Source organism: Lysinibacillus sp. FSL K6-0102, assembly GCF_038003545.1.
GTDB lineage: Bacteria > Bacillota > Bacilli > Bacillales_A > Planococcaceae > Lysinibacillus > Lysinibacillus capsici.
Genome location: NZ_JBBOPH010000001.1, coordinates 1,613,959 through 1,671,629 on the forward strand (window position 1 = coordinate 1,613,959; position 57,671 = coordinate 1,671,629).

The following is a 57,671-nucleotide window of genomic DNA, read 5'->3' on the forward strand; positions in this document are numbered from 1 at the left end:
GCAGGGATGGATGCTAGTTGGTTCACATTTTGCCATGGCTGTACAAGCTGTACTATATATGAAGAAATATGTCTTCACTTATTGGCATGTTGTGATAGCAGCTGTTTGGACACTGCATAATGATGTCATTGACTATGTATTTGGGCAAATGCCGATGTATCGGGATTTAGCCAATTACACAAGCTATATAGGTTACTTTACATTCTGGTTATCAATTGCATGTATTTTACTTGCCATTTTCTCAATTAGGTGGCGCAAATATTTGCCGAATTAGGGTATAAATTATAGAATTATAGTATCGAGGTAGAAAGGGGTTAGAAAATTGTCAACGAGCATGTATATTGTTTATTTTGTGATTATTATGCTGCTTCCACTTTATGCTCAAATGAAGGTAAAGGGTACGTATAATAAATTTGCAAAGCAACGTACAATGAAGGGGCAAACTGGTGCAGAGGTAGCGCGTGCGATTTTAGATGCAAACGGCTTATATGATGTACGAGTTGTGCCAACACAAGGTGTGTTGTCTGATCATTATAATCCAGCAACCAAAACAGTGGCTTTATCAGAAAGTAACTTTTATGAAGCAAGTGTTGCAGGTGCTGCGGTTGCTGCCCATGAGGTAGGTCATGCCATCCAACATAAAGAAGCTTATTCCATGCTTACATTACGTAGTAAGCTAGTCCCAGTAGCAAATATTTCTTCTAATGCGTCTTGGATTTTCGTAATGATTGGTATTTTTGCAAGTAGTACGAATTTCTTGCTATTAGGTATCATATTATTAGCAGCAGGTGTTGTTTTCCAATTAGTGACACTTCCTGTGGAGTTTGATGCCTCGAAGCGAGCATTAGTTCAAATGAATTCACTTGGCATTATTACAAATGAAGAAGAACGACCAGCACGAAAAGTATTAAGTGCTGCAGCATTAACATATGTAGCAGCGGCAGCGGTAGCTGTACTAGAGTTATTACGTTTAATTTTAATTTTTACCAATATGCGTAGCGACGACTAAGAAAAAACTTGTTATAGTGGTACACCACTATAACAAGTTTTTTATCTTCGTATGCTTAATGAAGGGGCTGCTTTTGATCGTCTAGTGTGAAGCCTTCTCCTGCAACATCTCGTACTTCAATGATGGAAACAAATGCGTGCGGATCAACTTCATGCACAATAGATTTTAACCGTACAACTTCATTGCGGCCAATTACACAATATATAACCTCTTTAGGTTGTTTCGTAAAATGACCATGTCCTTCTAAAATGGTGATACCACGCTCCATTCGAAGAGCGATTGTTTCAGCAATGGCTCCAGACTTTTCTGATATGATAAGCGCACCACGAGCCGCATAAGCACCTTCTTGTACAAAGTCAATGACACGGGCTCCAACAAATACGGCTACTAATGTATACATCATTGAACGAGCATCCAAGAACGTCAGCCAAGAAAGAATGATGACGATGGCATCGAAGACAAACATGGTTTTCCCCATACTCCAGCCAAAATATTTATGCCCTAGTCGTGCCAATATATCGACACCACCTGTAGTGCCACCGAAACGAAAGACAATCCCAAGTCCCAATCCAACAAAGACACCAGCAAAAAGTGCTACAAGCAACATGTCATCCTCTAAATGGATGGTAAATTGATATTTTTGGAAAATTTTTAGAAAAAGAGATACGGATATAGTGCCGACAAGCGTATAGACAAATGATTTTTTTCCAAGTAATCGATAACCTATGATAAACATGGGAATATTTAATAACAGGTTCATTAAGGCGGGGTCCCATCCTAATGTAAAATATAGTATGAGTGTAATCCCACTTAGTCCACCTTCACCCAGTTGATTTTGGATGTTGAAGTGAACAAAGCCGAAGCTGAAAACTGCTGCTCCGAGCATAATCGCGATAATATTACGTATTTTAATCTGTTTTAGCATTTGACCTCCTGTAGTTCCAAACAAATGAAGTAGTGTTATCTATTATCTGACATTTTATTGGTTTTGACAACAATGGTGTAAATTTTATACGATGGTAAATAGGAGTGTGATTTTTATGGCAAATCAACTAACAATGCAAGCTTTACAACAGCGTGTCGATGACTATATAGGACAATTTAAAGAAGGCTATTTTCCACCATTTGAATTACTTGCACGTCTAACAGAAGAATTAGGTGAACTTTCACGCGAAGTTCAGGATGTCTATGGACAGAAAAAGAAAAAGAGTACAGAGGATACAAACAGTATTGAAGAGGAACTAGGAGACTTTTTCTTTGTACTAGTCTGTTTTGCAAATGCCCAAGGTATTAAACTAGATGAAGCACTTTTACGCGTCATACATAAATTTGAAACTAGAGATAAGGATCGTTGGACTAGAAAGGATGAAGAATGATGTCGATTCGTGTAGCTATTGCGGGAGCAAGAGGAAAAATGGGAGCTGAGGCTGTACATACGGTCATGAAACATGACAAAATGGAATTAGTAGCTGTACTAGATTATAAGGAAGTAGGAAAAACTTTAGCTGATTTAGATATGTTTCCAGCAAGCTATACAGTGCCTATATTTACAGAAATGCATGATCTTGTAGAAGCAACTGCACCAGATGTACTAGTGGATTTAACTAATCCACATGCAGTCTACAAACATACAAAGGAAGCACTGAATTTAAATGTACGACCAGTAATTGGTACAACAGGATTTACAGATGCACAACTAGAGGAATTATCAGCCATGGCCAAAGAAAAAGAGTTAGGTTGCATTATTGCACCAAACTTTGCGATTGGTGCTATCCTAATGATGAAGTTTGCAAAAGAAGCAGCCAAATACTTACCAGATGTAGAGATTATAGAAATGCACCATGATCAGAAGCTTGATGCACCATCTGGGACAGCGGTGAAAACGGCACAGTTAATACAAGAGGTCCGTACGCCAAAGGCACAAGGACATCTAGAAGAGAAAGAAACCATTAAAGGTGCAAGAGGTGGAGATTTTGACGGTATGCGCATTCACTCCGTACGTTTACCTGGTTTAGTGGCACACCAGCAAGTATTATTTGGAGGGGATGGGCAGCTACTAACGATTCGCCATGATTCATTAAACCGTAATTCTTTTATGTCGGGTGTTGCATTTTGCATAGAAGAGGTTATGAAAATGGATCAGCTTGTTTATGGTTTAGAAAACATCATCTAAAGATTGGGATGGAAGCTATATGAAAATCGCATTGATTGCACATGATCGTAAAAAAGATAATTTAGTACAGTTTGCTATTGCTTACCAAAATATTTTACAAGAACACACACTATATGCTACCGGCACAACAGGACAACGTGTCATCGAAGCTACTGGTTTGGAAGTTACACGTTTTCGTTCAGGGCCACTTGGTGGCGACCAACAAATTGGCGCAATGATTGCCAATAATGATATGGACATGGTGATATTTTTCCGTGATCCTTTAACAGCACAACCACATGAGCCAGATGTTTCTGCACTAATCCGTCTTTGTGATGTTTACCAAGTGCCACTGGCAACAAATATGGGAACAGCAGAAATATTACTAAAAGGCCTACAGGAAGGCTTTGTGGATTGGAGACTGATACAAGAAAGACGCAATTAACAAAAGACGTGATTCAGAAAGGATGATCATCGAATGAAAAAGCTAAAAATAGGCATTACCTGTTATCCTACAGTTGGTGGCTCTGGTGTCATTGCAACAGAATTAGGCAAAATGCTTGCAGAAAGAGGACATGAAATTCATTTCATCACCTCAAGCGTACCATTTCGATTGAATAAAATTTATCCAACCGTCTTTTTCCATGAAGTCGAAGTTAATAATTATTCAGTATTTCAATATTCTCCATACGATATTGCATTAGCGAGTAAAATGGCAGACGTCATCAAGGATGAAGAGTTGGATGTGCTACATGTGCATTATGCCATCCCACATGCAGTATGTGCGGTGCTAGCACGTGAAATGAGCGGCCGAGACATTGGCATAGTTACAACCCTTCATGGCACAGATATATCGGTGCTTGGGCAAGATTCTACGCTCTCACAGGCCATTAAGTATGGGATTGATAAATCTGATATTGTGACAACCGTGTCACAGGCATTAAAAGAACAAACCTATGAACTGATTGATACAGTAAAACCAATTGAAACGATTTATAACTTTGTGGACGAACGGGAATACTTCCCACGAAATTCAGGAAACTTAAAAGAGCAATTTGGTATACAAGAAGATGAAAAAGTCCTCATTCATGTATCAAACTTCCGTAAAATAAAGAACCTTCCACACATTGTAGACGCCTTTATGAAAATCCGTGCCAACATGAAAGCAAAGCTCTTATTAGTAGGTGATGGCCCAGAAAAGCATCGTGTCATGGACCAAGTAAAAGGAAGTCCGTATATGAAGGATGTTTTATTTTTAGGGAAACAAGAAAACTTAGCTGAACTGTATGCGATTAGTGATCTAAAGCTATTATTATCACAGCAAGAATCGTTTGGACTGGTGTTATTAGAGGCAATGGCTTGTGGTGTACCTTGTATTGGAACAAATGTAGGTGGTATTCCAGAAGTCATTGAGCATGGTGTTGACGGCTATATCGTGGAATTAGGGGATACAGAGGCAGTTGCGGCGTATGCAACCCATTTATTGCAAGATGAGGAACAATTACTGCGCTTCCGAGAAGCGGCCATCCGTGCAGTAAGTGAAAAATTCCACTCATCCAAAATTGTGGAACAATATGAAAATCTGTACGAGAAGGTTGCGGAAAGAAATCATGCAAAACAATAAAGAATGGCAAGCAGCCTATTCAGTCATTGAACAATTAGAACAGGCGGGATTTGAAGCAGTTATTGTTGGTGGAGCTGTAAGAGATGCTTTACTCGATCGTCCTGCCCATGATGTAGATGTGGCTACTAATGCCTTGCCTGAAGAAGTAAAAACTGTGTTTCAAAAGACTGTAGATATTGGGATTCAGCATGGGACGGTACTTGTTATCGTACCCGCTGGACCTGTGGAAGTGACTACCTATCGGACAGATGGGGAATATACAGATCATCGAAGACCACAGAATGTCCATTTCGTTCGATCTCTAAAAGAGGATTTACAACGCCGAGATTTTACAATGAACGCCATTGCCATGCGGCGTGATGGCTCTTTTGTAGATTATTATGGCGGACAACAAGATATTGAAAAGCGCGTTATACGAGCGGTAGGAGAGGCAGAAAAACGGTTTGCAGAAGATGCTTTAAGGATGCTGCGAGCGATTCGCTTCTCTGCACAGCTTGATTTTACGATCGAGGCGAATACATTCGCAGCCATCCAGCAAAGGGCTGCTGATTTGGGCTTTATTGCAAAAGAACGCATTAAAGCAGAGCTTGATAAGCTTTGGGTAGGACAAACAGTTTTTGGGGGTATACAAAAACTAGAGGACAGTGGATTAACGGCCTATTTAACAGGTGATTTTCAAACTGCTCAATGGCATAATTTCCATACAAAAGATGCCCTTCTTGGCTGGGCATACTTTGCCTTACTACAAGGAACAGCATGGCGTGAGGTAGTGCGCGATTATCGATTATCGAATAAGGAAATGGCGTTTATTAATTCCGTTTTAACCGCTTATGACGCTTTAAAAGATGGTTGGACAAATCGCCATTATTTTTACTACACAGAGCAAGAACTAGAGGCTGCACAATATTTTGCCCAACTTCGCCAATTAGACGCTTCGATACCTCAACAATCTATCCGAGAATTACAGGCAAAGCTACCGATTCAACATAAGCAAGAATTAGCGGTGAATGGGGCTGATTTACTGAAATGGTCTGGCAAAAAGGGTGGGCCGTGGGTAAAAGCCGCATTGGAGGATCTGCTGACAGCCATTCTTCATCATGAACTTCAAAATGATCGACAACAGATTAAAAGCTGGCTGGAGCAACAGGATCTTACTTAAAGCCGAATACATGATAGGTGAAAGCCGTCTCCCGAAAAGGGAGACGGCTTCATTAAATTCCTATCGTTGGTGGTCATTTACGTTAATTTACAGTATGATTAAGACAAAATAAATTACATAACAAGAGTACAGTTAACTAAAGGATTGATGTGAAGATGACAATTTCCATGAAGGACGAAATTTTAAAAAGAATATTGGCTGCTGATGGAGAAGCGGTTTCAGGTCAGGAATTAGCAGATTCTCTTGGTGTCTCAAGAACCGCTGTTTGGAAGCATATGCAAACATTACAAGAAGAAGGGTATACATTTGATACAATTAAGAAAAAGGGGTATGTATTGACAGGTGTACCAAATAGCTTGAGCCCCACACAGATTAAGCTTTTTTTAAAGACAGAGCATTTTGGACGTGAGATCCATTATTACGATGTAGTTGATTCAACACAAACAATTGCGCATAAGCTTGCACAGGAAGGAGCTCCACACGGTACAATTATTATTGGTGAGGAGCAAACAGCGGGGCGTGGTCGTATGGCTCGTCCTTGGGAGTCTGCACATGGGACAGGTATTTGGATGACCGTTATCGTTCGGCCAGATGTTACGCCCCAACAGGCCTCATCCTATACACTTGTGGTGGCAGTAGCTGTCACAATGGTCATTAAAACCTTATATAAACATGTAGAGCCAGCGATTAAATGGCCCAATGATTTATTGATTAATGGCAAAAAATGTACGGGGATTTTAACGGAAATGCAAGCAGAGGCGGATCTTGTGCAAGCTTTACTTGTTGGAATTGGCATAAATGCGAACCAAGCAGCAGCTGACTTTTCACCTGATATTGCGGATATTGCCACTTCATTACGATTAGAAGCTGGAGAAGAAATCAATCGTGCAGCACTTGTGGCCTCTATCTTACACTATTTAGAACAATTTACAGAACTATACGTTAAAGAAGGTTTTGCGAGTCTAAAGACACTATGGCAGCAAATGTCTTGTACAATTGGTCAACGTATAGAGGTAACGACGATACGCGAACGTTTTGAAGGGGTTGCCAGTGGCATTACAGACGATGGTGTTCTGCAATTGACACAGGACGATGGAACGGTTCGAACGATCTATGCAGGAGACATCAAAATATTATAAAAAAGAAGCTGCAAGTAACGTCCTGTACTTGCGGCTTCTCATGTTGTTGCAAAAAGATGATGTCAACGGCAGAAAAAGTAACTTTGCAAGGTGAGGGGTTGATTTCCGCTCCGCCAGCGTCCTTTCCAGGGGGCGTCCGATGAGCCGCTTCACTCACTTACGTTCGCTCCAGGGTCTTATCTGTGACGCTAAATCCCCTAGGAGTGACGCTGGCTCCACTCCAATCAACCATTCTGCAAAAGTGTCTTTGCTTTATCTTTCTTACTGTCAGTAGCGAACAAAATAATCCATTATTTGTATTATTAGAGAATCGATAAACTCTTATTTTCAATGTGGGGAAGTCATGCGTAACAGCACCTCTTCATAAAGAGTCGTGAACACCTTCACTTTATTTGAAAACCTTTGCTAAAAGGTAACACTTTTGTAGGTTGAAATGGAAGGTTACTTGACTCCCGTGGGATCGGCGCTCGCCCACAGGAAAGAAAGTAGCCTGCAACGGAAACCGTTTTCACCTTTCACAAAAATTCTATTAATGGTTTTGTTTTTAAACAATATGAGAAGCTGCAAGTAACGTCCTGTACTTGCAGCTTCTTTTATTGACTATTCTTTATTTTAGTGACACATCTATATCACCATGTGATAAGGAAACATTCAGTTGGTGCTCACCCTTCGTTACCTGAGTCACGGTGCCATTTTGTTCTTCATCATTAATGGTCACATCACCGAAGTCTGTTTTGAGAGCATAGCCTACATCACTTTGTTTGTTTTGTAAGTGAATCGTTGTATCGCCAAAACTAGAGGTAATGGTTGTTTGCCCATTTAATGTGCCATCTATATCGATATCTCCATGCTCGCTCTCAATAGTGAAGCCGTTACTAGTAAGTTGCTGAAGCGTCAAATCACCAAAGGACTGCCTAATCTCTGTTTTGTCACCCGTCGTGCTATTGAAAGTAATATCTCCATAATCCTGGATGAGATTAAGCTGCTGATACTGGAGCCCATGAATGGCTGTATCGCCAAAATTACTGTCTATTACAATCGCCTCTATTTTTGTATCTTTTGGGACATAGAGTTTGATTGAAGGGGAAGAGAGGTTACCGAAGCCAAATTGAAAACCATCCTTTTTCTTTGCCATTGTTTCGATGGTTAAAGTTCCGTTATCAATATGATATGTTACATCTTCTTGCTCATGGACCTTTGTGTCTAATTTATAGTCACTATCACTTGCAACAATCTCCACATCTCCATAATCATTTACGATATTAATGCTTGTGAATGCATCTAAAGCATGAGACTGACTTATTAATTTAGTATTACTTGGGACATAAAGACCCTCTGAATCTTTAAGAATCAGCCAGCGACCCCCTGAAAAATAGCCAATCAATGCGAGTAGAATGCCTAATGCAATCATTGTCATGGCAATAAGGGTATTTTTTGACGTCATTTAGAAGTCCCCCTTTTTTTGCTTCTTTGTCATTTTATGGAATAGTCTACCTAATGTTTCAACAGAGACAACAACGGTTTTCTTGATAACACGAGCAACAACTGGGAACAGTAGGACACCTAAGCCCGTTACGATTAACCCGACACCCATAAAGAGCAGTGCGGTCGGCCAATGCTCTGTTAAAATTAAGAAACCTGAAATGATCGCCACAACGCCACCAGCAAAAATACTAATAGCAGTTGCGACAATAGCAAAGATTAAGCTGATAATGACTGCGCCAAATGAAAAAATGAGTGCAATGGCTGTTGCAAGTAATGGCAATGAAAGGGGCGCAGACAGTATAGCTAGAATAATGAGCCAAATGGCAGACATATTCTTTTTTGTTGATTTTGCCGAGGAGGTTTCTAAATCCTTTAATGCGAAATCAGCTAATATTTGTGAGGCGACGTGTGAAGGAGAGCCAAGTTGTGAAATGACCTGATGCTCATTTTCCTCTCCAGCTTCCTCAAAGTATTCTTCATAATAGGCAAGCGCAGCGTCTAACTCATGCGCAGGAAGCCGACGTAATTTTCCTCGTAGCTGTTTCAAATAGCTTGCTCTATCCATCTAAATTCCCTCCTAAAAGTACACAATCAACCTTTTCCTTATACATTTGCCATTCTTTTAATAGCTCTAATAATCGTATACGTCCTTGCTCCGTAATTTGATAATAGCGTCTATTTCTACCTTGATAAGGTTGATCGTACGTTGTTAAGTAATGCGCTTTTTGTAAGCGGCGTAATACAGGATACAGTGTAGACTCTGAAATCTCCATGACTGATTGTACCTGCTGTGTTAAAGAATAACCGTAGGCGTCCTCTTTCTCGACAATAGCCAGTACACAAGCATCAAGTAAAGCTGAACCAAGCTGAAATGTCATCTTTTCACCTCACATGTAATACCTATACTTCATTTTATATTATATGACATATAGTATGTGGATAGTATATGACGTATAACATTGATTGTCAATTCTAAAAGAAAATTTTTTCCAATGTTGTTAGACGAAGATATTGTAAGAAAATAATATTTGAAGATTAATAGGAAAATCTGTTATAGTATGTGCGAAGGGCAGTATCCATTGTGAACGGCACCTTCAAAAACGCAATAGACTATACTATCAAATATCTGCCTTGATCTTTTAGACAGGGACGGAAGAAAACGATACGTTCAAATATAGCTTTCATTTTGTAAGCTATTGCCTCTTTCAGGGGTCTTTTTATCATTGAACGACACACTACCCTTCTGTCTGTTTTCGGCCAGAAGGGTTTTTCTGTTTTCTTCCTTTAAAAAAGGAGGACTACAAAATGAAAACGACAACAGATTTTTTAAAGATGAAAGCGGCAGGCGAGAAAATCGTGATGGTGACGGCCTATGATTATCCAGCTGCTAAATTCGCGGAAGAAGCTGGCGTTGAGATGATACTAGTCGGGGATTCACTTGGAATGGTCGTGCTTGGCTATGATTCTACAATGCCTGTAACTGTAGCGGATATGGTTCATCATGCAAAAGCAGTAAGACGAGGGGCAAAGGATACGTTTATAGTCATTGATATGCCCTTTGGTTCTTATCATGGCGATGTCAATGAGACACTCAAAACAGCCATTGCGATGATGCAACAAACAGGAGCAGATGCTTTAAAGGTTGAGGGGGCAGGTGAAGTTATACCTGTCATTCGTAAATTAACGTCAGCTGGTATTCCAGTAGTAGCTCACTTAGGCTTGTTGCCTCAATCAGCGGGAGTGCTTGGTGGTTATAAGGTACAAGGAAAAACAGCTGAACAGGCTGCTACGCTGCTTGAAGAAGCAAAACAATGCGAAGCGGCTGGAGCATGTGCAGTCGTGTTGGAATGTATCCCTCATCAGCTGACAGAAATTGTTTCAGCTAGTCTTGTTATTCCAACCATTGGCATAGGCGCTGGTATTGAGGCTGATGGACAAGTGCTGGTGTATCATGACATGCTAAGCTACGGTTCGCACCATGTACCGAAATTTGTTCAACAATTTGCTGATATGGGCAAAGAAGCAAGCGCGGGGATGATGGGTTACGTAGAAGCAGTGAAAGCGGGTACTTTCCCAGCTCCAAAGCATTTCTTCACAATGAAAGAGGAAGCATTAGATCAGCTATATGGAGGCGTTAAATGATGAAAGTCATCACGACCATACAGGCATTAGCCACAGAAATTCAAGCAGCTAAGCATGCTCAAAAAACGATTGGACTTGTTCCGACAATGGGCTATTTACATGAAGGTCATTTAACATTAGCACAAACAGCTCGTGTAGAAAATGATGTCGTTGTGATGAGTATATTTGTCAACCCAACACAATTTGGGCCAAATGAGGATTTTGAAAGTTATCCTCGTGATTTGCCTAGAGATACTGCATTAGCTGAATCTGTGGGCGTTGATATTGTGTTCGCACCAAGTGTGGAAGAAATGTATCCTCAAGATGGAGGGATTCGTCTACATGCAGGTGAGCAGGCTACCATTCTTTGTGGTGCAAGTCGTCCTGGTCATTTTGATGGTGTTTTACAGGTTGTCTCTAAATTATTTCATTTAACACTGCCAACAAGAGCTTATTTCGGTCAAAAAGATGCACAGCAGGTTGCGATTATTGCGACAATGGTACGTGATTTTAATTTCCCTTTAGAAATGCGTGTTGTCCCAATTGTACGCGAGGAGGACGGATTAGCGAAATCTTCCCGTAATGTCTATTTAAGTGAGTCAGAGCGACAAGAGGCTCCAGCGATCAATGAGGCATTACAGTTGGCTCGCGATAACTTTTTAGCGAATGGTGATGCTGATAAAGCACTTGCAAAAGCAAAAGCTCATATTCATGCAAGAACACATGGCCGCATTGATTATATTGAATTATTAACATATCCAGATTTAACACCAGTGACAACTGCAACTCAGCAAGTTCTGTTGGCAGCAGCTGTTTATATAGGTAAAACACGTTTAATCGATAATTGTATTTTTACTGTGAAAGAGGGACTATAGTATGTTACGTATGATGATGAATAGTAAAATCCACCGTGCAACAGTGACACAGGCAGATTTAAACTATGTAGGCTCCATAACAATAGATGAAGATATTTTAGATGCAGTAGGTATGCTGGCAAACGAAAAAGTACATGTTGTTAATAACAATAATGGCGCTCGTTTTGAAACATATATTATAGCTGGTGAACGAGGATCAGGTGTCATTTGTGTTAATGGCGCAGCAGCAAGACTTGTGCAGCGTGGTGATATTGTCATTATTATTTCCTATGTGTATGTGGATAATCATGAGGCAAAAGACCATCAACCAACTGTAGCCATCATGGGAGAGGGCAATACAATTAAGGAAATGATCGCACACGAGCCAGAAGCAACTGTGATGTGAATTCAGCCATAGAATAAATTAATACTAGAGAGGAGGATGGCAGAGCATAGCCAATCCTCCTTTTTTGCGATTACGTTTATATCAAAAGTTACTGGCAAAAATTTGCTTTTATTACTATTAAACTAGTTAACAAAATTATAATTTTACAAATGTTCTAGTATTTTGCGTCATATTTATGTAGAATTTAGTTGTTAGTACATCATTTTACTAGTGGAGGTATCATTTGTCATGGAAAATAAACGTAACAAATTTTTAACAGTAACTGCAGCAGCATTGGCTGTAACAGCGGTAGCGGTAGTACCAGCATCAGCAGCAAGTCCTTTTTCGGATGTAAAGGAAAGTCATGCAGATTTTGAAGGCATTTCTACACTTTATGCAGCAGGGATTATTAGTGGTTACCCAGATGGTACATTCAAACCAGATACAAATGTCACACGTGGACAAGCGGCAAAAATGATTGCAGGCGCATTAAAATTGGACACAAAAGAAGTAGAGGATCCAAAATTTACGGATATTAGTGCATCAAATCCTTATTATGGCTCGATTGCAGCCCTTGTAGGATTAAATGTCATTACAGGCTATGGAGATAATACTTTCCGTCCAAACCAGACAATTACACATGGTGATTTAGCAAAAATTTTAGCATCTATCCCAACATTACCAGAGCTAGAAAGTGCAAAAAATCATGAGGCTAGTGAAAAAGTTACACGTGGACAACTGGCAACATTCATTGCTGAGGCTCTAACAAAATCAAACCCAGAAACACCAGAGACTCCAGAGACTCCTGAAACACCAGAAGATGCATTCTCATTATCGATTTTACATGTGAATGATACACATGCTCGTGCAAATGAATTACCTAAATTGGCTACAGCTGTAAAAGAACAAAGGGAAGCAAAGAAAAATGTTCTAACATTACATGCTGGCGATGCATTCAATGGTACATTATATTTCAATGAATTCCATGGACAAGCAGATCTAGCGCTATTAAATGAAATTGGCTTTGATGCAATGGTATTTGGTAACCATGAATTTGATTTAGGTGCCTCTCCTGAAGGTCATCAAGCATTAGCGGATTTTGTTAAAGGGGCTAAATTCCCATTTGTAGATGCTAATACTGATTTCTCAGCAGATGCTAAATTCACAGGCTTATTTACTGATTTAATTTCAAGTGAACCTGAGAATGGTAAAATTTATTCTGGTATTGTAAAAGAAATTGATGGAGAAAAAGTTGGTATTTTTGGTTTAACAACAGAAGAAACAAAAGCGGTTGCATCTCCAGATAAAGTAACATTCTCAAATTACATTGAAGAGGCCAAAAAAGCAGTAGCGGCCTTTGAAGGTATGGGTGTTAACAAAATTATCGCCTTAACACATATTGGATTTGAAGATAATGCGAATATAGACAATGACCAACTATTGGCAAAAAATGTAGATGGTATTGACATTATTGTAGGTGCACATGATCATACAAAATTAGACAAACCATTTATCGTAGATACAAATACAGCTGGAGAAGCAAAAGAGGCTACATTAATTGTACAAGCTAATGAGTATGTAAAGTATTTAGGTACACTAGATGTAACATTTGATGGAAATGGTGTTGTGACTGAATATGATGGTGAATTAATCGACCTTGGTAAAGTAGCAGAGGACAAAGCGGCATTAGAAAAACTTGCACCGTTTAAAGAAAAAGTAGATGCAATCATGAAACAAGAGATTGGTGTAAAACTTAATGAAGCATTAGATGGATCACGTGAATTAGTACGTACACAAGAAGCGGCATTAGGTAATCTCATTACAGATGGCATGTTAGCAAAATCACAACAATATTCAGATAAAAAAGTTGTGATGGCATTTACAAATGGTGGTGGTATTCGCGAGACGATTCCAGCAGGTGAAATTACTGTAGGTCATGTTATGACAGTACTACCTTTTGGTAACACATTAGCACTTATGGATATAACAGGTGCTCAATTAAAAGAAGCATTTGAACTATCTGTAGGACAAGCACCAAATCAATTTGGAGGCTTCTTACAAATTGCAGGTGCAAAATTACAATATGATTCTTCAAAAGAAGCAGGCTCTCGCATTGTATCGTTTGAATACTTAGATCAAGCAACAGGTAAGTATGTAGCATTTGAAGATGATAAAACATATACAGTAGCAACAAACGCCTTTACTGCTAAGCAAGGTGGGGATGGCTATGAAGTATTTAGAAAAATTTACGAAGAAGGTCACGTAACAGATTTAGGTTTATCTGACTGGGAAAATTTCCAAGAACACTTATTATCATTAAAAGAAGTGAAGACAACATCAGAGGGTCGTATTGTTGATGTAGCAAAAAAACAATAAGCTTAACGTTGTTTGAGTAAGCGCTCAATAACGATGCCACAACGCAACCTTAGGGGCTTTCTCCAAGGTTGCGTTTTTTGTATGGATGCGGTGATTCAACAAAGAGGAGAAAGGATGCCGCAAAGCCAATAATATGATAAAATTCAACTTATCTAATGTGAACTGTGAGTTGAGATGTATGATGGAAAGTCAAAAATATGCAATTGTAGATTTGGAGACAACTGGTCATTCACCAGCCAATGGGGACCGGATGATTCAAATTGCCATTGTTATTATGAAGGATTGGGAAATTGAGCGTACCTATACGAAGTTCATAAATCCAGGGAAAGCTATTCCCACTTTCATTCAAGATTTAACGCATATAACGAATGAGGATGTAAAGGATGCCTTCCCATTTGAAGCGCATGCGGATTACATATATGAGCTACTTGCTGACTGTGTATTTGTTGCACATAATGCAGATTTTGACTTATCCTTTTTACAAGCAGAGTTTAAACGTGCTGGACTACCGAAATGGCAAGGTAAAAAAATGGATACGGTGGAGCTAGCTAAAATTTTGTTCCCTATGTCCCTTGGTTTTAAGCTAGGGGATTTAGCGGCCGATTTAAATATTGAGTTAGCAAATGCTCATCGAGCGGATGACGATGCTCGCGCGACAGCGGAGCTATTCAAGCATTGCTGGAAGGAGCTACTAAGTTTACCACAGCTTACACTTGAACAGATGCATAAGCGTTCCTTTCGCTTAAAATCAAATATTTCTCAGCTTTTTTTTGAGGCGTTGCAAATTAAGCGCCAGCATACGACGGGCCGCGAAAATGTACACTATTACCGTAATTTTGCGATTGGCAATGGTCGAAATAAGCATGAGCATGTGACAGAAACGATTGCCTACCCTCAATCAGTAGATGAGAAAATAACTTTAATGTCAAAGGCACTGCCAAATTTTGAGGAACGTCCTGCACAATTTGACATGATGGACACGATTTGGCGGGCATTACATGAACAACAGGAGTGCGTGATTGAAGCTTCTACAGGTATTGGTAAAACTGCTGGCTATTTACTTCCAGCCATCTTATTTGCCCGTGCTGTTAATAAAAAGATTGCCATCAGTACGTATACTTCCTATTTACAAGAACAGCTTGTAGAAGAAGAGCTACCAAAGATCGAAAAAATCCTTGGGACAAAGGTGAATTTGTGTGTGCTGAAGGGAATGCAGCATTATATTGATCTCGATCGCTTTGAGCAATGTATGGCATATGCTGATGAATCCTATGATGATACATTTACTATTTTACAAATACTTGTGTGGTTGACCAAAACAGAAACTGGTGTGTTGAGCGAGCTCAATGTTTCTGGTGGCGGACAACTGTTTTTAGAGAAAATCCGAAAAATACCGAATGACAAGCCTTCAAAGGGCTTTGATTTCTATGAGCAAGCTTTAAAGAACAGTGCAGTTGCTGACTGTATTGTAACAAATCACGCCATGGTTTTAAGTGATTTAGTGCGTCAAACACCACTTTTTACAGAAATAGATGGCTGGATTATTGACGAGGCGCATCAATTTATTCAGGCTGCTATGCAGCAGGATGAAGTAGTCTTCTCCTATACACAATGGAAGTATATTTTTGGACAAATTGGTACGATGGAGGACACGGCTCTATTTCAACAGTTTTGCCAGGCAGCGAAGAAAAAACAACGAGTAGCCATGCAAAATTTACAGCATCTTGATGCACAATTTATACGTTTGCAGCGGACATTTGATGAAACAATCCAGAGAACTATTCAAAAATTGCAACAGCAAATGAAAGGGAAACAAGCAGGTAGTAAATGCACCTTGTTTTTAGAGGATGTTTCATTTGCGAAAGAAACGTTTGCACAAGTAAGCAAACTAACCCAGCAATGGCTGGATCTCGCTACTAGCATTACACAGTCGTTCGAAAATGCGATTGAGCAGCTAGATAAAAACGATCAATATGTATTATCTGAATGGCAATATTGGATTCGAGAAGTGAAGATAAAAATTGCTGAATGGGACGATATTTTTCTGTCACCACAGGAAGGCAATTCTGTTTGGTTAGAATTTGATGTACGGAGTGTCCCTGGCAGTCTCCATGTTTTTAAGAAGCCTGTCAATGTGACGCCGATAATTGAACAAGTATTAGCACCATTACGTCAGCAAGCAAGTATTGTTTGGACATCAGGTACATTAACGGTACCAGGCAATGAGCGCTTTGTTACACGCCAGTTAGGCATTTCTGATAATGTTGAAGTCTTGAAACTACAAGCTCCACCAGCCTACTATGCTGGGGCTAAGGCATTTATCGTCACCGATATGCCAGATATTCAGCATGTCAGCCAAGAAGAATACATTGAGGCTGTTGCCCATGCAATTACGCGGACTGTTCGAATGACAGAAGGGCGTTGCTTTGTACTCTTTACAGCACAGGATATGCTACGAAAAACAGTTGAGCTTATCCAAGATAGTGAACTATTAGATGATTACATGCTATTTGCACAAGGTGTTACAGGCGGTAGCCGTATGCGCATTCTAAAATCCTTCCAAAAATTTAGTCATGCCGTTCTATTTGGCACAAACAGTTTTTGGGAGGGGGTAGATGTTCCAGGAGATGCACTTGCCTCTGTTATTGTCGTACGATTACCATTTTCTTCACCAGAAGAGCCTGTTTTTAAGGCGAGGGCAAAGCATCTAACTACTCTAGGCCGCAATTCCTTTACGGAGCTTTCCTTACCAGAAGCGATCATGAGGTTTAAGCAAGGCTTTGGTCGATTAATACGTTCTTCGCAGGATAAAGGAGCTTTTATTGTCCTAGACCGACGAATTACTAGTAAGTCATATGGGAAAGAGTTTATTAAGGCATTACCACCTATCGATGTAAAGAAATTGCAGCTACCCGAATTGTTAAAGGAACTAAATCATTGGCAAAAATAGCAGAAACCCCTTTTAGCATTGCTAGAAGGGGTTTTTCCGTATTGTAGAAGCGTTTAAAGAAAGGCAATTGCTAGTATGATTCTCATTGCTTGTTTTTAGTTTGCTCATCAAAAAGGTTAGCATTACGAACGATTTCTGTAATATATTTCATAGTGATTGCCGTTGCTTGGTTGACATCATAACTTTTGCGATTATTCAATAGGTTTGTAAACATACCTTGCCAAATTAATAGTGTAATTTCATTGATGGCATCAACATTGCCTTCAGTTAAGTAGCCTTCTTTTAAAGCGATCTCTAACATAGAACGCCCTCGTTTCGTTAGGCTGTGTTGAAATAAAATGGTCTTTAAATCATCAGGGATATTGATTAAATCATTGGGGTAAAAATTATAATAATTTTCCAATAGTGCTTCTGGTGTTTCCCCTAAATCCATGATAAAGACTGCGTGAAAAATCTGAGGTTGTTTGAAGGAATATTGACAAAAGCACTCCCAAGCCAATAAGTATTTTTCAATAGGATCTTTGCCTCTTTCTATGTAGCGAGCAACTTCGTTGGTATAGTCTTGCATGCATCTCATCGATGCAAAAAATAGAAGATGCGAGACTTCTGAAAAATAATTGTAGATAGTAGCACTGTTGTAACCTGCTTTATCAGCAACCTTTCGGATTGTGACATTTTCCAGCCCTTCTTCTTCGATGATTTCCGCAGTGGCATCTACAAAGTATTTCCACATACGACTCCTTTGTATTTCCTTTTTCTTCAAAGTAATATCCCCCTAACAAACAATTAATTACTGTAAAATCATTAATTAAATGTATATATTTACCTTTTTGTAGCTAATTTAAACTTATTATAGCATAGCAATTTTAATTATCTTCTTTCATTATAGCATTAGCTTTTGTCATTTTCAGAGTTGTGCATTAGAATTTCAGGTGATATACTAATCACAATTATTTTATAATCATGATTACTAAATAATCAAGATTCGGAATAATTAGACGAAGAGGATGTTATAACTAGGAGTCTTGCACTTAGACACAAGGGGAGGATTATACAATGAGTAAAAAAATTGTGACACAATTTGAGTGTACATATGAAACGATTGAAAACACATGGATCGAGTTAGCAGACGGCACAAGGCTTTCAAGTCGTATTTGGCTACCAAATGTAAAATTGGGAGAGAAAGTACCAGCCATTTTAGAGTATATTCCTTATCGTAAAACAGATGGGACAAGAGCAAGAGATGAGCCTATGCACGGTTATTTTGCAGGACATGGTTATGCTGTTGTGCGAGTGGATATGCGAGGTTCAGGTGAGTCAGATGGTTTATTAAAGGACGAATATCTAAAGCAAGAGCAGGATGATGCCCTTGAAGTCATTGAATGGATTGCTAACCAAAGCTGGTGTAATGGCAATATTGGGATGATGGGGAAATCGTGGGGCGGATTTAATTCTCTACAAGTAGCAGCTCGTCGACCAAAGGCGTTAAAGGCGATTATTACCGTAGGCTTTACAGATGATCGTTATAACAATGATATTCACTATAAGGGCGGTTGCTTGTTAAACGATAACTTCTGGTGGGGTGCTATTATGTTAGCCTACCAGTTACGTCCAATTGATCCACATATTGTTGGCGATAGCTGGCGTGATAAATGGATGGAACGATTAGAAAATATGCCTTTGTGGATGGCACAATGGATGGAGCATCAAACAAGAGACGATTATTGGAAACATGGTTCAGTTTGTGAAAATTATCAAGACATAGAAATCCCAGTTTTTGCGCTAGATGGCTGGGAAGATTCCTATACAAACACAGTCTTAAGTTTAATGGAAGGGCTTTCTGTTCCGAGAAAAGGCATCATTGGCCCATGGGCACATGTTTATCCCCACGATGGAGTACCGGGTCCAGCAATGGGCTTTCTACAAGAAGCTGTGAAATGGTGGGATCATTGGTTAAAAGGAATAGACAACGATGTAATGGATGGACCAATGGTGAATGTCTGGGTAGAAGAGAGCATGGAGCCATCCGTTAAGAAACCAATCAGCAAAGGCTATTGGGTTGGTTTAGAATCGTGGCCAGCAGCGGAATCGATACAAACTAAGGTGTATCAACTGACACATGGAAAACTAGTAGAAAACCGCAGTGAGCAACAAGAGCAAGTCCTACTAAAAACTCCTCAAAATCATGGTCTTTTATCTGGTGAATGGATGGGCGCTGGCGTACTAGGTGAAAGTCCAGCAGACCAACGATTAGATGATGGAATGGCCATGGTTTTTGAAACGGATAGGCTAGAGAAAGCCTTAGAGATTGTGGGCTATCCAAAATTTGAAGTGGAATTAATGAGTGACAAACCACATGCAATGCTATTTGCACAGCTATCAGACGTAGCACCTGATGGAGCTGTCACTCGTGTATCCTATGGCGTGATGAACCTGACACACTTAAATGGGCATGATCATGTTGACCTGTTAACACCTGGTGAAAAAGTGAAGGCCTTTGTTCAGTTAGATTGCTGTGGCCATCAATTTAAAGCGGGGCATCGTTTACGCCTATCCTTAGCTACAACGTTTTGGCCGATGTTTTGGCCAATGCCAGAAGACGCTACATTGACATTAAATCTAGAAACGGCTACCTTATCATTGCCAACCTTCCATGGTCAGCAGGTAGTAGGACCTAATATGAATGCTGAAAGTGCACCATTAACGCCAATCACAACGCTGCAAGAAGGAAGAGTTGATCGTTCTATATCCTATGATATTTTAACAGATACATGGACATGCATTACAGATGGGGTTGGAGGCGTATTTGGTGAAGGTATTTATCGCTTTGATGATATTGATGTCACTGTAGAACATAATTTGAAACGAGAATTAACCTTAACGAATGCTGATCCACTGTCAGCTCAGTATACAATCTATCAAAAGATGAAAATTGGTCGTGAAGGCTGGTGGATTGACGCGGATATTACGGTTACCAAAACATCCGATCAGGAAAACTTCCAAATTGTTGGGGAAATGGTCATCAAAGAAAATGACAAACAAGTCTTCCATAAGGAATGGAATCAAAAAATTAAACGTCATGGCTTGTAAATAACATATAAGGGGTAAACATATGGAAGCTAAGTTAAAAAAGAATACAGCTACTTTAGTTATTTTAGCTGTTTCAGGTGCCTTAATTTACGCATTGCCTTATTTTAGAAACTACTATTATGATGTCTTTCTGGATGCATTTCATTTAACCAATACACAAATGGGGACACTTGGTAGTGCGTATGGTGTTTGTTGTTTAATTTCCTATATTTTTGGAGGATTTTGTGCAGATCGTTGGAAAACGAAATATTTATTAACCATTTCTTTAGTAGCCACAGGATTATTAGGGTTTACATTATTATTGTATCCACCCTATCCAGTACTTCTACTGATTCATGCTGCTTGGGGAATCACGTCCATTATGACGTTCTGGGGAGCATTAGTAAAAGCGGTTCGTTCTTTAGGCTCTGAAAATGAACAAGGAAAAGCTTTTGGATTTTTTGAAGGCGGACGTGGTGTAACCAACATTATTCAATCTGCTGTGATTTTAGGGATCTTTGCTTTTATTGCAAAACATATGAGTGATAAAATGGCTCTTTCAGCAGTTATTACAGTGTATTCTGTGATTTGTCTTTTGTTGGGCCTCATGATTATGATGCTGTATAAAGATCCAGATCAAGCAACTGTCAGTCCAGAAGATAGAGAGAGCAGTAAAACGTTTGATTGGGCAGTCCTTTGGAAAGTGTTGAAGATGCCAACTACCTGGCTTGCGACTATACTTATCTTTACGTCCTACGCGATGATTATTAGCTATTATTACATTACACCTTATGCAACGGCCGCATTTGGTGCGTCTACGTTAATTGCTGCGGCTTTGGGCTACTTCTCGCAATATTGTCGTCCTATTGGTAGTTTTAGTGCAGGAATCATAGGCGACCGGATTGGTGTGTCGAATATGGTGTTAATCGGCTATATTTTATTAGCATTTGGTTTAGTAGGGCTCATTTTATTACCAGGAAAAGCTTCTTTTATCCTTATGCTTTTAGTGTTCATTGGGATTATCTATACATCTATGTATGCTTTGCAAGCGATGCATTTTGCAATTCTAGTAGAAGGCGATTATCCAGTAGAATCAACAGGAACTGTGTCCATGCCACTGATGATAATTGGTTATAGTGGTGAAATCTTTATGCCAATCATTGCAGGTGCTTGTTTAGATTACTGGGGTGGCACAGCGGGCTATAAAGTATTCTTTGGTATTTTATTAGGCTTAGCTATTATTGGATTCATTACAGTAGTCATTTGGCAGCGTGTGACGAAAGAAAAACGCCGAGAAATTGCTTTACAACGAAAGCTTTCCAAGGAACAGGCACTTACTTAATTTAGTTTAGAACTAACATTGGTTTCTTCCAAAGCCAGCTTTTTTTGAACATAATGATGAATAGCTAAAAAGGCTGCGAATAGTTTTTTACTATTTATACAAGTTGATTATTCACAAATCAATATGTAAACAGGGAAACAGAGGCGTCAAGATAATGACGCCTCTATTTTCGTCTCCGGTTTTGTATGATCCAGTAAAATTCCACACGATTTCTACCATGGTGTTTGGCCTGATATAAAGCCTTGTCACATCTAGATAATAAGGAATTAATTGTATCGCCCATCACAAAGCAAGTCACTCCAATAATGATATACATATCAATGCTATCTAGTTTATCTGTTACCTCTAGTCAATGGGATTCATTTTTATCTATTCAAATATTATCCATGGATAAACGTAACCAAATAGTATCTCTCGTATGCCAGAAGAATGGATACGATTGATTTCTAGCCACAAAAGAATGATCATGGACATCACTCAATATATCTTCGATGGAGACCATTTTGGAATTAAATGCTGTCCTAACACAATAGGATCTAGCAGCTTATCTGTTGGGCTATTGCGCTAACAGGGGGGGATGAGAGCGAACATAACTAGGATAATAAGTGTGAATAAATTTATTTTTCTGACTATTGTATTTTCCATGTTATTTGTTAAAACATTATTATAGACCATAACAGCAAGATTGAGGACGAAATAAAAGGATAGTTCCTGATAATATAAGGTCTAACAAACAGCATGGAGGCTTATATTATGTCAAAAATTCAGCAATTTTATGATTTACATTTTTCACAAGAGCTATTATTTATTGGGAATGCTTGGGATGTTATATCAGCATTAACATTAGAAAAGGCAGGCTTTCAAGCAATCGGTACAACAAGCTGGGGCATAGCGAACTCACTTGGCTATGCAGACGGTGAACAAATCGATTTTCAACGACATCTAACAATTATTCAATCCATTACAGAGCAAGTCAAGATACCCGTATCAGCAGATATAGAAGCGGGGTATGGCCATGATGAACAAAGTATTATCGACAATGTTTTGAGAACGGCAGATGTAGGAGTAGCAGGGATTAACATTGAAGATTCCCTTAAACATCAAACAGGCTTAAGGAGCATAATTGAACACTGTTATTTATTAACAAACATGAGGAAAGAATTAGATAATCATGGCTATAAAGATTTCTTTATTAATGCTCGAACAGATACGTATTTTCAATTAGAGCAACCATTTGAAGAAACAATAACAAGAGCAAAAGCTTATATTGAGAGCGGAGCAAGTGGTATATTTATCCCAGGCTTAACAGATGCCAATGAAATAAGCGCGATGACTCGTAATATAAATGCGCCCATCAATCTTCTTTCATTACCTAGTTTAACGAATGTCAAGCTACTAAAAGAATTAGGGGTGAAACGCTTTAGCTTTGGAAATGCACTTTCAGATAAAATAATTGCGCATTTAACACAGCATGCTGCACAATTATTAAAAGACCAAGATACTTCTGCGTTATATATATAGTCGATGGGAATGAGGTGAGATAATCGTGGACAATGCCATCAATTTATCTTTTGAGGAAAAGTGGGAAAAGATTATAACATGTGATCAAACCTATGATGGGCTTTTTTATACAGCGGTTAAAACTACTAAGATTTATTGCCGTCCTTCCTGTAAATCCAGAAAGCCGAAAAAGATGAATGTTGAATTTTATGAAGATATCCAAAAGGTAGAGGCGGCTGGCTATCGGGCATGTAAACGATGTCAGCCTGAAATAGAACATTCCCCACACACGCAATTGATTAAAAATGTCACGACTTTTATTATGAACGCATATAAACAAAGAGTGACTTTACAGGATATGGCGGAGCATGTTGGCCTCAGTCCCTTTCACCTTGAACGACTATTTAAACAAGAGACTGCTGAGACGCCTCGAACGTATTTAGAGAAAATCAGAATTGATAAGGCTGCCCATCTATTAAAACATACCGACTTTACAAATTTAGAAATATGTTATGAAGCTGGCTTTCAAAGCCCATCTAATTTTTATAAAGTTTTTCGACGGCTGAAAAATTGTTCGCCTACAGAATACCGTAACCTATCGTTGCAGGGGGACATGATATGAAATGGACAAACGATGTTGGCTATTTAGTTATCGAGTTACCACAAGCATTTAATTATAGAGAGTGTTTGCAGTTCTTAAAGCGCTCACATCACGAAATACTTCACCATATAAAGGATGATGTGCTCTACAAATTATTGAAGATTGATGAACAATTTATTTTATGTGAAATAACTGAACAAGCACATAAAATAATAGTAATATTTCCAATGAAACAGCCAGCTAGCCATGAACAGGCGATCATCGCACAATATATCGCAGAGTGGTTTGATTTAACAAAGGATTTGCAGGGGTATTACCAGATGGCTGAAAACGATCAAATCCTAAAGCCACTTGTGAAGAAATATAACGGATTACGGTTAATCGGGATTCCTGATTTATTTGAAGCATTAGTTTGGGCAATTATTGGTCAACAAATAAATTTAACTTTTGCCTATATGTTAAAAAAGAGATTTGTCGAGCATTTTGGAGAATATGTTTACTTTGAGGGGCAAAGCTACTGGCTGTTTCCAACGCCAGAGAGAATAGCCGTTATTGAGGTAGATGATTTAATCCACCTCCAATTTACACGGAGGAAATCAGAATACATTATTGATATTGCCAAAATTATCGCAAGCGGACAATTGACAAAAAATTTGCTGTGGCAACAAGAGGACTACGAAGCCATGAAAAAACGATTAATGGACATTCGAGGAATTGGTGCATGGACAGCAGATTATGTGCTTATGAAATGTCTGCAACAACCGACAGCATTTCCTATAGCAGATGTAGGTCTACATAATGCTTTAAAAATACAACTAGCATTAGAACGAAAACCAACAATTGAAGAATTAAAGAACTATGCGGAACATTGGCAAGGCTGGCAAGCTTATGCCACCTTTTATTTATGGAGGTCACTGTATGAAACGGTATAAATTAGATTATTCATCACCAATTGGGATTATAGAAGTTGAGGGAAGTGATACAGCAATTGATGCCATTAACTTTGCAGAGCGAGAGCAGGTCGTCAATACTCCTCAGCAAGACACACCTGAAGTTTTACTAGAATGTGTTAAGCAATTGCATGAGTATTTTCTAGGTGATCGTCAGGAGTTTTCATTTCCTTATGTTTTTCGAGGTACAGATTTTCAACAAGCTGTTTGGCATGTTTTACCGAGTGTAGGATTTGGTGAAACGGCTTCATATAAGGATATCGCCATTGCTATTAACAATGAAAAAGCTGTAAGGGCTGTTGGTAGTGCGAATGGTAAAAATAATATCAGCATTGTTGTGCCATGTCATCGAATTATCGGCTCCAATGGAACGCTGACAGGTTATGGAGGCGGGATGTGGCGCAAAGAATGGCTGCTTCAGCATGAGCAGACACATAAAAAATCATCCAAGTAACGCCATTCATCAGAGTACGTCATTTCGCCATTTGTACACAGTATAAAAAAGAGGTTATTGCAAAAAATAAGACCGTCAAAATGGCGGTTGTAATGACTAGTCTTTGTCATTTTATCGCTTCTTATGACACCTCCCTGCTAAGAAATATAGCTTGGAGTATTGAAAATAAAGGAGGTGTACACATGAGCGTGCTTTATAGAATCGCCTTAGTACTAGTTATTATAGGTGCAATCAACTGGGGACTCATTGGATTCTTTAGATTTGATTTAGTGGCTTATTTATTTGGTGGACAAACGGCGGTCTTATCTCGTTGGGTTTATGCACTCGTTGGTCTTGCTGGGCTAATTTCGATTCCAATTCTTGTAAAGCGATTTGAAGACGAGGATGATGTAGATACATTTACTCGTATGGATAGAAATCCTAGCTATGGCATGGAGGCTGGAGAAGAAACAGACTTCTCAGAAGTAAGAAAAACGGAAGAGAAAAAAGAGAACAAATAGTTAAACTGTAAAAACTAGTGACCATGTTTTTGCGTCAGTTTTTTCAAAATATTCGCGTAGCTATTGACTACGCGAATATTTATTTTTTAGGATTAGTCCTGATTACTTGGAAATGCAAAGGAAGAGGTAACGTCATTCCCTTGTTCTATCCATTTTTCTGAAATGGTTTTCGCTTTTGTGAAGAAACGTACTTGGTCAGGTCCAAACATATGCCCCTCACCAAATCTTGATCGTTTCCAGCCACCAAAGTTATGATAGCCTACTGGAATAGGAATGGGTACATTGACACCTACCATACCTACTTCAATTTCAGTGGTAAACTTTCGAGCTGCTGCACCATTGTTCGTAAAGATGGTTACACCATTTCCTAATTCATGGGCATTAATAAGGGCTATAGCTTCCTCTAATGATGCCACGCGGACGACATTACGTGCAGGTCCAAAAACCTCTTGTTCATAAATTTCCATTCCAGGCTTTACATGATCGAGTAATGTAGGTCCAAGATAGAAACCGTTCGATTGTTTGGAAATTTCCGGATTTCGCCCATCGCAGACCATTGTTGCGCCTTCTTCTAGGCTACGATCGATATAGCCAATGATGGCATCCTTTGATTGCTGAGTAATGACTGGTCCAAAATCAACTTCGGCATCTGTATAGGGACCCACTTTTAATTTGGCAATTTTATCGGCAAGAATACCCACTAATTTATTGGCTGTATCCTCCCCAACAGGAATAATGGTTGACAGTGCCATACAACGCTGGGAGGCTGCTCCATAGGCAGCACCTAAAAAGGCATTTGCTACATGCTCTAGGTCAGCATCTGGCATAACCACCATATTATTTTTACCTCCCCCAAGTGCTGTAACACGCTTCCCATGTTTAGAGGCTGTAGCATAAATGGCTTCTGCAACTGGCGTAGAGCCTACAAAGGAAATCGCTTCAATGGCAGGATGGCATAACAGCTCATTAACAGCATCTTTGTCTCCATTAATAACAGTCCAAACCCCATCTGGTAAGCCTGCCTCTTTCCACAGCTCTGATAAAAATAATGCTGAGCAAGGAACCCGCTCTGACGGCTTGAGAATCACACAGTTTCCTACAGCCACCGCCATACTTGTAATTGCTAGCGGTACCATGACAGGGAAATTAAATGGTGAAATAGCCGCTACAATGCCTAATGGTTCTTTCAGAGAATAGGCATTGATATGACCACCAACATTCACCGAATACTCTCCTTTAAGTAAATGGGGGGCATTGATAGCTAAATCAACAGATTCTAAACCACGAGTAATTTCGCCCTTGGCATCCTCAATCGTTTTGCCACTCTCTGTACAAATCATATCAATTAGTTCATCGATATTTTCTGTTATGAGTTGGCGGAATCTAAGAATAATTTCAGCTCGTTTACCAACTGATAAGGCACGCCAAGCAGGAAAAGCCGCTTGGGCAGCAGCAATCGCTTCCTGTACCTCTTGTTTTGTTGCTAAAGGTACACGAGCAATGACAGTACCTGTGCTTGGATTGTAAACATCTGAAAACTGACCGCTTTTCCCTTGAACTGTTTGTCCATTGATAAAATGACCTAAATCCTGTATGTCTGTATTTGTTACCATCTAGCTATTCCTCCTACAGTTTAATAGAATGTAAGGCTTGTACAAATTTTTCAACAATGAAATTCGTCTCGTCTGAGGAAATAATCAGAGGAGGAGATAAGGTTAACACATTATTGAAACCTGCCACGGTTACCCCATTTTTCCCAATGAGTAACCCTTGTTCCTTACATTGTGTGATCACTTTGTTCACAAGTGTAATGTCGAGCGGTGTTTTGCTATCTTTATCTTGTACTAGCTCTACGCCAATTAATAAGCCTTTCCCACGAATATCCCCAACATTCGGGTGCTCCTTTAATTGCTCCTGTAATGTAGTGAGTAATGTAGCACCTAGTGCAGCCGAGTGGGCAAATAAATTTTCCTTTTCCATTATTTCAATATTTTTTAATGCGACGGCACATGCTGCTGGTGATCCACCGAATGTGTTGACATGACGGAAAAAGTCATAATCCTCAGTTCCAGCAAACGCCTCATAAATTTCACGACGAACAGCTGTAGCAGACAGTGGCATATAAGCGCTGGTTAAGCCTTTTGCCATAGTCACAATATCAGGCTGGATGCCGTAGTTTTGGAATCCAAAAGCTTTGCCTGTACGACCAAAACCACAAATGACTTCATCGACAATGAGTAGTGCGCCATGCTTCTCACAAACAGCTTTAACTCCCTGTAAGTAGCTGTCGTGGGGCATAATTACACCACCGCCAGTAATAATAGGCTCCATAATGACTGCTGCTATGGAATCTGACATTTCCCAAGTCATGACATGATCGATTGCTTGGACGGATGGTAATGCACAAGGGTCCTTACTTTGAATATGGTCTTCATTGGCACGATAAGCGTCAGGTGGAGTGACATGTAAAAAACCTGGTGCCAGTGGCTCATATTTATACTTTCGTTGAGCTTGTCCAGTTGCTGCAAGAGCACCCATCGAGCTACCATGATAGGCCCGGTAACGAGAAATAATTTTCGTTCGATTGACGTGACCTTTTTGTTGATGATATTGTCTAGCTATTTTGAAGGCTGCCTCATTTGCCTCGGAGCCACTATTGGAGAAGAAGACGACATAATCATCCCCTAAAAGCTCATTAATTTTTTCACTTAATTGAATAGCAGGGATATGCCCAACAGATAATGGGGTATACGTATTTTCTAGCAATTGCTCATAGGCAGCTTTGGCAATCTCCTCACGTCCATAGCCAACGTTCACACACCATAAACCTGCCATTGCATCTAAATAACGCTTGCCTTCAATGTCAGTAATCCATGCCCCTTTAGAGGATTGGACGATCATTGTTGCATTTGGATTGTAGGGCTTCATAGAATGCCATACGAATTGTTCATCTTTTACTTGCCAATTGGGACTTGTTACATTTGTCACGAAGCTTCACTCCTTCTAAACAGGTAGTTGATTAGCATGCATATGTTTTCCTCAGATGTGGACAACAAAAATGCGCAGTCGCCCCCATTTGTACTTTATATGTATGCTTTAAGAATTTTAGAAGGAGTATTTAATGAGAAAGATAATTCAGTTAATTTAATGTTGTGACAGGCTATTGATGCATTAAGACATCCTCAATTAAAAAGGCAATATACAAATTAGTCTTCGTAAAGGGATTGCTTAAGTCCATATCTAATAGCATTTCAATTTTCTTAATTTTATAGAGGACGGTGTTTCGATGTATAAATTGACGTTCACTAATCCTGCTTGTACTGCCATTTTCCTCAACAAAAATACGTAAAAAAGGTACATAGTCTGTCCCATGTAGTTCATCATAGCGGTAAAGTTGTCCTAAAATATCCTGACTAAACGATTTCATTAGGGGCTGATTTTTCACAGCCATCAATATTTTATAGGCACCGATTTCTTTGTATTTATACAAATAACGATTGTTATGAAGCTGTGCTAAATGGATGACGGTTAAGGACTCATCATAGCTTTGGCGAACATTTTCTAGCTCTTTATGAAAGTTACCTTTGCCTATAATAATATCCAAGTAACCATTTTTTAGCGTGATTTTTTCATAGATTTCTTCTACAACTTTTGAGAAGGGTATATTAGGTGTATTGATTTGTGCTTTATCAATTAAAAAGATGAGGTGATTTTTATGCTTTAATTTTAAGAAGCGTTGATAGCGATTTTGAAAAGCGAATTGGATCATGACCTCATAACGGTCAATAGCTGCTTTGGAGCCAATGGTTGTACAAGTTATGATCGCTAATTCTCTTCCTTGAGGAAATCCTAGCTGTGCTAGTTGATCTTTCATTGTGTTAGTGTTTTGTTTGTAATGAAATAGTAGATTGAAAAGAACCTTTTCTTCGATAGAAAGCTCTTGATGGTGATTGGCAATAAATTGAAAGGTAGTTTTTAATAGATCAGCAATGCGATAATTCCATGGCATTTGAAAAATTGGGAAATCATGTTGATTGGCAAAAGAGATGACGGCTTCTGGAATGCTAGGAATGAATGGTCCTGTATTAATGATAAAGCCAGCTACTTTTTTTGTGTATGCCTGTTTGACAAGATGTTCCAAGGAGTCTTGCTGCGCATCTAAATTAATACCTGTTGTGACGACTAATTCATTGGGTCTACAAAACATGATTAAATCACTGCTTTCCACAACATTAATACCAGTAACTCTGCGATACGTACCACTATGTCCAGCGACTAATGTGAGCATTGGGAAATGAACTCCCTCTACAATTTTACGAATCGTCCCCATACGTTCCCCCCTTAATTATGAACATAACTTACCATATATGATGTGCAGTTGCACATATTTTTTTAGTTTACTATCCATATCTCACAAATTTTATCTATTTTAGAATGTTTATTAACTACTGTGAAAGAGAGGACTTGCATATGTATAAATGTAATAGTAGACGATTGCAAGAGTTAATTGAACAATTTAGTCAATTTGGGGCCACCGAAAATGGTGGCGTCACACGTTTGTCTCTTTCGAATGAGGATGTATTAGCAAGAAACTATTTTTGTGAGTGTTGCAAAACGTTAGGAATGGATATTCAGGTGGACGATATGGGCAACATTTACGCCACTCTTCCTGGTAAAAAGAATGTGCCACCCATTGTCATGGGTTCCCATCTAGATTCAGTAGAAAAAGGTGGAAGATTTGATGGTGTGTTAGGTGTACTAACAGCGATCGAGGCCATTCGAACAATAAAGGAAAATGATATCGAAGTGGACATTCCTCTTACGATTATCAATTTCACGAATGAAGAAGGGGCACGTTTTGATCCAGCCATGATGAGTTCAGGCGTCATCACCTCGAAATTTGACAAAGAAAAAATGCTCCAATCTACGGATAAAAACGGCATTCGTTTTCAACAAGCTTTACAAGCAAGTGGCTATGAGGGAGAGCAAGCCAATCGTCTGAAGGAGGCACTTGCTTATATCGAATTGCATATTGAACAAGGGCCAGTATTAGAAGCAAAACAGCAGGAAATTGGTGTGGTTGAAGGTGTGCTAGGCATGGTCTGCTATGAAATTACAATTAGTGGGCAATCAAACCATGCAGGTACAACCCCAATGTCAATGCGTAAAGACCCAATGATTGTGGCATCAACCATCATTAAAGAGCTATATGAACAATTAGGAAAAATTGACGAACAACTTGTTTTTACTTTTGGTCGTATGAATGTTTCCCCGAATATTCATACCGTTATCCCAAATAAGGTGACATTTACAATTGATTCACGTCATCAAAAGCCAGAGGTCATGCAACAGGTTGAGGATATTCTCAACGCGCTTCCTGAGACAGCGGGCGGATGCCATATTCAGCCTGTCAAGTTATGGGGCAGAGATACCGTGTATTTTGATAGTGCGATTTGCAATGAAGTAGAAAGAGCTTGTCAAAGCTTTGGCTATTCATCTCATCGTATGTTTAGTGGCGCTGGACATGATGCACAGTATATGGCAAGTATGGTTCCTTCCGCGATGATTTTTGTTCCAAGTATTGAAGGGAAGAGTCATTGTGAAGAAGAGGAAACAGCCTTTGAAGATTGTGCAAAGGGCGCAGATATTTTATTGGAAACGGTGTTAACGCTACAAACGAAGTTTAGTATGGGCGAAACATATACACTGCATTAACTATCAAGCATTCTCTAATTTTGTGATGAAGGGTGAGAGGCATAGTGAAAAAAATCATTAAAGGTGGACGAGTAGCAACTGCTGCTGATGTATTTGAGGCAGATATTTTAATTGAGAACGGTAAAATTGTTCAAATTGGACAAAATTTAACGGATGCTGGCGCTGAAATTATTGATGCTACTGGCAAGTACGTATTGCCTGGTGGCATTGATCCCCATACGCATTTAGACATGCCATTCAATAACACGGTGACGGATGATGACTGGAAATCAGGCACTATTGCAGCGGCTTTTGGTGGGACAACTACTATTTTAGATTTCTGTTTAACAGCAGGAGAAGAAAAATTATCGACAGCCGTAGAGAAATGGCACGACAAGGCAAAAGGAAAGTCTGCTATTGACTATGGCTTCCACTTGATGATTGGTGATCTAACACCTGAAACCGAAGCTGAATTACCACAATTATTAGAGCAAGAGGGCATTACTTCTGTCAAGGTCTTCATGGCTTATGCAAAAGAATTCCAAGCCACAGATCGTACATTATTTAAAGCCTTTAAAATCGCTAAGGACCTTGGTGCGATAGTGATGGTCCATTGTGAAAATGGCTCTGTTATAGATGAGCTAGTAGAGGAGGCAAGACGTGCTGGACATAAGGAACCGATCTATCATGCACTAACTCGTCCAGCGGAATTGGAAGGAGAGGCAACAAAGCGTGCTATCGAATTAGCGCATATAGCTGGTGCGAAGCTCTATGTGGTGCATGTGACATGTAAAGAAGCGGTAGATGAAATTATTGCCGCTCGTGAAAAGGGCTATGATGTTTATGGTGAAACTTGTCCACCGTATTTAACGCTCGACCAATCCGCATTAGCGCAACCAGGCTTTGAAGGAGCCAAATATGTTTGGTCACCGCCACTTCGTCCTAAATATCATCAAGAACATTTATGGAATGCCTTAAAGGCAAAACAGCTACAAACGATTGGCTCAGACCAATGCTCCTTTAGCTTTAAAGGTAAAAAGCAATTAGGCTTAAATGATTTCTCGAAAATTCCAAATGGCGGACCATTCATTGAAGACCGCTTCAGTATCTTATACTCTGAGGGCGTGGCAAAAGGCAGAATTTCCATCAATGAATTTGTTGATATGATCTCTACTAGTGCCGCAAAAATATTTGGCTTATTCCCGCAAAAAGGAACGATTGCAATTGGTTCAGATGCGGATATCGTCATTTTTGACCCAGAGGCACAGCGTCAAATTTCAGCTAAAACACATCATATGAATGTGGACTATAACCCATATGAAGGCTGGGAGGTAACAGGTGAGCCTGTTAGTGTACTCGTACGTGGGGAATATGTCATTAAAAATAAAGAATTTGTAGGTGTACTTGGCAGTGGACGATACATTAAACGTCCATTAAAAACAGTAACTGCGGAAGCTCTAAACATTTAGCTTCCTACAGGATAGGACCGATTGTTTTGACTGGAGAGCAAAACAATCGGTTTCGTAATTAGGGTACGGAAAAAATGAACACATGAGGGGGATGTGGAAATGGTTCCTATTCAAGAAAATGCAATGACCGTGCAGCTTAGACGTAATTTTGTGGAATTAAAAGGTAAGATGACAAAGAATGAGGCTATTGAGGAAGCCAATCGTTGTTTGTATTGCTATGACGCACCATGTATTAAAGCATGTCCAACAAGTATTCAAATACCAAATTTCATAAAAAAAATTGCATCTGGTAATATGAAGGGTTCGGCTACGACTATATTAGAAGCAAACCCAATTGGTGCAAGCTGTGCAAGAGTTTGTCCAACGGAAGAACTGTGTGAAGGGGCGTGTGTCTTAAATTCTTCAACAAAGCCAATTAAAATTGGTGAGTTACAACGTTATGCAACGGATTGGGCAATGGAAACCAATGCTCAGCTATTTAAGGCAGGTCCACATAATGGACAGAAAATAGCCATTGTAGGGGCAGGTCCTGCTGGTTTGTCGGCAGCTCGTGAGCTCAGTCGTTTAGGCTATCAAGTAACTATTTATGAGGCTGAAGCGAAGGCAGGTGGCTTAGGAAGCTATGGGATTGTAGCATTCCGATTACCAAATGATGTCGTAGATTGGGAAGTAGAGCAGATTGAACAGCTCGGTGTGGACATTCAAACGAATACAGCTGTAGGTGTGGATATTTCTGCTGATGAAATTTTGGCTCAGTATGACAGTGTGATTTTAGCTGTCGGTATGGGTGCTGTCCCAAATTTGGGCATTGATGGGGAAGAATTAGAAGGGGTACATGATGCCATTGAGTTTATTCGAAAAACAAAAATGGGACCGCTTACAAATGATATTGTAGGGAAACGAGTAGCCGTAATCGGTGCTGGAAACACGGCGATAGACGGTGCTACAAGTGCGGTGCGTTTAGGCGCAGATAATGTACAAATTCTCTATCGTAGAACAGAAAAAGAAATGACAGCATACAAATTCGAATATGAATTTGCCAAGCAGGATGGTGTGGAATTTAAATGGCTAACTGCACCTAAAAAAATTATTGGCAATGAAGCAGGAAAGGTGACAGGCATTGAATGTGTGAAAATGAAGCTTGGTGAGGCAGGTCCTGATGGTCGACAACGCCCTGAAGAAGTAAAGGGCTCCAATTTTATCATTGAAGTGGATGCTGTTATTAAAGCCATCGGGCAAACTCGTTTTGTATCGTTAATTGAAGCCTTTGGTTTAGCTCATACAAATGGTGTCGTAGACATTGATGAGACAACAATGCAAACGTCCAATGACAAAGTATTTGCATGTGGAGATGTTGTCTTTGGTAATGGACAGGGTGAAGCGATGGTAGTGACCGCTGTACAGCAAGGAAAAGATGCAGCATATAAGATTCATGAACGTTTAAGAAAACCAAGTGAGATTGCATAAAGTGAACCTTCAATCAGTGGAGGCTCTTTCTCCACTGATTGTTAGATTCATCAATCGGGTTTATACAGGCTGTTAATCCCCCATCTGAATGATTACATTAGCCTATGTTTTGAAATGGTGGTCATACAGCCTGTATCTGGCACTATGCTTTCAGTTGACAAAAGATTGTTAGTACGGATAGAGGGGGAACTTATATGGCAGACTTACGCATTAATTTAGCGGGCATCAAATCGCCGAATCCATTTTGGCTAGCATCTGCTCCACCAACGAATTCAGGCTATCAAGTCCAACGTGCATTTGAAGCGGGCTGGGGTGGCGCAGTTTGGAAAACGTTAGGAGAACCGATTTTAAATGTGTCTTCCCGTTTTGCAGCAGTTAGCTATAATGGCCAACGTGTGGCAGGCTTTAACAATATTGAATTAATTACGGATCGACCATTAGAAGTAAATTTACAAGAAATTTATGAGACGAAAAAGAAATTTCCTAATCACGCAATTATTGCCTCGTTAATGGTGGAACCAAAGCAAGATAAATGGCATGAAATTGTCAAACGAGTAGAAGATGTGGGGGTTGATGGTCTTGAGCTTAACTTTGGTTGTCCACATGGGATGGCAGAACGAGGCATGGGTTCTGCCTCTGGTCAAGTCCCTGAATTGGTGGAAAAACAAACGTACTGGGTAAAGGAAGCGGCGCGTACACCTGTTATTGTTAAACTAACGCCCAACATTACGGATATTACCGTGACGGCGGAAGCGGCAACACGAGGTGGAGCAGATGCTGTGAGTATGATTAATACGATTAACAGTTTAGCTGGTGTTGATTTAGATTCTTGGAATACAGTACCACATGTGGCTGGAAAAGGAGCTCATGGGGGCTATTGTGGTCCAGCAGTTAAACCAATTGCACTGAACATGGTTGCAGAATGTGCTCGTAATCCATTAGTCAATGTACCGATTTCGGGCATTGGGGGGATCTCCAATTGGCAAGATGCAGCGGAATTTATTTTAATGGGTGCGACAGGCGTACAGGTATGTACAGCAGCAATGCATCATGGCTTTAGTATTGTGGAGGATATGATTGATGGGCTGAATAACTACTTAGATGATAAAGGTCTAGCTTCAGTCATGGATTTAGTTGGTCGCTCTGTACAAAGGTATTCAAACTGGGGTGATTTAGATTTAAATTATAAAATTGTCGCAGAAATTAATAATGATGTTTGTATTAATTGCAATAAGTGTCATATTGCTTGCGAGGATACATCCCATCAATGTATTGACCTTTATACGGAGGATGGTCGCCCAATGCTAAAGGTTCGTGAGGAAGACTGCGTAGGCTGTAATTTATGCTCTATTGTTTGTCCTGTCGATGGAGCCATTTCAATGGTTGAACGCCCATCTACAATTCCGCCAATGACATGGAATGAACGCCAATCACTTCTTAGCAGTCTATCAAAATAAAGGACCGTTGTTCATTTTTGAATAAAGATTAAAATCGAAATTCCACCTTCCTTCAGCATTTTGGGTGAAGGAAGGCACTTCAAGTAGGTTGTCACGGAAATTAGAAAAAAAGGAGAGAAACATTATGGAACGTGAAGGGAATTATTTAAAATCCCCAGATTTACTTCCAGTGACACATCAACAAAGAAATATTGGAACATTTGGTTTTGCGGTGATTTGGATAGGAATGGCAATTGTATTAGCGGCTTTTGCCATTGGTGGTTCGGCTATCATGAATTTATCCTTACCAATGGTGATTGTGGCAACATTGGTAGGTTCTTGTTTAATTGGCGTCTTTATGACGTTAATTGGTGACATCGGAATAGAGCATGGATTATCTTTCCCTGTTTATATGCGTGCACCATTTGGCACATTCGGTACTCATATACCTTCTCTTGTACGTGGTGTTACAGCTGCCTGTTGGTTTGGTTTGAATACGTATTTTGGTGCATTAGCGATAAACGGAATTTTAAATTTATTGTTTGGCTTTGATAATTGGTTTATCTGCTTCCTTGTGTTTGCAGCGCTTCAACTTTTTAATACATCTCTTGGTATTAAATCCATTGAGCGTTTTGCTGATTTAGCAGCCCCTGTCATTATTTTAATTTCTTGTTGGATGTATTACACATTGGCAGATAATGCAACATCTCAGGGAAAAAATATTTGGACGTGGGTGGAAACCCCAACAACAGGCTTCGCTGCTTTTACCGCCTTTATGGTAGTGGTGATGGCAAATATGGGCTTTTGGGCAACCTTAGCAGCAGATATGCCATCCTTGTCACGTTTCTTTAAAGCACCCAAAAATGAGCGTAATTGGTTCAAGCGTAATAAAACACAGCTTGTAGGCTCTTTAATTGTCATGCCCATTACAAACACATTCATTGTTACGATTGGTGCAGTTTGCTATATGGCAGTTGCCTCGGCAGACCCAATTAATGCCTTACAGCAAAGTGCAAGCGGCTTTATTCTTGGGATTCTATTGCTGATGATTGTATTAGCACAATGGTCGACAAATACCTCTGCCAACGTTGTACCAGCAGCTACTATTTTCTCTAATATCGGTGGACCGAAAGTGCCATTCTGGGTAGGGGTAGTTATTGCAGGGATTATTGGTATTCTTGCACAGCCTTGGAGTCTATTTGATGTCATGGTCAATGTCCTATTAATCATTGGCGGTATTTTAACAGCGATTGTAGGTATTTTATTTGCTGATTACTACCTGATTCGTAAACGGCGCGTACATGTAAAAGAGCTTTATGAATTAGATGGGCAATTTAAATATTATAAGGGCTTTAATATGGCTGGATTAATCGCTTGGGTAATCGGTGGTGCAGTTGCCAATATATTTTCAACTTACTCTTCTTTAGTAGGGTTCGCTGTAGGCGCGATTGTATATTATGTATTAGCGAAGTATTGGTGGTTTAAAAAGTATCCACAAGCTGAGCTAGATGATCCAAGTGATGCCAAATATTTAGGTATTACAGTCGGACATAATTTAGATGAAATATTTGGCCAACCAGCAGCTCCAGCGGCGCTCCCAGATGAAGATGAACTGGTGGAGCAACCAGATCCTCTGTTAGAGATGAAGGGTGCCGAGTAAGCGAGACAACATCAAGACATTTTCAAAAGAAGGTGAGGTGATGGCATGTCTGAATTCCAACAAAGCACAGAGGAAATTCAAAAAGTAGATCATTATTTAGATAGTGGCTTTAAAATCAAATATGTCTACGAGAATTTAAGTGGGATGTTTGTAGAATTTGCTCGTCAAGAAGAAGTGACATTGCTACAAATTCTAACAGCAGATGCACGTAAATACTTCTCTGCAAAATTACAGGAACAAACTTTATTACAATAACGAAGTAAACTCTATTCCTTTCGACTTGAACGGAATAGAGTTTTTTGAATTTTCTGATTTAAATTATGTTGAAGTAACATCATATTTCGTATAAATCGTCGTTATTACCTATTTTTTGTTATTCTATTAAAATAGCAATATTTTTTGTTTTTCCTAAAAATACATTTGTCTTTTTTAGAAAAATTGATTATTATTTTAAAGTAAAAACATCGTAGAAAGAACAACAGGAAAAGAGGCGTTATGGAGTGGCCAATAAGGAATTGAAAAGAGGATTAGAAGCACGTCATATTCAAATGATTGCACTTGGCGGTACGATTGGTGTTGGGCTATTTATGGGCTCAGCAAGTGCTATTCAATGGACAGGACCTTCTGTACTCCTTGCCTATGGTATTGCAGGTATTTTTATTTTTTTCATTATGAGGGCAATGGGTGAGATGCTTTATATGGAGCCAAGTACCGGCTCTTTTGCCACATTTGGCTATAAATATATTCATCCTTTAGCAGGGTATTTAACAGCGTGGAGTAACTGGTTCCAATGGGTTATTGTTGGGATGTCTGAAATTATAGCAGTAGGAACGTATATGCAATATTGGTATCCAGAATTACCAGCTTGGATACCTGGTCTAATTGCAATGGTGATTTTGGGTGTGGCAAACTTCATTTCTGTCAAATCGTTTGGAGAATTTGAATTCTGGTTTGCGATGATTAAAATTGTTACGATTATTTTAATGATTATTGCAGGGGTCGGACTCATCTTCTTTGGCTTTGGCAATGATGGAATAGCAATCGGCTTATCTAATCTTTGGAGTCACGGTGGCTTCTTTACAGGTGGCTGGACAGGATTTTTCTTTGCCTTATCTTTAGTCGTTGCTGCCTATCAAGGGGTGGAGCTCATTGGGATTACAGCAGGAGAAGCAAAAAATCCTCAACAAACGATTACGAATGCCATCCAAAGCATTATTTGGCGAATTTTAATTTTCTATATCGGTGCAATCTTTGTCATTGTTACAGTGTATCCTTGGGATGAGCTTGGCACAATTGGTAGTCCTTTCGTTGCGACATTTGCTAAGGTAGGTATCACAGCTGCTGCAGGTATTATTAATTTCGTCGTCATCACAGCTGCAATGTCAGGGTGTAACAGTGGAATCTATAGTGCTGGACGTATGTTATATACACTTGCTATGAATGGACAAGCACCAAAATTTTTCGCAAAGCTTTCTAGTAATGGTGTGCCTTTATTTGGAACAGCGGGCGTATTAGTTGGCTTAGTCGTTGGTGTTATTCTAAGTTATATTGCCCCTGAAAACTTATTTGTTTATGTGTATAGTGCAAGTGTTTTACCAGGGATGATTCCATGGTTTATCATTTTAATAAGTCAAATTCGTTTTAGAAAAGTAAAGGGAGCGCAGCTAGCAAAGCATCCTTTTAAAATGCCGTTCGCACCGATTACAAACTATGTAACAATCATCTTTTTAATCATGGTACTAGTCGGCATGTGGTTCAATGATGATACACGCGTGTCATTAATAGTGGGCATTATTTTCTTGATCCTCGTAACCATTAGCTACTACGTATTTGGTATTGGTAAAAACCGATACAGCAAAGATTCTATAGAATAACCTTTAAGGATGTATCTCTAATTGGGATGCATCCTTTTTGTATGGCTATTTTTGCTAGCACAATTTTTACATAATTAAATGAAAAAAAGACAAACTACTAAAAATTGAATGATATTGACTGGTATTTATCGGAACAAAAGGGGTGGAGAAAAATGAACGAGATACCCGAGCAGATTGTCGCTAAATTAAAGCAGGAGATTAACGAAGTCGATGACGTAAAACTGAAAATGATCGCTACAGAAGAAGGGGATGTGACGGTCATTTATTTCTCCTCACTCATCGAAAAAATGACCTTACAAACCATGGTGACGATTCCACTAGCTAATAATTTGAAACAAATTCATCAAATGGCTCAATATGTGGACCCGAAAGATGTGAAAGGTGTCGTTAAAAAATTGAATGCTGGGCAAACCCTTCTTTTTTTTCACGAAACCAACGCCTTATTAAGTGTCGATACGTATAGTGCGCCTACAAGGGCCATTACGGATACGGAAACAGAGTCGACTGTAATCGGTCCACAGGATGCATTTACAGAATCACTGGAAACGAATATATCGTTAGTGAGAAGACGGATTCAAAGCTCCATGCTAAAAAATGAAAACCGAATTGTTGGGTCAGAAGCCAATATTAAAATATCGATTATGTATATGGATAATATCGTGAGCCATGAAAATTTAGATGATTTAAGAAACCGTATTGACCAGGTAGATTATCCGTTATTTACGGATATATCCGTGTTGAAGCAATTAATTGAGGATAATCCATTATCGCCCTTTCCTCAATATTACATGACAGTCCGTCCAGATAGTATTTGCCGTTATCTTCTGGATGGTAGAATCGTCGTTTTTATGGATAATAGTCAACTAGCCATTGTCTGTCCCACTTCTTTTTTTGAAATGTTCGTGTCGATTGAGGATTACTACAACCGTTGGACAACAGCATCTTTATTAAGGATGCTGCGCTTTTTTGGTTTTTTCTTAACGATCATGATTACACCAATGTATATATCAGCCTTAACCTTTCATCCAGAAATTTTGCCATACGAATTATTACTAAATCTTCAGGAATCAAGAAGTAAGGTACCTTTTCCACCACTGATTGAGGTATTATTTATCGAGCTTATAATTGAAGTCTTACGAGAAGCGGGCTCTCGAATGCCTGCCAAAGTCGGACAAACAATTGGTATCGTAGGAGGTATTGTAATTGGTACAGCGGCCGTAGAAGCTGGATTACTCAGTAATATACTCATTGTATTAGTCGCTACCTCAGCACTACTTTCCTTCTTACCGCCCATTTTCTTAATGAGTAATACTAGCCGATTTATCCGTTATATTTTTATCTTATCAGCAGGTTTATTTGGCTTGTTTGGACAGATGCTCGCCTTTGCGTGGTTGATCCACCATTTATTAAGTCTCAAATCTTTAGGGACGCATTATATGACACCTGCCATTCCAAGAAAGCCAAGCGATTTATTGGATAGTGTCATCCGATTTCCAACTAAATATATAAGAAGTAAGACTGGTATTTCAAAAGTACAGAAAAAATAGTGTCAGAATGAGAATGAGGTGGTTAATTTTGAATACAACAAAAGGAAAGGTGTTAAATCGTTATCATGTCATCTTCTTAGCGCAAAGTATTATGATTGGTACCGGTATCCTTTCACTCCCTCAGAAATTAAGTCCTATGGGCTACACACAATCATTTATGCCTCTTCTCTTTGGTGTGATTGCTAGCCTGACACTATTTGCGATGGTATGGCTTTGTTCGAAGTTTCCCAATGATGATTTATTTCGAATGAATGAAATATTATTGGGAAAATGGCTCGGAAAGTTTATAAATCTACTCGTCATTATTCAATTTATTGTTTTTAGTGCAGGGATTATTAGTAATTATATGCACTTAATTCAAAGTACAGCATTGCAGGAACAAACCATCACCATGCCTGTTCTTTGCTTTTTACTGCTACTTATTTATATTGTAAGTGGGGGTATTAAATCTATTGCACGATTTTGTATAATGACATTTTTTATTACCATTGGATTATTCTATTTTACGCGCTGGGCCATTGAAAAAGGTGATCCAAGTCATTTTTTGCCTCTCTTTAATTTTACGCCTAAGGAATTTTATGAAGCGTTAAAGCAAGGATATTTTTCTATCCTTGGTTACGAATTAATTCTATTTTATTTTCCATATATCATCGATCAAAAAAAGGCATTTCGTCATTCCTTAATCGGTATTTGGATTAGTATATTTTTATGCTTTATCACAACAGCTATTAGCGTCATGTATTATTCAGAGTGGCAATTAAAAAATGTAGAGTTTTCAGTATTAAACCTATTTAAGGCAGGAGAATTTACCTTTATTGAGCGAATCGATATCATTGGCATTACGCTTTGGGTTTTTCTAATCTTATCCTCGATTACAGCCTATGTATGGTGTGCAAAGAGGGGTATGGATACCTTCCTTAAAAAGAAAAAGCAAAGTTATCAGTTGTATATCATCGCCTTGATTATTTTCTTTATTGTAAAAATGCCCTTTTCGCGTGAATTCCAAGAAAAATTATTTATGGCAAGTAACTATGTAGGCTATGTGCTGGTAAGCTGGCCAGTGTTTTTAATCCTGATATATGTTATTCGAAAAAAGCAGGTGCAGGTATGAAAAATAAACATCTATGCATCATTTCTTTTTTGATTTTCGTTTTACTTGCAGGTTGTTCTAAAAAAGAAATAAAAGTTCCTCTAGAGGATGTTGGGATGGTAGATTCGATGGCTTTTGACTATATCGATGAGAATCAGATGAGACTCACAGTAGCGATCCCCCAATATTCTCCAGACGCAGAAAAGGACACACAAACTTTTTCTATCACAACAGATTTAGTATCAAGCGGCATCGTGGAAATAGAAAAGCAATCCGATAAGAAAATAGTCTTCAATCAATTGCGAGTTGTCTTAGTAAACGAAGATTTTGCGCGGAAAGGGAATGTTCGAAAAATTGTTCAGCACTTATATCGCAATGCGGAAGTAGGTAATAAAGTATTGATAGCTGTTGTGAAGGATAATGCGGAAGCGATTTTAAAAGGGGATTATCCTGATAAGCCAAGTATTAATTTTTATTTGAACAATCTATTAGAGCCGAGTATCAATACTGCTTTTAATCCCAATACCAATATTCATGATTTTATGTACTCGATTACCAATCCAGTAGTTGATGTAGTATTACCCTATGTTGAAAAACGAGGGGAGAAATTAGAGATTAAAGGCGTTGCCATATTTAAAGGGAATCAGATGCATGAATTAATTAAACCTGAGGAAGCACTAGTTATTCAAGCTTTAAGTGGACAGAAAAATCTTGCTCCTTTGCACCTTGATTTAAATGCGGGACATGGAGAAGAAAAGGTAATGATTGATTTAATCGAGAGCAGTGTGAAAAAAGAGAGTAATAAAAATATGGAATCACCCAAATTAACGATTTTCTTAAAAATAAAGGGTACATTAAGCGAATATAAGGGAGAAAGAGAATCACATTTATTTACAGCTGAAAGGATTAGTGATCTGGAAAAAGATGTGAATAAACAGCTGGAACAGGATATTAGTGAATTTTTAGCGCGATTAAATAAAACAGAGGTAGATCCAGCTGGCTTAAGTGAAGAATTTAGAATGTATCATCATGGAAAATGGACATCGAAAAAAACAAGAGAGCTTATTAGAAAATTAGACGTGAACGTCCATGTAGAAACGTCCATTATTAGTACAGGTACTTTAAAATAACAGCAAAGACCCATTCGATAAGAATAGGTCTTTGCTGTTATTGTGTTTTTCGCATAATAAAGCTTAAATGTCTTCCAGCTTGTTTGTCTTGACGATAAGAAAAGCCATCGGGACTAAGGAATGTACAGGTTTCATCAATTTGTATTTGATTCGCTGGAATACCCGCAAGCTCACATTGCTTTTTGACTGTCTGCTGATTATCAATATGGTATTTTTTCGTTTCTGCATTGTAATACATAAATTCTTCAGCATAACCAAGACTGTGAAATTTTTCATATACATCTGCGTCTACCTCAAATTTCTGCTGACTCAGTGCCATACCGATTTGAACATGAAAGTCCTCAGGTCGACACTGTTCTTCATTCATAAGATGCTGAAACAGCTTGGGTGTTATTTCTTTAACTGTTCCTTGCCATCCCGAATGAATCACACCGACAAGTCCATTCACAGCATTATAAAAAATAACAGGCACGCAATCTGCTGTAAAACTACATAAAAGTAAGTTAGGCTCTACTGTATAAAGCGCGTCTGTATTATTCACCGCTGTATCCATTTGCGCAGCTCCTCGTCCTTGATCGGCTAATGTAACTTTATGAAAGTTCGCACTATGTGTTTGCTCTGTACAAATAAAATTTTGTAAATCACAGTTCAATGTCGCAGCTAAATGCTGACGATTGTTAATGATAGCTTGAACATCATGGCAACTATGCAAAGCCATATTATTGTGTTCAATCTCCATCTCATCTTTTAAGGTCGTTCCTGCGATAAATTGCTCATTATCTATATACATTTTTATTTTCATTTAATCACCTCGTTTTACTATATAGGATCGCTTGTGGAATGTATAGGTTGCCGTTTTTTTACTATTTAGCTACTCCTTTACCCGTCTATTAAACTTTTAGACATAAAGAATCGATTTCCTCATATAGTAGAAGGAATGCTAGAGAGGGGGAGAGCGTGAATGTTGAGTGAACAAGACATATTATTAATTTGCCAAGTAGGAATGGGTCTTTTTTGGATTTTTACATATATACTTGTTATTTACAAAGGATGGCAAGATAAAACCTATGGCATGCCTATGGTCGCTATTTGTGCCAATATTTCATGGGAATTTATCTTTGCCTTTTTTTACCCACAAAATGACCTGCAACGCTATATTACGCTGATTTGGTTTGTATTGGATGTCTTTATTTTGATGCAATTTTTACGTTATGCTCCAAATGAATATCGAAAGATGCTATCAAAAAAGCTATTGTATTTCTCCTTTTTGATCACATTAATTTTTAGCATGCTGATTATTTTAGGTGTAGTCTATGAATTTCAAGATTTCGAAGGTAAGTACGTAGCATTCTTCCAAAATCTTATGATGTCAGGACTATTTATTGCTTTACTCTTGCAAAGAAGGAATTTAGCTGGTCAATCAATGGGGATAGCAGTTTATAAGATGGTGGGTACATTATTTGCAGCGGTTGGCTTTTATCTATACTTCCGCACACCATTAATTACCATTATTTCTGTAGCAACGCTCTTTTATGATTGGCTCTATATTCTCTTAATTTATCGATTACAGCGTAAACAATTAGCAAAATAGGATATATTGTGCAGCTATAGATCACTGAATCTATTAGTAATATATGCCAATTACAAACATATTGCAACTTGATGACAATTCCAATGGTAAAGAATAGCGAGAGAAAGGGCTTTAACCAAACATATGGCGAGCTTGTCATACAATTGTAAAAATCCTTCCAAATATTTTGTGATGATTATGGCTCAGAAACTATTTACGATAATGGTAGAGCAATGAGGAAGGGTGATTAACATGTTTAAAAAATTAAAAAAAGCAGCACTAGCTTCAGTAGTAGCAACTTCATTATTAGTGCCAGTTGCGGCAATGGCCGCCGAATCCTATACAGTGACATCTGGTGATACTCTATGGAAAATAGCATTAAAAACAGAAACGGGTGTACAGGAATTAATTGATGCCAACCCACAACTCGCTAACCCAAATCAAATTTCTCCAGGTCAAAAAATTAACGTCCCTGTAAAAGAACAGGTAACAGTTGAACAAGAGGTTGTGAAACTTGTCAATGTAGAACGGGCAAAAGCAGGTCTTCCAGCATTGCAAGAAGATTGGGAGCTATCAAGGGTTGCTAAATATAAGTCGCAAGATATGCAGGATAAAAATTATTTTGACCACACAAGTCCAACATATGGTACACCTTTTACCATGATGAAAAACTTCGGTATTACGTATAAATCTGCTGGTGAAAATATCGCGAAGGGCCAACGCTCCGCACAGGAAGTTGTAACGGCCTGGATGAACAGTGAAGGACACCGTGCCAATATCCTTAATAAAAGCTACACACATATTGGTGTAGGCTATGTACAGGAAGGTAATTACTGGACACAAATGTTTATTCAAAAATAAAAAAAGAAAGAGTATCTATTGGCTTTTGTGATAGCTAGTAGATGCTCTTTTTCGCGTTAAACTCTAAAGTATACACCGTATTGGAAGCGTATATTACTTCTTCTAGAATTAATCCTCCTAAATCATTAAAAGGTTAATTAAGTACAAGAATACACATCAAACTATCTTTAGATATGTCAGGCTAAGGATAATGTAGCGTGTTTTTGCTATTTTGACAAATAAAAATAACCAAAAAACAACACACTATGAGCAATAGACGAATAAGATGTCTCTGTAGTATGAAGATAGAGGTGGTGTTTATGGTTGAAAAAGAAGTGGTTAGCTACATGTTGCGTTATCTGTATGACGGGTCTCGTAGGTTGTGAAAAAACAGCAGTCCCTGATAACAAGCTAGAACAAGAAATTCAACAACGTGAGGAAATACAGCAACCTGTTACATATGAACAAGAACAAATGATTGATCCTATTGTAGAGGTTGTTGATCCAACTACGAGTAAGGTACTTAAAACAATATCTCCAAAGGAATTTGGCTTCGATACGGACCCACAAGCCTATCAAAAGCATATCGAACAATTAGCAAGGGAATGGGCGAGAGGAACGGACACATCAAATGGCTATGATCAGCGTATGATGCTTGATCGATTGGATGAAAACGGGCAAGTGATCAAAGGGAAGCCGCAAATCATTTTAAAGGAAAGTGAGCTAGTGGAGCGTATTATCGAAGCTTCTGCGACTGGCGGTCAGGTAGAAATGCCGCTCTATATAACAGAAAGTGGCTATTATTTTGAGGATCTTCCTTTATTAGAGGAAGTGGTTGTTGCATCTTATACAACTTATTTCAATCGTGCTGATTTAGGAAGAAATAAAAATATTGAGCTCTCTGCTAGAGCCATTCATAATGTGATTGTAGGCAGTGGCGATTATTTTTCTTTTAATACAATTGTAGGTCCAAGAGATGAGGCAAATGGCTATCAACCCGCACCTGAAATTATTAATAAGAAGGTAGTCATGGGAATTGGTGGTGGAATCTGTCAAACTTCTTCAACCTTGTTTAATGCAGTAGACCAAATTCCCGTCAAATATGTTGAGCGCCATCATCATTCGTTAGATGTAGGATATGTCCCAAAAGGAAGAGATGCTACGGTTTCTTATGATACGTTAGATTTTAGGTTTCAAAACTCAAATGATGTACCATTTTTAATTAAGGCAAATTATGGAGAGAATTCTCTAACAATTGAAATTCGAACGGCAGAAAAATATGTAGAATTATTGAAAAAAACATAATGTTGTAAGGAGACACCACTAGACGTTGGTGTCTTTTTTCGGATCGCATGATATAGTTAAATTGATACAATTCAGAAAATTTTAGGGGGAAAAGACAATGCATCCTAAACTACAAGCAACGATTGATTCAATTGATTTATACCAAGCAACTTACCCAGAGGATGCTTGTGTCATCGTGGCAGATACGGAAAAAGTGCTTGCCTACAAACCAGGAAAAAAGGTTGACTTGAAAGTTGGGGTTGGTGATCCAGTACATAAATATCGAGGTACAGCAACAGAAATAGCGTTAAGTTCAGGAAAATTTGTGAAAGAGGAGCGTAGCGCAGAAGGTTTTGGTATGGCCTATATCGCCTCTGCCCAGCCTATTTTTGAAGGAGGACGTATTATTGGCGTAGTAAGTGCCATTATTTCGAACGAAAAAATGGATAGTATGCGTCTATTGGCAACTGAGCTTTCGAGTGCTGTAGAAGAAATGACAGCTACAAATGAAGGATTAGCCACTGCCAGTAAGGATGTATCCAATCGTTTGGAAGAGCTATCTAATTTCGCGGAATCGATGACAGGCGATATTGAACAAATTAATGTGATTGTCCATTTAGTAAAAGATTTAGCTATGAAATCGAGAATTCTTGGTCTAAACGCATCGATAGAAGCAGCACGTTCAGGTGAGCATGGGCGTGGCTTTGCGGTGGTCGCTTCTGAAATACAAAAAATGTCCCAGAGTAGTACAGAAAGTGCTGATAGCATAACTGTGCAACTAGAAAATATTAAACAATCCATCGATCAGGTCAATGCATCAACAAATCAAATTGCTGCGTTTACACAGCAGTTTGCTGCAAGTATGCATGAATTAACAGATGCCTACAAAGGGGTTAATAGTACAGCAGAAAAGCTAATGCAAATTAGTGACATCAAAGGATAGGCATATAAAAAGGATAATAGACAAGTGCTATTATCCTTTTTCATGATTAAATGATCTCTAAAATTTCCTGTGGTGTTGAGACACTGTATTCAGGTTCGTTATTTTGCACGACTTCTTTGGCATCATAGCCCCATTCCACCCAAATAATTGGTATACCGGCTTTCTTACAAGCAACAATATCCCTTTGCTCGTCTCCAATGTATACGACGTTAGACGAGTCGACATTTGCTTCCTTTAAAAACTTTTTCATTACTTTGTCCTTACCAAAAATGCGGTTGGAGCAAAGGACATCTGCTACACAATGAATACCGTTCATTTTAAGAAATTCTAAAATATTCTCTTTAGAGTTTGAGGAAATAATCAGGATTTTATAGCCTCTTTTATCAATCTCTATTAATAGTTCCTTCATTCCTTCAAAAAGATGAACATCATTTAATGATTGACGATACAATTTATAAAATTGCGGTAAAATCATAGGCAACTTATACATTGGAAAGTCGAATAATTTACTGCGTTCTGAAATTGATAATTTTTTTAATGTATCAATTTCCTTTAATTCAATGCCTTTAAATTTATATTTTTGGGCTAAAGTATTCCATGCTGAGGCAAACACAGCAGTAGAATCTGCAAGCGTCCCATCAAAATCAAAGATAATATGCTTCATTGCAAACTTTCTCCTTTTTCATCTCGTTGTATTGACGTTCTATGCTAAAAAATGTTACATGGAATGGGCATCTAGTATTCTTGAAATAACAACCATTTTGAGCGTACGTAAACATCTTATGGTAAATATTATCAGAAAATACGGCGATTGCAATGAAAATGGTACAACAAAAGGAGGTGTCTCAAAAGTCCATTGAGACACCTCGACATTATTGTGTTTTATGATAGGTACTGGTAATTTTTATAAAAGTTTTTCTGTTTTTTCGCGTGTTTGAATTAAATAAAAGGCATTGATGCAGGCGGCAATCGGAATAATCAATGCAATGCCGATTCCTGCACAAAAAATGGTTGTCATTTCGGCACTAAAAACCTTGGAGTTAACAATTTCCCCAATCGAATAGGAGAGGTCCTTGAACCAGATTAATAAGCTTAAATAGCCACCAAAGAAAGCAAAAAATAACGTATTGGTATCGGTTCCTAATATATCTCTTCCTATGCTTAAGCCAGCTGTAAATAATTTTTTTCTACTAATCGAAGGATTGCGATAAAAAATCTCATGCATAGAGGTAGCGATGGAAATGGCTACATCCATAATGGCACCTATCGTACTCATAATGATGACTGATGCACCAATCTGCACAAAATTAACACCAATGTAGAGAGAAAAGATGCTGATTTCTTCAGTTGATTCTTCGCCAAACCCTTGGATCATCGACTTTTCCGTTACAAAGGTAATAAAGAGTAGTAACATACCTATCGTCACCATCGTCGAGATAAAGGCTGTAATGGTTTTACTGTTTGTTTTATTGATATAGAAAAGACTAATACAGCTAATGACCGTACAGGCAATAAACGTCAAGATGATGGGGCTATTTTTAGGGTTTGTCATTAAAAAAATGGTGACAAAGAGCACACCAAAGTTTAGGAATAAAGAAAGAAATGAGCGTATCCCCTGTCTACCGCCGACAAGTACCATTAACACGAATAATATAACTGCTAATAAGACGACAACATTCATCCTTGAACCCTCTTTCGATTAATGAAAAATATAGCGGTATACTGACTGATAGGAATCGTAAGGACAACACCAATACCCCCTGCTAAGGCACGGGCTAATTCTAAAGAAAGATTTAAGGACAATGTAAGCCCTAATGTGGAAGAATTTTTTAAATAGAGAATAATCATAGGTATGGAGCCGCAAAGGTAGGCAAAGAATAAGATACTTGTAATGGTACCCATAATATCTTTACCGATTTCATGTCCCGAAGATTTCAGAGCCTTGACAGAGATTGTAGGATCTTGCTCGTATAAAGCAAAAATTGAGGAAGCCATTGTAATAGAAACATCCATTACTGCCCCAAGTGAGCCAATAAATAAACCTGCCATAAAGACAGTACGATAGGGACGTGTTAAAAATTGCATTTCTTCATAACGAAGACCATTTTCACCTGTCAACCACATTACAATAGAGCTTATGATAAGCGCTATAACAGTGCCTAAAAGTGTGGACACGATGGCTACATATGTTTTTGTATGCAATCCACTAATAAGTAGTAGCGAAATAATCGTAAATAGCAGGGCGCAAATGCCGCTGACTAATAACAGGCTTACGCCCCCATGCTTCACATAAAGATCTAATGCGAATGATAAAATCACAGCATTGACACTCAAACTAATGATAGAAAATAAGCCTTGTCTTTTACCTACAATAAGTAGGGCAAAAATAAAAATCCATGCAATCATTACCATGGTTTGATCTCGTTTTAAATCGAGAATGGTTCCTGTTAAAACAGATTGTGTTTTGCGATCATCTAGCGTGACAAAGATTTCATTGCCTACATGGTATTCTTGATCAAAAGCACCAGACGAAGAATAGTCATTCGTCAAATGAATGGATTGCCCCTTATGCTGACCATTTTTGATAATGGCCATAATCTCCTGTGTAAACAAAAAATCCTCATTTTCATACATATCTGTCATGGGTTCTGATGCTGTTACATCCACTTGCGTTATTTCCGCTATCGGTCGATCATAAAATTGTTCGTTATGATGTACGAAAACGATCGAAACCCCACAACAGAGTGCTAATAGGGCATAGAAAATAGCTTGTTTAAAAGGTATATTTTTAAAAAATGTCAAGTAAATGACCTCCAAACTGCTAGACTGAATAGTCACTTGTAAAGGAACGTTTTTTTGATTAAGAAGTTCCATAAACAGGTTAAATGTCATCATTTTAATAATATCTTTTACATTTTTCAAGTCGAGTCAGAACTGTTTAAAATTTATGCTTCGAAAAAAATTTAAAAAGAAGGATGGATAATATAATAAAATAGTGTTATCGTAAGATTAGCTAAATAAAAATATTCTTCGGGGTAGGGTGAAATTCCCGATCGGCGGTGATGAAGCAATTCAAAGTCCGTGAGCGCAAGCTGATTTGGTGCAAATCCAAAACCGACAGTTACAGTCTGGATGGGAGAAGGGTAAAAATGCGAACTTTTTAAATTGATACTAATTTAGAAGGTTTATTTGACTATGCATTTATTACAAAACTTCCCAATCATCTTGTGGGAAGTTTTTTTATTTAGCTACAATCGAATAGAAGATGTTCTTCGGGGTAGGGTGAAATTCCCAATCGGCGGTGATGAAGCAATTCAAAGTCCGTGAGCGCAAGCTGATTTGGTGCAAATCCAAAACCGACAGTGATAGTCTGGATGGGAGAAGAACGAATGAGATGACGGTCTATGAAAAAATTGTTTTCAACTAGGCTTATTTGTTGATGTCTTATACTCCCAAAACCCCTTTGATGTAAAGGGGTTTTTATTTTTTATTGCTAACGAGAGAAGGGAGAAGGATAAGGCACAAAAACAGGTGGATCAACTTTAAAAGTTAAGGATAGAAGTGCTAATAAAGTAGAGTAGGTGATGGAATGTTTACAGGACTTGTAGAGGATATTGGTATCATAAAAGCCTTGCAAAGCGATCGGGACAGTATGAAAATTACGGTTCAATCAGCCAAGATAACGGAGGATGTCAAGCTTGGTGACAGTATAGCGGTCAATGGAGTTTGTTTAACGGTGACAAATTTCACACAACAGCAGCTTACGATGGATGTTATGCCTGAAACAGTCAAAGCAACAAATCTACAGCAGCTGGCAATAGGTGATTCTGTTAATTTGGAGCGTGCCATGCCTGCTAATGGGCGATTTGGTGGCCATTTTGTTGCTGGTCATGTTGATGGAGTCGGCAAAATTTTGCGCAAACGTCCAGTAGCAAACGCCGTATATATTGATATCGAAATGTCAGAGGAGCTAACCAACTTTTGTATTCCAAAGGGTTCCATAACAATTGATGGCACAAGCTTAACCCTTTTTCATGTTGAAGCCAATAGTGTCACAATTTCACTTATTCCTCATACTTACAAAGAAACCGTTTTAGGTATGAAGAGGGTTGGAGCAATCGTTAATATCGAAACCGATTTAGTTGGAAAATACATTATAGGGCAATTAAAAAAGGGGCAAACAACGCTAGCTATTACAAGAGATTATTTAGCACAACATGGTTTTTAAATCACAGAATAGGAGTTGATCATCGTGCTACATTCAATTGAAGAAGCCATAGAGGATTTAAAGCAGGGCAATATGATTGTGGTGGTTGATGATGAAGATCGAGAAAATGAAGGAGATCTTCTGGCACTCGCTGAATTCATCACACCAGCAACAATCAACTTTATGGCAACCAATGGTAGAGGTTTAATTTGTACGCCGATTTCGCAGCAGCTTGCACAAAAGCTAGATTTATATCCAATGGTTCAGCACAATACAGATAACCATCAAACCGCATTTACGGTAAGTATTGATCATGTAGAAACAACGACAGGGATTAGCGCCTTTGAGCGTGCGCTAACGATACAAAGAATGATAGAAAAGCAAGCTAAGCCAACTGATTTTCGTCGACCAGGCCATATTTTTCCGTTGATTGCGAAAGAGCAAGGAGTGCTGGAACGGAGAGGGCACACGGAGGCCACTATTGATCTAGCGAAGCTTTGTCATAGCGTACCTGCAGGTGTTATTTGCGAAATTATGGGTGATGATGGGCACATGCTTCGGTTTGAAGAACTAACAAATTACGCTGCACATCATGGCTTAAAAATGATCTCGATAGAAGCATTGGTTGCTTATCGTAAACAATTATCCACTAATAAAACTAAAATTTCTATGTAAAAAGGAGAAGGAACAATGGGTAAAACATTTGAAGCACAATTAATTGGAACGGATTTGAAAATTGCAGTAGTAGTGGGTCGTTTTAATGAGTTTATTACTAGCAAATTATTGGATGGGGCAATGGATGGTTTAACTCGTCATGGGGTTGATTCTGCATCTATTGATGTTGCATGGGTGCCAGGAGCTTTTGAAGTTCCTTTTATAGCGAAACAACTGGCAGAAACGAAGAAATATGATGCTATTATTGGTTTAGGTACTGTTATTCGTGGCTCTACAACACACTATGACTATGTTTGTAATGAATCAGCAAAAGGCATTGCCAATGTGTCATTGTCAACGAATGTACCTGTTATTTTTGGAATTGTTACTACCGAAAATATTGAACAGGCAATTGAACGTGCAGGAACGAAATCTGGTAATAAAGGCTATGATGCTGCAATGTCTGCAATTGAGATGGCAAATCTAAAGAAAATGATTGGATCAGGACAATTTGAATAGTCGTCACAACATTTGTTTCTTTGAATATTTTGAACAACCATGGGAAAAATATGCTTAAGTGTATTTATTGAAGGTGATTGTTTCATAAATGTACTAATCTTGAGCTGGCTCAGTAGGAGATGAGAAGTATTTCATCAATAGAACAAATTAATTTGAAAATGTTGAAATCACTATTTCAACGCTCTGCTGATGTGATTTTCCAACAATATAATTTTCAGCAATATACAGTACATTTGATAACTTGTGATGCAATGGTCAATGAGCAAATACTTCAAACTGTGGTTGTTCAACGTGTTCAATCTTTGTTAAGCAATGTCACGGAGGACATGCTAGAGGAAGAAATTGAACAGCATTTACACATTCCCTATTTACAAAAGATTTTATCGAAAGAGGATGCGGTAACTAGGGTCTATAAAGGCCATGTTTTACTGTATTTTGAAGAAAATCAATTACTTTATTCTAGTGATATTTCAAAAAGACCCAATCGAGAGCCTGGGGAAACAACATTAGAACTAGTAGTAAAGGGACCTAGAGATGACTTTATTGAAGATGTTTTTACTAATATTGCTTTATTAAGAAAACGATTACCGACTAATTCTTTTAGTGTAGAGACATTAGAAATTGGTAAGCGTTCTAAAACAACCGTAGCCATACTATATATGGAAGACATTGTGAATTTAAATATGCTGGAACAAATTCGACTTCAATTACAAAAAATTGACACGGATATTGTTATCAATGGCGACTTATTAATGGAAAAAATTGAAAAGACAGCGACAATTCTTCCAAGACATGATTATACAGGGAGACCTGATTTTGCTATGCAGGCCTTAATTAGAGGAAGAATACTCTTAATGATTGATGGTGTGTCCTATGCCATAATTACACCTGCAAATATTATGTTGCTCTTTAAATCAGCAGAGGATAATGAGTACCCACTCATTGTTAGCTCGATGGAACGATTACTCAGAATTGTCGGGATATTAATAAGTATGCTACTGCCAGGTTTTTGGCTTGCATTGACGACATATCATCAAGAACAGCTTCCATTTCTACTACTGGCAACGGTTGTCGAATCGAGAACGGGATTGCCTTTCCCAACCATTCTAGAAATTTTAATGATGCTATTTATGTTTGAATTGTTTCGTGAAGCCAACTTACGTCTTCCGAGTGCCGTCAGTGGCTCAGTTAGTGTGGTAGGAGGACTAATTATTGGGGATGCAGCGATTAAAGCAGGTGTTACAAGCCCCTCAATGATTGTTGTGATTGCCATTTCCAGTATCGCTGCATTTACATTGGTCAATCAATCCTTTGTGACGGCTATGAGTATTTTTCGATTAATCATTATTATGGCTTCGGCGTTTTTTGGTTTATTTGGTTTTTTTATATCCGTGTTTTTCATCCTTTTATACACTGCGAATATGAGAGTCTTGGGAGTGCCATACGTAAACTTTAGTGCCGATTTTGAAAAGGGCAATATACGTAAGTCCCTATTGCGACTATCTCCAAAGGGCTATAGTAAACGACCTACCTTTCTTAAGCCGCAAGATCAAACACGGACTTCAAGTAAAAAATAAGCATATTGTGATGAGATCAGGTATTGTTGATACCTGATCTTTTTTTGATACCTTTGCTTTAGTGGTTTTTTCAATTTTCCATTTAAATAGGAAATGAGACATAAAAAGTTATTACTTATCTTTTTAGTTTACTTTCTTGTCAAGGATTATTAAACTATTTGTTACAGTGTGTAATTTTGGGTATGAATAAAATAAAAATTGATTTTGTGTTTTAATTTATGTAGGATATACAAGCAATGTTTGCTTTACAAACAAAAAATAGAGTTAATTATAATATAATAATATTCTAGAATATTTATAGATGAGGAAGTACCGTTTTTTATGAAAAATAGAAAAATAAAACTAATATTAATTCTATCAACGATTTTATTATGTTTGTTTACAAGTCTAAACATCTTTACATCCTATGTAAAAATAAAAAAGACCGTTGAAGAGTCGATTGCCAATCAAAGCTTAGAGGCAGCCCATTCTATTGCTGCATCCATAGATACGGATGCCTATCAGCAATTTTTAAATAATCCACAGGAAAATGATTATTATTGGAAAGTAAGAAATTATTTAAACGATGCAAGGATAAAATTAGGTGCACTATTTGTTTACACCTTAAAGGTGGATAATCCTGAAGTATCTATAGCCATGATTACAGGGATGCCAAAAGAAATGAAAGAGGGCTTCGGTATTGGCGTGGTTTGTACTGTTCCTGCAAAGCATGTTGAAAAGGCCTATAATGGTGAAACCTATGTTACAGAGGTAATTCATGATTCTGAACATGGGTCTTATTTATCTGTTGGTGCACCCATCAAAGATGATAATGGAACAATTATCGGGTATTTAGGCATTGACATTAGTGCAGATACGCTAAATGGTATTAAGGGTAAAGTCATTGAAGACAACCTATTTAATTTTATTTTTAATGGTGTACTTATTTTAATTGTCATCGGTTCTTTTTTATTTTTACAAAGATGGTATCAAAAAGAGGTAGCGAAGGAAGTTGGCGCTACAGAGGACACATATCTAGCAGAAATCAAAACATTGATTACTTCGGTGTCGTCCCTACGTCATGATTTTACGAACCATATCCAAGTGTTACATGGTTTATTACAATTAGAAAAAACAGATCAGGCGAGACAATATTTATCCTCACTATCAAAAGAAGTTCAGGCGATCAAGTCATTAAAATTAAATATTGATCATCCAGGTTTGTCCATCTTATTGCAAACGAAGAAATTAACGGCTCAAAATCATCATATTGATATGGATTTTACGCTTTCTCAAAATGACTTTAATAAGATTAAAACGACAGATTTAATCAAGATTCTATCCAATTTAATTGATAATGCGATTGATGCTGCTGTTGAATTACCTGAGGAACAACGTAAGATTAAGATTTGCTGTACAGCAGATGAATCTCAGTATGAATTTAAAATTACCAATACTGGGCCAAATATTGCGAATCCCGATCACATATTCAAACAAGGATTTTCAACGAAAAAACATGAGAATGGTAGACTAAGAGGACAAGGTTTATTTATTGTCAAAGAAATTGTCACTAAATATAATGGTCATATTTCAATTGATTCATCAAAACATTTAGAAACGACTGCTATTGTCAGAATTCCAATAAAATAACAGAAAAAAGCTTCCTACAAAAAGTTGTGGGGAGCTTTTTTCTATGTACAGCACATACATTACAAAGTAGAAAGTGATATGATGAAGGAGATGAAGAAAATGGAAAAGGGTCTCCTAGCGTTATTGAGAAAAGGTGGGCTAACTTTATATGCAAGACACGGAACAGCAACTATTGGTGTAGATCAAGCATATGGTACATTTCAAAGTTGTCAAAATCAACGGAATTTATCCGATCAAGGTCGTAGGGAGGCAATTTATTATGGTCAAATACTACGCTATTGGCAGATTCCCATCCTTTCCACCATCACTACCAGTCCTTTTTGTCGGACCATTGAAACAGCACGTTTGGCATTTCCAAACAGCAATCTCCAAATTGACCCCTTCTTGTTTGAAATCTTTATGTTAGGTGGCAATCTTCCTACTGTAGTGCAAAGCAGTATATTAACGATTTCTACATCGATGCTGGAAATCATCCCACCCGAGGGCATAAACAACATAATCATTGGGCATAGCTTTCCAAGAAATGCGGGGCTGGGCATCATTTCGAATATGGGGACGGTTGTCATAAAACCTAAAGGTCAAGGACATGGTTATGAGATTGTGAGAAAACTAACCTTAGAAAATCTAGCAGCATTAGATTCCATTTGAAAAGAGGGATTGTATGAAGATTAAAACAGTTGCACAATGTACATTAGATGAAGTATTGAAAGCATGGAACAAAGGCTTTGAAGGTTATTTTATTGAAATTAATATGACAGCAGAAATGTTTTTACAGCGACTAGTGGGGGAGGGGTTATCTCCTGAGCATTCTATTGTCGTTTTTGATCAAGAGGAACCGATTGCCATTGTGATGAATGGCTTTCGTACCATCGATGGCCAAAAAACAGCTTGGAATGGTGGGACTGGTATTTCTCCAGCATATCGTGGTAAGGGTGTCTCGCGCCTATTAATGGAGGAAACCCTAGCTATCTATAAGCGAGAAAATGTAGAATTGGGTACGTTAGAAGCCATTAAGGAAAATCAGGTAGCCATTGCCTTGTATGAAAAATATGGCTATGTGGTTGCCAATCAATTATTATTTTTAAGCGGCGAGTATGAAGCAAAGGTAACATCTACAGTAGCCCTTCATATAGCGACCATTCGCCCAGAGCAGCTAGCACATCTATCTTTCTATCGGGAAAATGTTCCTTGGCAGTGTAACTGGCAGAGCGTGAAGCATGGGGAAGCAAAGGTGTTTTATAATGATAACCATGAACCACTTGGCTATATGCTATACAAAACATTGTGGAATGAATATGGTGAGGTGGAGCGTATTCTACTTTATCAAATGGTAATACTAGAGGAAAGTAATGTAGAGTTAATAACACAGTTTTTAGCAAGTATTACAACACATAAAGTCCATTTGACGACA

54 protein-coding genes and 2 riboswitches (2 of these 56 only partly in view) are annotated in these 57,671 nt (G+C 38.4%); of the genes, 41 read left to right on the forward strand and 13 right to left on the reverse strand.

What is annotated here, in order from left to right; genetic code table 11:
* Window positions 1-274, forward strand: partial view of a DUF1405 domain-containing protein gene (locus tag NYE73_RS08000; RefSeq protein ID WP_048389842.1) — the final stretch only. It extends 323 nt beyond the left edge of the window; 274 of the gene's 597 nt are visible here — the last part of the coding sequence; its start codon lies beyond the left edge, outside the window; the stop codon is at window positions 272-274.
* Between the two features lie 60 nt (window positions 275-334).
* The gene (locus tag NYE73_RS08005; RefSeq protein WP_036077718.1) at window positions 335-1,009 is read left to right on the forward strand and encodes a zinc metallopeptidase; all 675 of its coding nucleotides are present in this window, start codon (window positions 335-337) and stop codon (window positions 1,007-1,009) included.
* A 55-nt stretch (window positions 1,010-1,064) separates the two neighbouring features.
* On the opposite strand, the gene NYE73_RS08010 is transcribed toward NYE73_RS08005, so the two are convergent.
* Window positions 1,065-1,934: a YitT family protein gene (locus tag NYE73_RS08010; RefSeq protein WP_259950032.1), complete on the reverse strand. Its 870-nt coding sequence runs from the start codon at window positions 1,932-1,934 to the stop codon at window positions 1,065-1,067.
* Between the two features lie 115 nt (window positions 1,935-2,049).
* Here NYE73_RS08010 and NYE73_RS08015 point away from each other — a divergent pair, with 115 nt between their 5' ends.
* The 6 genes from NYE73_RS08015 to NYE73_RS08040 all read left to right on the forward strand — a co-directional run bounded on the left by NYE73_RS08015 (window position 2,050) and on the right by NYE73_RS08040 (window position 7,083).
* Complete coding sequence (locus NYE73_RS08015) at window positions 2,050-2,385, forward strand: nucleotide pyrophosphohydrolase (RefSeq protein WP_257961419.1); 336 nt, start codon at window positions 2,050-2,052, stop codon at window positions 2,383-2,385.
* Window positions 2,385-3,182 (forward strand): 4-hydroxy-tetrahydrodipicolinate reductase, encoded by a 798-nt coding sequence (gene dapB / locus NYE73_RS08020; protein ID WP_004232679.1) that lies wholly within the window; start codon window positions 2,385-2,387, stop codon window positions 3,180-3,182. The genes NYE73_RS08015 and dapB overlap by 1 nt, the downstream gene beginning before the upstream one ends.
* 19 nt (window positions 3,183-3,201) lie before the next feature.
* The gene (gene mgsA, locus NYE73_RS08025; protein WP_004232690.1) at window positions 3,202-3,606 is read left to right on the forward strand and encodes a methylglyoxal synthase; all 405 of its coding nucleotides are present in this window, start codon (window positions 3,202-3,204) and stop codon (window positions 3,604-3,606) included.
* Between the two features lie 33 nt (window positions 3,607-3,639).
* The gene (bshA, locus tag NYE73_RS08030) at window positions 3,640-4,785 is read left to right on the forward strand and encodes an N-acetyl-alpha-D-glucosaminyl L-malate synthase BshA (RefSeq protein ID WP_004232695.1); all 1,146 of its coding nucleotides are present in this window, start codon (window positions 3,640-3,642) and stop codon (window positions 4,783-4,785) included.
* Window positions 4,772-5,944, forward strand: a complete 1,173-nt coding sequence (locus NYE73_RS08035) for a CCA tRNA nucleotidyltransferase (RefSeq protein WP_259950034.1) — start codon at window positions 4,772-4,774, stop codon at window positions 5,942-5,944. The genes bshA and NYE73_RS08035 overlap by 14 nt, the downstream gene beginning before the upstream one ends.
* 155 nt (window positions 5,945-6,099) lie before the next feature.
* Window positions 6,100-7,083, forward strand: a complete 984-nt coding sequence (locus NYE73_RS08040; protein WP_259950035.1) for a biotin--[acetyl-CoA-carboxylase] ligase — start codon at window positions 6,100-6,102, stop codon at window positions 7,081-7,083.
* 607 nt (window positions 7,084-7,690) lie between these two features.
* Here the strand turns inward: NYE73_RS08040 and NYE73_RS08045 are convergent.
* From NYE73_RS08045 to NYE73_RS08055, 3 genes are read right to left on the reverse strand one after another with little or no spacing between them, the layout of a single operon-like run.
* On the reverse strand, window positions 7,691-8,527 hold the full coding sequence (locus NYE73_RS08045) for a DUF4097 domain-containing protein (protein ID WP_259950036.1): 837 nt from the start codon (window positions 8,525-8,527) through the stop codon (window positions 7,691-7,693).
* A complete protein-coding gene (locus NYE73_RS08050; protein ID WP_259950037.1) occupies window positions 8,528-9,133 on the reverse strand; it encodes a DUF1700 domain-containing protein in 606 nt (201 codons plus the stop codon).
* The gene (locus NYE73_RS08055; RefSeq protein ID WP_004232706.1) at window positions 9,126-9,446 is read right to left on the reverse strand and encodes a PadR family transcriptional regulator; all 321 of its coding nucleotides are present in this window, start codon (window positions 9,444-9,446) and stop codon (window positions 9,126-9,128) included. The genes NYE73_RS08050 and NYE73_RS08055 overlap by 8 nt, the downstream gene beginning before the upstream one ends.
* A 427-nt stretch (window positions 9,447-9,873) precedes the next feature.
* Between NYE73_RS08055 and panB the strand changes: the two genes are divergently transcribed.
* From panB to dinG, 5 genes are all read left to right on the forward strand, one after another.
* Window positions 9,874-10,710, forward strand: coding sequence for a 3-methyl-2-oxobutanoate hydroxymethyltransferase (gene panB, locus NYE73_RS08060; protein ID WP_259950038.1), 837 nt, complete (start codon window positions 9,874-9,876; stop codon window positions 10,708-10,710).
* Window positions 10,710-11,564, forward strand: coding sequence for a pantoate--beta-alanine ligase (gene panC, locus NYE73_RS08065; RefSeq protein ID WP_259950129.1), 855 nt, complete (start codon window positions 10,710-10,712; stop codon window positions 11,562-11,564). The genes panB and panC overlap by 1 nt, the downstream gene beginning before the upstream one ends.
* Window position 11,565: 1 nt before the next feature.
* Window positions 11,566-11,949, forward strand: coding sequence for an aspartate 1-decarboxylase (panD, locus tag NYE73_RS08070; RefSeq protein WP_009370842.1), 384 nt, complete (start codon window positions 11,566-11,568; stop codon window positions 11,947-11,949).
* Window positions 11,950-12,177: 228 nt separating this feature from the next.
* Window positions 12,178-14,304: a 5'-nucleotidase C-terminal domain-containing protein gene (locus tag NYE73_RS08075; protein ID WP_259950039.1), complete on the forward strand. Its 2,127-nt coding sequence runs from the start codon at window positions 12,178-12,180 to the stop codon at window positions 14,302-14,304.
* A gap of 178 nt (window positions 14,305-14,482) precedes the next feature.
* Entirely contained in the window at window positions 14,483-17,254 is a 2,772-nt protein-coding gene (gene dinG, locus NYE73_RS08080; RefSeq protein ID WP_259950041.1) for an ATP-dependent DNA helicase DinG, read from the forward strand.
* An 82-nt stretch (window positions 17,255-17,336) separates the two neighbouring features.
* Here the strand turns inward: dinG and NYE73_RS08085 are convergent, their stop codons facing one another.
* Window positions 17,337-17,987, reverse strand: a complete 651-nt coding sequence (locus NYE73_RS08085; protein WP_259950131.1) for a TetR/AcrR family transcriptional regulator — start codon at window positions 17,985-17,987, stop codon at window positions 17,337-17,339.
* A 323-nt stretch (window positions 17,988-18,310) separates the two neighbouring features.
* Here NYE73_RS08085 and NYE73_RS08090 point away from each other — a divergent pair, with 323 nt between their 5' ends.
* Entirely contained in the window at window positions 18,311-20,344 is a 2,034-nt protein-coding gene (locus NYE73_RS08090) for a CocE/NonD family hydrolase (RefSeq protein ID WP_054550720.1), read from the forward strand.
* A 22-nt stretch (window positions 20,345-20,366) separates the two neighbouring features.
* The gene (locus tag NYE73_RS08095; RefSeq protein WP_259950044.1) at window positions 20,367-21,665 is read left to right on the forward strand and encodes an MFS transporter; all 1,299 of its coding nucleotides are present in this window, start codon (window positions 20,367-20,369) and stop codon (window positions 21,663-21,665) included.
* 163 nt (window positions 21,666-21,828) lie between these two features.
* Here NYE73_RS08095 and NYE73_RS24695 read toward each other — a convergent pair whose 3' ends face one another.
* Window positions 21,829-21,987 (reverse strand): GGDEF domain-containing protein, encoded by a 159-nt coding sequence (locus tag NYE73_RS24695; RefSeq protein ID WP_375543419.1) that lies wholly within the window; start codon window positions 21,985-21,987, stop codon window positions 21,829-21,831.
* Between the two features lie 431 nt (window positions 21,988-22,418).
* Between NYE73_RS24695 and NYE73_RS08100 the strand changes: the two genes are divergently transcribed.
* The 5 genes from NYE73_RS08100 (at window position 22,419) to NYE73_RS08120 (ending at window position 25,670) form a co-directional block, all read left to right on the forward strand.
* Window positions 22,419-23,186, forward strand: coding sequence for an isocitrate lyase/PEP mutase family protein (locus tag NYE73_RS08100; protein WP_048389871.1), 768 nt, complete (start codon window positions 22,419-22,421; stop codon window positions 23,184-23,186).
* 25 nt (window positions 23,187-23,211) lie between these two features.
* Entirely contained in the window at window positions 23,212-23,787 is a 576-nt protein-coding gene (locus tag NYE73_RS08105) for a bifunctional transcriptional activator/DNA repair enzyme AdaA (protein ID WP_054550722.1), read from the forward strand.
* Window positions 23,784-24,698, forward strand: coding sequence for a DNA-3-methyladenine glycosylase family protein (locus NYE73_RS08110; RefSeq protein ID WP_066037634.1), 915 nt, complete (start codon window positions 23,784-23,786; stop codon window positions 24,696-24,698). Before NYE73_RS08105 ends, NYE73_RS08110 begins: the two co-directional genes overlap by 4 nt.
* On the forward strand, window positions 24,685-25,170 hold the full coding sequence (locus tag NYE73_RS08115; protein WP_054550724.1) for a methylated-DNA--[protein]-cysteine S-methyltransferase: 486 nt from the start codon (window positions 24,685-24,687) through the stop codon (window positions 25,168-25,170). The genes NYE73_RS08110 and NYE73_RS08115 overlap by 14 nt, the downstream gene beginning before the upstream one ends.
* A gap of 182 nt (window positions 25,171-25,352) precedes the next feature.
* Window positions 25,353-25,670 (forward strand): DUF378 domain-containing protein, encoded by a 318-nt coding sequence (locus tag NYE73_RS08120; RefSeq protein WP_048389879.1) that lies wholly within the window; start codon window positions 25,353-25,355, stop codon window positions 25,668-25,670.
* 92 nt (window positions 25,671-25,762) lie between these two features.
* On the opposite strand, the gene NYE73_RS08125 is transcribed toward NYE73_RS08120, so the two are convergent.
* The 3 genes from NYE73_RS08125 to NYE73_RS08135 form a co-directional block, all read right to left on the reverse strand.
* The gene (locus NYE73_RS08125; protein ID WP_054550725.1) at window positions 25,763-27,283 is read right to left on the reverse strand and encodes a CoA-acylating methylmalonate-semialdehyde dehydrogenase; all 1,521 of its coding nucleotides are present in this window, start codon (window positions 27,281-27,283) and stop codon (window positions 25,763-25,765) included.
* 13 nt (window positions 27,284-27,296) lie between these two features.
* A complete protein-coding gene (locus tag NYE73_RS08130; protein ID WP_259950050.1) occupies window positions 27,297-28,658 on the reverse strand; it encodes an aspartate aminotransferase family protein in 1,362 nt (453 codons plus the stop codon).
* Between the two features lie 172 nt (window positions 28,659-28,830).
* Window positions 28,831-30,000 carry a PucR family transcriptional regulator gene (locus NYE73_RS08135; protein WP_048389885.1) on the reverse strand — a complete coding sequence of 390 codons (1,170 nt, stop codon included), beginning with the start codon at window positions 29,998-30,000 and terminating at the stop codon, window positions 28,831-28,833.
* 140 nt (window positions 30,001-30,140) lie between these two features.
* Here NYE73_RS08135 and NYE73_RS08140 point away from each other — a divergent pair, with 140 nt between their 5' ends.
* The 10 genes from NYE73_RS08140 to NYE73_RS08185 all read left to right on the forward strand — a co-directional run bounded on the left by NYE73_RS08140 (window position 30,141) and on the right by NYE73_RS08185 (window position 43,037).
* Window positions 30,141-31,385 (forward strand): Zn-dependent hydrolase, encoded by a 1,245-nt coding sequence (locus tag NYE73_RS08140; RefSeq protein ID WP_259950053.1) that lies wholly within the window; start codon window positions 30,141-30,143, stop codon window positions 31,383-31,385.
* Window positions 31,386-31,429: 44 nt separating this feature from the next.
* Complete coding sequence (hydA, locus tag NYE73_RS08145; protein WP_048389890.1) at window positions 31,430-32,833, forward strand: dihydropyrimidinase; 1,404 nt, start codon at window positions 31,430-31,432, stop codon at window positions 32,831-32,833.
* Window positions 32,834-32,932: 99 nt separating this feature from the next.
* Window positions 32,933-34,300 carry an NAD(P)-dependent oxidoreductase gene (locus tag NYE73_RS08150; RefSeq protein ID WP_259950056.1) on the forward strand — a complete coding sequence of 456 codons (1,368 nt, stop codon included), beginning with the start codon at window positions 32,933-32,935 and terminating at the stop codon, window positions 34,298-34,300.
* Between the two features lie 194 nt (window positions 34,301-34,494).
* Entirely contained in the window at window positions 34,495-35,757 is a 1,263-nt protein-coding gene (preA, locus tag NYE73_RS08155; protein ID WP_259950058.1) for an NAD-dependent dihydropyrimidine dehydrogenase subunit PreA, read from the forward strand.
* A gap of 124 nt (window positions 35,758-35,881) precedes the next feature.
* Window positions 35,882-37,396 carry an NCS1 family transporter gene (locus tag NYE73_RS08160; protein ID WP_257961405.1) on the forward strand — a complete coding sequence of 505 codons (1,515 nt, stop codon included), beginning with the start codon at window positions 35,882-35,884 and terminating at the stop codon, window positions 37,394-37,396.
* 45 nt (window positions 37,397-37,441) lie between these two features.
* Window positions 37,442-37,651: a hypothetical protein gene (locus NYE73_RS08165; protein ID WP_016995612.1), complete on the forward strand. Its 210-nt coding sequence runs from the start codon at window positions 37,442-37,444 to the stop codon at window positions 37,649-37,651.
* A 245-nt stretch (window positions 37,652-37,896) separates the two neighbouring features.
* A complete protein-coding gene (locus NYE73_RS08170) occupies window positions 37,897-39,270 on the forward strand; it encodes an amino acid permease (RefSeq protein WP_257961404.1) in 1,374 nt (457 codons plus the stop codon).
* Window positions 39,271-39,422: 152 nt separating this feature from the next.
* Window positions 39,423-40,817 (forward strand): spore germination protein, encoded by a 1,395-nt coding sequence (locus tag NYE73_RS08175; protein WP_053075663.1) that lies wholly within the window; start codon window positions 39,423-39,425, stop codon window positions 40,815-40,817.
* Window positions 40,818-40,845: 28 nt separating this feature from the next.
* Window positions 40,846-41,928 carry a GerAB/ArcD/ProY family transporter gene (locus NYE73_RS08180; RefSeq protein ID WP_054550732.1) on the forward strand — a complete coding sequence of 361 codons (1,083 nt, stop codon included), beginning with the start codon at window positions 40,846-40,848 and terminating at the stop codon, window positions 41,926-41,928.
* On the forward strand, window positions 41,925-43,037 hold the full coding sequence (locus NYE73_RS08185; protein ID WP_259950060.1) for a Ger(x)C family spore germination protein: 1,113 nt from the start codon (window positions 41,925-41,927) through the stop codon (window positions 43,035-43,037). Before NYE73_RS08180 ends, NYE73_RS08185 begins: the two co-directional genes overlap by 4 nt.
* 37 nt (window positions 43,038-43,074) lie before the next feature.
* Here the strand turns inward: NYE73_RS08185 and pgeF are convergent, their stop codons facing one another.
* Window positions 43,075-43,839, reverse strand: a complete 765-nt coding sequence (gene pgeF, locus NYE73_RS08190) for a peptidoglycan editing factor PgeF (protein ID WP_259950062.1) — start codon at window positions 43,837-43,839, stop codon at window positions 43,075-43,077.
* Between the two features lie 159 nt (window positions 43,840-43,998).
* Between pgeF and NYE73_RS08195 the strand changes: the two genes are divergently transcribed.
* The 4 genes from NYE73_RS08195 to NYE73_RS08210 all read left to right on the forward strand — a co-directional run bounded on the left by NYE73_RS08195 (window position 43,999) and on the right by NYE73_RS08210 (window position 47,674).
* Window positions 43,999-44,628: a transmembrane-type terpene cyclase gene (locus NYE73_RS08195; protein WP_259950063.1), complete on the forward strand. Its 630-nt coding sequence runs from the start codon at window positions 43,999-44,001 to the stop codon at window positions 44,626-44,628.
* 231 nt (window positions 44,629-44,859) lie between these two features.
* Window positions 44,860-45,468, forward strand: coding sequence for a CAP domain-containing protein (locus NYE73_RS08200; protein WP_259950064.1), 609 nt, complete (start codon window positions 44,860-44,862; stop codon window positions 45,466-45,468).
* A gap of 303 nt (window positions 45,469-45,771) precedes the next feature.
* Window positions 45,772-46,752, forward strand: a complete 981-nt coding sequence (locus tag NYE73_RS08205; RefSeq protein ID WP_259950065.1) for a VanW family protein — start codon at window positions 45,772-45,774, stop codon at window positions 46,750-46,752.
* A 97-nt stretch (window positions 46,753-46,849) separates the two neighbouring features.
* The gene (locus NYE73_RS08210) at window positions 46,850-47,674 is read left to right on the forward strand and encodes a methyl-accepting chemotaxis protein (RefSeq protein WP_048389914.1); all 825 of its coding nucleotides are present in this window, start codon (window positions 46,850-46,852) and stop codon (window positions 47,672-47,674) included.
* Window positions 47,675-47,720: 46 nt separating this feature from the next.
* Here NYE73_RS08210 and NYE73_RS08215 read toward each other — a convergent pair whose 3' ends face one another.
* The 3 genes from NYE73_RS08215 to NYE73_RS08225 all read right to left on the reverse strand — a co-directional run bounded on the left by NYE73_RS08215 (window position 47,721) and on the right by NYE73_RS08225 (window position 50,476).
* Entirely contained in the window at window positions 47,721-48,338 is a 618-nt protein-coding gene (locus tag NYE73_RS08215) for an HAD-IA family hydrolase (RefSeq protein WP_259950066.1), read from the reverse strand.
* 240 nt (window positions 48,339-48,578) lie between these two features.
* Window positions 48,579-49,355: a YibE/F family protein gene (locus tag NYE73_RS08220; protein ID WP_259950067.1), complete on the reverse strand. Its 777-nt coding sequence runs from the start codon at window positions 49,353-49,355 to the stop codon at window positions 48,579-48,581.
* On the reverse strand, window positions 49,352-50,476 hold the full coding sequence (locus NYE73_RS08225) for a YibE/F family protein (protein ID WP_066037650.1): 1,125 nt from the start codon (window positions 50,474-50,476) through the stop codon (window positions 49,352-49,354). Before NYE73_RS08225 ends, NYE73_RS08220 begins: the two co-directional genes overlap by 4 nt.
* 220 nt (window positions 50,477-50,696) lie before the next feature.
* Window positions 50,697-50,822: riboswitch (FMN riboswitch) on the forward strand.
* A 116-nt stretch (window positions 50,823-50,938) separates the two neighbouring features.
* Window positions 50,939-51,064: riboswitch (FMN riboswitch) on the forward strand.
* A 199-nt stretch (window positions 51,065-51,263) separates the two neighbouring features.
* Between NYE73_RS08225 and ribE the strand changes: the two genes are divergently transcribed.
* The 7 genes from ribE to NYE73_RS08260 all read left to right on the forward strand — a co-directional run.
* Window positions 51,264-51,902, forward strand: coding sequence for a riboflavin synthase (gene ribE / locus NYE73_RS08230; RefSeq protein ID WP_259950068.1), 639 nt, complete (start codon window positions 51,264-51,266; stop codon window positions 51,900-51,902).
* A 24-nt stretch (window positions 51,903-51,926) separates the two neighbouring features.
* Window positions 51,927-52,556 carry a 3,4-dihydroxy-2-butanone-4-phosphate synthase gene (gene ribB / locus NYE73_RS08235; protein ID WP_411825102.1) on the forward strand — a complete coding sequence of 210 codons (630 nt, stop codon included), beginning with the start codon at window positions 51,927-51,929 and terminating at the stop codon, window positions 52,554-52,556.
* Window positions 52,557-52,571: 15 nt separating this feature from the next.
* Window positions 52,572-53,054, forward strand: coding sequence for a 6,7-dimethyl-8-ribityllumazine synthase (gene ribH / locus NYE73_RS08240; protein WP_259950069.1), 483 nt, complete (start codon window positions 52,572-52,574; stop codon window positions 53,052-53,054).
* 158 nt (window positions 53,055-53,212) lie between these two features.
* The gene (locus NYE73_RS08245) at window positions 53,213-54,631 is read left to right on the forward strand and encodes a spore germination protein (RefSeq protein ID WP_259955548.1); all 1,419 of its coding nucleotides are present in this window, start codon (window positions 53,213-53,215) and stop codon (window positions 54,629-54,631) included.
* Between the two features lie 321 nt (window positions 54,632-54,952).
* The gene (locus NYE73_RS08250; protein WP_103117740.1) at window positions 54,953-56,260 is read left to right on the forward strand and encodes an ATP-binding protein; all 1,308 of its coding nucleotides are present in this window, start codon (window positions 54,953-54,955) and stop codon (window positions 56,258-56,260) included.
* Window positions 56,261-56,359: 99 nt separating this feature from the next.
* Entirely contained in the window at window positions 56,360-56,908 is a 549-nt protein-coding gene (locus NYE73_RS08255; RefSeq protein ID WP_259950074.1) for a histidine phosphatase family protein, read from the forward strand.
* Between the two features lie 13 nt (window positions 56,909-56,921).
* Window positions 56,922-57,671 carry the 5' portion of a GNAT family N-acetyltransferase gene (locus NYE73_RS08260; RefSeq protein ID WP_112117697.1) on the forward strand. The gene runs 96 nt beyond the window's last position, so only the first 750 of its 846 coding nucleotides appear in the window; it begins with the start codon at window positions 56,922-56,924; its stop codon lies off the right edge, out of view.

Excerpts from the sequence above, each read along its gene's own strand:
- NYE73_RS08005 (WP_036077718.1), top strand. The coding sequence starts at position 335 with ATGTATATTGTTTATTTTGTGATTATTATGCTGCTTCCACTTTATGCT.
- NYE73_RS08010 (WP_259950032.1), bottom strand. The coding sequence starts at position 1,934 with ATGCTAAAACAGATTAAAATACGTAATATTATCGCGATTATGCTCGGA.
- NYE73_RS08015 (WP_257961419.1), top strand. The coding sequence starts at position 2,050 with ATGGCAAATCAACTAACAATGCAAGCTTTACAACAGCGTGTCGATGAC.
- dapB (WP_004232679.1), top strand. The coding sequence starts at position 2,385 with ATGTCGATTCGTGTAGCTATTGCGGGAGCAAGAGGAAAAATGGGAGCT.
- mgsA (WP_004232690.1), top strand. The coding sequence starts at position 3,202 with ATGAAAATCGCATTGATTGCACATGATCGTAAAAAAGATAATTTAGTA.
- bshA (WP_004232695.1), top strand. The coding sequence starts at position 3,640 with ATGAAAAAGCTAAAAATAGGCATTACCTGTTATCCTACAGTTGGTGGC.
- NYE73_RS08035 (WP_259950034.1), top strand. The coding sequence starts at position 4,772 with ATGCAAAACAATAAAGAATGGCAAGCAGCCTATTCAGTCATTGAACAA.
- NYE73_RS08040 (WP_259950035.1), top strand. The coding sequence starts at position 6,100 with ATGACAATTTCCATGAAGGACGAAATTTTAAAAAGAATATTGGCTGCT.
- NYE73_RS08045 (WP_259950036.1), bottom strand. The coding sequence starts at position 8,527 with ATGACGTCAAAAAATACCCTTATTGCCATGACAATGATTGCATTAGGC.
- NYE73_RS08050 (WP_259950037.1), bottom strand. The coding sequence starts at position 9,133 with ATGGATAGAGCAAGCTATTTGAAACAGCTACGAGGAAAATTACGTCGG.
- NYE73_RS08055 (WP_004232706.1), bottom strand. The coding sequence starts at position 9,446 with ATGACATTTCAGCTTGGTTCAGCTTTACTTGATGCTTGTGTACTGGCT.
- panB (WP_259950038.1), top strand. The coding sequence starts at position 9,874 with ATGAAAACGACAACAGATTTTTTAAAGATGAAAGCGGCAGGCGAGAAA.
- panC (WP_259950129.1), top strand. The coding sequence starts at position 10,710 with ATGAAAGTCATCACGACCATACAGGCATTAGCCACAGAAATTCAAGCA.
- panD (WP_009370842.1), top strand. The coding sequence starts at position 11,566 with ATGTTACGTATGATGATGAATAGTAAAATCCACCGTGCAACAGTGACA.
- NYE73_RS08075 (WP_259950039.1), top strand. The coding sequence starts at position 12,178 with ATGGAAAATAAACGTAACAAATTTTTAACAGTAACTGCAGCAGCATTG.
- dinG (WP_259950041.1), top strand. The coding sequence starts at position 14,483 with ATGATGGAAAGTCAAAAATATGCAATTGTAGATTTGGAGACAACTGGT.
- NYE73_RS08085 (WP_259950131.1), bottom strand. The coding sequence starts at position 17,987 with ATGTGGAAATACTTTGTAGATGCCACTGCGGAAATCATCGAAGAAGAA.
- NYE73_RS08090 (WP_054550720.1), top strand. The coding sequence starts at position 18,311 with ATGAGTAAAAAAATTGTGACACAATTTGAGTGTACATATGAAACGATT.
- NYE73_RS08095 (WP_259950044.1), top strand. The coding sequence starts at position 20,367 with ATGGAAGCTAAGTTAAAAAAGAATACAGCTACTTTAGTTATTTTAGCT.
- NYE73_RS08100 (WP_048389871.1), top strand. The coding sequence starts at position 22,419 with ATGTCAAAAATTCAGCAATTTTATGATTTACATTTTTCACAAGAGCTA.
- NYE73_RS08110 (WP_066037634.1), top strand. The coding sequence starts at position 23,784 with ATGAAATGGACAAACGATGTTGGCTATTTAGTTATCGAGTTACCACAA.
- NYE73_RS08115 (WP_054550724.1), top strand. The coding sequence starts at position 24,685 with ATGAAACGGTATAAATTAGATTATTCATCACCAATTGGGATTATAGAA.
- NYE73_RS08120 (WP_048389879.1), top strand. The coding sequence starts at position 25,353 with ATGAGCGTGCTTTATAGAATCGCCTTAGTACTAGTTATTATAGGTGCA.
- NYE73_RS08125 (WP_054550725.1), bottom strand. The coding sequence starts at position 27,283 with ATGGTAACAAATACAGACATACAGGATTTAGGTCATTTTATCAATGGA.
- NYE73_RS08135 (WP_048389885.1), bottom strand. The coding sequence starts at position 30,000 with ATGGGGACGATTCGTAAAATTGTAGAGGGAGTTCATTTCCCAATGCTC.
- NYE73_RS08140 (WP_259950053.1), top strand. The coding sequence starts at position 30,141 with ATGTATAAATGTAATAGTAGACGATTGCAAGAGTTAATTGAACAATTT.
- NYE73_RS08150 (WP_259950056.1), top strand. The coding sequence starts at position 32,933 with ATGGTTCCTATTCAAGAAAATGCAATGACCGTGCAGCTTAGACGTAAT.
- preA (WP_259950058.1), top strand. The coding sequence starts at position 34,495 with ATGGCAGACTTACGCATTAATTTAGCGGGCATCAAATCGCCGAATCCA.
- NYE73_RS08160 (WP_257961405.1), top strand. The coding sequence starts at position 35,882 with ATGGAACGTGAAGGGAATTATTTAAAATCCCCAGATTTACTTCCAGTG.
- NYE73_RS08165 (WP_016995612.1), top strand. The coding sequence starts at position 37,442 with ATGTCTGAATTCCAACAAAGCACAGAGGAAATTCAAAAAGTAGATCAT.
- NYE73_RS08175 (WP_053075663.1), top strand. The coding sequence starts at position 39,423 with ATGAACGAGATACCCGAGCAGATTGTCGCTAAATTAAAGCAGGAGATT.
- NYE73_RS08185 (WP_259950060.1), top strand. The coding sequence starts at position 41,925 with ATGAAAAATAAACATCTATGCATCATTTCTTTTTTGATTTTCGTTTTA.
- pgeF (WP_259950062.1), bottom strand. The coding sequence starts at position 43,839 with ATGAAAATAAAAATGTATATAGATAATGAGCAATTTATCGCAGGAACG.
- NYE73_RS08195 (WP_259950063.1), top strand. The coding sequence starts at position 43,999 with ATGTTGAGTGAACAAGACATATTATTAATTTGCCAAGTAGGAATGGGT.
- NYE73_RS08200 (WP_259950064.1), top strand. The coding sequence starts at position 44,860 with ATGTTTAAAAAATTAAAAAAAGCAGCACTAGCTTCAGTAGTAGCAACT.
- NYE73_RS08210 (WP_048389914.1), top strand. The coding sequence starts at position 46,850 with ATGCATCCTAAACTACAAGCAACGATTGATTCAATTGATTTATACCAA.
- NYE73_RS08215 (WP_259950066.1), bottom strand. The coding sequence starts at position 48,338 with ATGAAGCATATTATCTTTGATTTTGATGGGACGCTTGCAGATTCTACT.
- NYE73_RS08220 (WP_259950067.1), bottom strand. The coding sequence starts at position 49,355 with ATGAATGTTGTCGTCTTATTAGCAGTTATATTATTCGTGTTAATGGTA.
- ribE (WP_259950068.1), top strand. The coding sequence starts at position 51,264 with ATGTTTACAGGACTTGTAGAGGATATTGGTATCATAAAAGCCTTGCAA.
- ribH (WP_259950069.1), top strand. The coding sequence starts at position 52,572 with ATGGGTAAAACATTTGAAGCACAATTAATTGGAACGGATTTGAAAATT.
- NYE73_RS08245 (WP_259955548.1), top strand. The coding sequence starts at position 53,213 with ATGTTGAAATCACTATTTCAACGCTCTGCTGATGTGATTTTCCAACAA.
- NYE73_RS08250 (WP_103117740.1), top strand. The coding sequence starts at position 54,953 with ATGAAAAATAGAAAAATAAAACTAATATTAATTCTATCAACGATTTTA.
- NYE73_RS08255 (WP_259950074.1), top strand. The coding sequence starts at position 56,360 with ATGGAAAAGGGTCTCCTAGCGTTATTGAGAAAAGGTGGGCTAACTTTA.